The following is a 49,100-nucleotide window of genomic DNA, read 5'->3' as shown; positions in this document are numbered from 1 at the left end:
TACCACCACCGGCCCGTCGCACCAGCCCCCGACCGTGGTGTTCACCACCGTGAACACACCTCATGCGATGCCCGCGAGGACGCCCCGCCGTCCGGCGCAGGATCGGCACCGGAAGCGCTGACGCTCCCGGAGCCTTCCCGCCCTCAGTTGTGCACCCGCCACACCTCGTCGCATCGCGCCGCCGACGCCGTCACGAGTCGGGCGTTGGGCACGTCGACGGTACGCACCCAGTGGGCGGCGCCGGCCCGGTCCCGGCCGAAGGACTCGTGCCGCGCCACCAGACGGCGCACCAGCTCGGCTTCGTCGACCTCCAGCATGATGAGCAGGTCGACCCGCTCGCGCACGCCCTTCCATCCCGGCCGGTCCAGCGCCAGATAGTTGCCCTCGGTGATGACGGCGCCATGGCCGCTCACCCGCGTGGAGGCCGCGACCGGTTCGTGCAGGTCGCGCCGGTAGACCGGGGCGAGGACCTCGCGGGGCTCGCCGTCGGGACCCGGTGCGAGGGCCCGCACCCGGTCGAGCGTCGCGAGGAGGCCCTCGACGTCGAACGTGTCCGGCGCCCCCTTGCGGCCGCGCCTGCCCAGCTCGTCGAGTACGGCGTTGGACATGTGGAAGCCGTCCATCGGCACGCTCCCGGCCAGTAGGCCCCGATCATCCAGAATGGTTTCGAGACGGGCCGCCAGGGTGGACTTGCCCGACCCCGGCGGCCCGGCGAGTCCGATGACGAGACGCGCCGGGACGGTGTCGAGGAGTGCGGGCAGGCGGTCGGCGAGGTCGGCTAGCAGCGCCTGCGCGGTCCCGGTGCGGGTGGGGGGAGGGGAGACCATGATCCGATTATGGGTGGTCGCCCCTCGGCGGAGGGGCGGCCAGCGGGTTCGGGCGGAGACGGGACGAGGGCGAGTGTGGCAAGGGCTCGGCCGTGGGGAGGACTGCCCATGCCGATGGGGGAGGCGGGTTCGTAGCCTCCCGATATGGCTTCACGACGGATCCGGCGCTGGGCGGCCTCCGGCCCGACGGCGCGCCGCCCCCTGCTGTCGGTGCTCATCACCGCCCTCAGTCTGGCTCTCGTCGACCGACGCTGACCCCGCGGCGTCGGTTCTCCCCGCTTCTGCTCCCCGGGCGTGAGGCGGCGCGGGCGCGGAGGAATTCGGCTTGGGGAGCTGGAACAGCGGGATTTCCGCCGATCACGCAGGCTTCCGTCACCGACTCGGGTTCTCCGAATCGGTAGCATGACGGAGCCGGCCAGCCGGCCAGTCAGCCCGACCCGCTCCGAGGAGAACCCATGCCCGAGCCCATCACGCTCATCGACCGCGTCCAGGCCATCAACTGGAACCGCCTCGTCGACGACAAGGACCTCGAGGTCTGGGATCGCCTCACCGGCAACTTCTGGCTGCCCGAGAAGGTGCCGCTGTCCAATGACGTGCAGTCCTGGGCCACCCTCAACCCCGCCGAGAAGAACATGACGACTCGCGTGTTCACCGGTCTGACCCTGCTCGACACCATCCAGGGGACCGTGGGGGCCGTCTCCCTCATCCCGGATGCGCGGACCCCCCACGAGGAGGCGGTCTACACCAACATCGCCTTCATGGAATCGGTGCACGCCCGCTCCTACTCTTCGATCTTCTCCACCCTCATCTCCACCGCCGAGATCGATGAGGCCTTCCGTTGGAGTGAGGAGAACGAGAACCTTCAGCGCAAGGCCCGGATCATCCTGGACTACTACCGCGGCGACGACGCGGAGAAGCGTAAGGTCGCCTCCACCATGCTGGAGTCCTTCCTCTTCTACTCTGGTTTCTACGCCCCCATGTACTGGTCCAGCCACGCCAAGCTGACGAACACGGCCGACCTCATCCGCCTCATTATCCGAGACGAGGCCGTTCACGGATATTACATCGGCTACAAGTACCAGCTGGCGGTGCGCGAGTCCTCCCCGGAACGTCAGGCCGAGCTCAAGGACTACACCTTCGACCTGCTCCTGGAGCTCTATGAGAACGAGGAGCAGTACACCGAGGACCTCTACGACGAGCTGGGCCTGACCGAGGATGTCAAGAAATTCCTGCGGTACAACGCCAACAAGGCCTTGATGAATCTCGGCTACGAGGCCCTCTTCCCGGCCGACGCCGTCGCAGTCAATCCGGCGATCCTCGCCTCCCTGTCTCCGAACGCGGATGAGAATCACGATTTCTTCTCCGGTTCCGGCTCCTCCTATGTCATGGGTACGGCCGAGGCCACCCAGGACGAGGACTGGGAGTTCTGAGCCGGCGTCCCGGCCGGACCGGCTTTTCAAGGTTCCCGGGCCGGGGTCGTCGTTCTCCTGGCGGCCCTTGACCCATTCTCCCGGCAGTCTCTTAAGTCGTAGGGTGAGTCCATGAAGGCGCAGCGCATCACCGATTCGATCTCCTACCACGGTGAGGGCCCCTGCTGGTGGCCGGCCACGGGTCGGTTGCGGTTCGTGGACATGCTGGCCGGCGTCGTCGTCGAGCTCGACGACAGGGCCGAGGGCGGCCACCGGCGTCTGCCCGTCCCCTCGCGCGTGGCGTCGGTGATCCGCCCGCGCGCGGGCGGCGGTGCGCTCGTCGCCACTGAGCGCGGCATCGCCCTGGGGCGGGAGGAGGATCTGAGCGACCTGAAGGAGGTCGTGAGCCTCACCGACGACCCGACGATCCGCACGAATGAGGGCGGCTGCGACCCCGACGGACGCTTCTGGGTCGGGACTATGTCCTACGACAAGGTCGTCGGTGCGGCCGGCGTCTACCGCTGGGACGGGCCGGGGACGGGGCCCGTGCTCGCCTGGAGCGGGGCGACGACCGCCAACGGGCTCGGCTTCAGCCCCGATGGGGAGCTCGGCTACTGGGTGGACACCCCGACGCGGACGGTCACCGTCCTCGACTACGACGCGCGGGCCGGCCTGGCGGACCCGCGGCCCTTCGTCGACATCGACGAGGGGGCCGGCAAACCCGACGGGCTGTGCGTCGACGCCGAGGGCGGGGTGTGGGTGGCGCTGCACCGTGGCTCAGCGGTCAGGCGCTACGACGCCGACGGACGGCTCAGCGAGGTCGTCGAGTTGCCGGTGAGCAAGGTGACGGCCTGCACCTTCGGCGGGGAGGGGCTGGATCTGTTGTTCATCACGACGTCCCGCGAGAATCTGCCCGACGGTGTCGAGCCGGCTTCCGGCAGCGTGTACGCGTGTGAACCGGGAGTCAGAGGTTTGGAGCCGTTGACCTTCGGCTGAACGGTGATGCCGCTTAGCGCGGCGCCCCGCCCGCCCGCTCCGGCCGTTCTCCGATGCCGGGCGGGGCCCTGTACGACGGCAGGAGGCGGGCGCCTCCCACCGGACCGGAGGGCGGCAGCGTCCTGACCGTTCACGTCGAGGAGGGAGGCTTCGGCCCGGTTGTCACGCGGCGGTTGCTCGAAAGCTCCCCGCAGACGCCTTCCCATCGCCGTCAGGGCGATCATTGAGCACACTGGGAACTATTACGAGTCCCGCAGGAACGGAGATCCTCATGCGCTCCCCCACCAAGATTCTCATCACCGCCGCCGTCGCGGCCTGCGCCGTCGGCATGTCCGCCTGTCAGGAGCAGGCCGCTGCGCCGCAGGATGCGGGAGCGCCCGGCACCCAGGACGGCCGACCGGCGGCCGACCCCGTCGCCCCCGCCTCGCAGGGGGTGAACCAGATCGGCGTTGCCGGCGCCCACGCCATCGAGCCCGTCACCGTGTCGGATCAGGCCATCGGCCTGACCGAGTCGTGCGATCAGGTCATCCCGGACTTCGATGCCTCAACCTACAAGGCGCAGTCCTCGGCCAAGGACGAGACGGTCTACCTCCTGCACTGCACGCTGAACTTCACGGGCGACCTCTCGCTGAGCCCCGAGACCGACCACGCCCTGAGCCTCGTTGATGACAGCGATCAGAATCATCGGAGCTACCTCAGCACGTCGTCCGACCTTGGCGACGACTTCGAACGGGCGGGCATCAAGGCGATCAACTCCGACGACTACGGCGCCGACCACGTCGACGGGTGGTACGCCTTCATCCTCCCGCCGAAGGACGGCAAGCCCTACCACCTGCCCGAGGACGCCACGACCCTCGTCTACGAGCGGAAGGCCGTGGCCGGTGAGAACGGCGGTCAGAGCTACGAGGCGTACTCCTCCCGCGAGACGGTGATCCTCGAGAGCGACTGACCGATGCCCGGACGGGTGCCGGGCGCGCACTCGCCCCGTAGGCTGCGACCATGAGCGAGTACTTCCTGGGGAAGCACGACGACACCGGCCCGCTTGATCCGCCTACCGGCAGGACGCCGAAGCACGCCGCCACACCCGTCCGCGGCCGGCACGCCGCCACGCCCGCTCGGGGCCGGCACGCCGCCCCCGAGCACGTTCGCTTCGGACTGCCCTTCAAGGGCGTCGTCCCCATCTGGCACGACGGCACCGACATCACCTGGCACCGCGCCACCGACGGCACCGACTTCGCCACCGTACTCGGCTTGGGCGTGGTCGAGACCGAACCCGGGCCCTCACCCACCCCCGAGGGGTGGGTCGAGGTCGTGGAGACCGGCACCCTGCTGGCACCGGGCGCCGACTCCGCCGACTCCGCCGCCACCGGCGAGTCCGGCCCGATCCTGCGCCTGCGCGCCGAGGCCCCCACCGGGCGGCGCGCCTTCAACGACCCGCGCCGCGGCGCCGCCGTCCCCCTAACCCCTGCACTGACCGTCGAAGAGGCCATGGGCTCCAGCCCCTCCGACTTCGACATCACCGGCTTCACCGTCCACCTGGCCCGACTCATGCTGCGCGCGGCCCGTGATGGCGCCATCCTCCTGTTCACCCTGCGCGCCCCGCGCGATCCGGAGCCCCACCACGTGCTGAGCGCACCCAGCGAGGTCGACGCCGACCAGGTCATGCACTTCCACCTGGGCACTCTGCTCGACATGGAGACCGGCCGGTGGGAGAACGCCGCCCACGCCGACGGCATGTCCCTGCTGGACCTCGACGTGCCCTACTCCGAACTGCTCACCACTCCCGAACCCGACGGCGAACCGGGCTTCGAGGTCGAGGGCCTCATCGACTTGGCCCAGCCGGTCGCCGACGCCGTGCTCAAACCGGGATTTCCCTTCGCCCTCGGCAGCTCCTTCATCATGCCCCGCGGCTGACCGCGCTCGCGGAGGGGCGGGGGCGGACGGGCGCTTCCCGGCGGTCGGTGGTGACGGCTGATCCCGCTCGCGGGGGCGGGTCCCGCGCGGGGTCCTGTTGCCGAGGCGACAGAGCCGGGCCCGCGGAAACCTGCGATCCTGGCATCATGACCGACAATCCCACCCCACCCTTCCCTGGCCCTCCCGCACCCGGTGAGATCACCGGGTGGATCACCCCTCCCACTGATGGCGGGGAGCGTCTGGACGGTCGCTCCACCGTCCTGGTGACCGCCGACCGTCTCATCACGGGGCGCCGCGGCGACGCCCCGGGCACCCTCGAGGTTCTCGGCGACGTACCCGCCGTCGGCCCTGACGGCGAGGGGGCCGCCGACGCCGGGGCCGCCCGGCGCGCCGGCCGCGGGGGAGCGGTGCTGCTGCGGCGCAAGCGCATCCTGTTCGCCGGTACTGCGGCCGAGGCCGAGGCCCGCCTGGCCTCCCGGACCGACCTGGTCGCCACCGACGTCGAACGCCTCGACCTGCCCGGCTCCACGCTCATGCCCGGCCTTATCGAGACCCACGATCACCTGCCGACCTCCGGCACCGACGTCGAATACCCCGACTACGGTCCGCACGAGATCGCCCGTCTCACTCTCAACGCCACGCGCAGCGCCCGTGAGCTGCTGAGTGTGGGCGTCACCAGCGTCCAGAGCCTGGGGGCGCGCCACTACATCGACGTTGCCGTGCGCGACGCCATCGACAACGGGGACGTGCGCGGGCCGCGCGTCATTGCCTCAGGTCCCCAGATCACCACGACCGGCGGGCACTCCTACCATGCAGGCGCCGAGGTCGACTCACTCGACGAGATTCGCCATGAGGTGCGCCACCACCACAAGATGGGGGTCGACACCATTAAGGTCATGGCCACCGGCGGTTTCATGACAGGCGGCTCCGCCCCCTGGTTCGCCCAGTTCAGCGGGGGCGAACTCGAGGTGCTCTTCGCCGAGGCGCACCGTCTGGGCAAGTGGACGGCCGCGCACGCTCACGGCACCCAGGGAATCGAGCGGGCCGTGCGCGCCGGCGTCGACTACGTCGCCCACGCCTCCTTCATCACCGCGGATGGTCGCAGCGAGTTCGACCCGGCCCTGGCCGACGAGATGGCGCGCGCCGGTGTGCACGTCGATTGCACCATCACCCCCGACATGCCGCGGATGCTCCGGCGCGATGATTCCTACGCCCCGCCCGCTCGCCGGCTGTGGGAGCACGGCGTGCGGATCGTCGCCGGGCACGACGCCGGCATTCCCGGGGTGCCGCAGCGCGGTTACGTCGGCGGGTTGGAGGCGCTGGAGTGGGTCGGTCTTCCTCGTACCGAGGTCATCCTCGCGGCGACGTCGCGGGCGGCGGCGGCCATCGGCCGCGCCGGGGTCACCGGGGTGCTGGCCGAGGGGTTCGAGGCCGACATCATCGCTGTGGCGGGGGACCCGCGTGAGGGGCTGGGGGTGCTGCGCGACCTCACCCTCGTCGTCACGCGCGGCCGCGAGTTCGTTCCCGACCGGCTCGAGGGTGTGCCCGTGCTGGTGGACGATTCATTGGGCGGTCTGGGCCCGATCGGTCCCGCGGCCACACTGCGGGTGTGGCGCGAGCGCGCCGTGCGGCGCCGACGGCACCCACAGGTGTGAGTGCGAAGCCGCGGCCGATGCGGGTTTCAGGAGGTCTCGGATGCGTCTTCCGGGAAGGCGAAGAGTCGGACGCGGTTCGAGACGCGGTTCGATGAAGTCGATGAGTCGACCGTCTGGACGACCAGTGTCGCTCCCGGAGTGCTCAGGGCGGTGATGCCCGACTGGCGGAGGGAGGAGGAGAACAGGCGGTCCTGCTCGAGGTCGTAGAGCTGGGAGTTGAAGGTGTCGGAGTCGGAAGAGGAGTGAACCGTCGCAGCGTCCACCGGATACGACACGCCCGCACCGCCGTCCCCCGCAACGATGGTCAGACGATTCTCGACGGCGTCGCCCGTCGCATGGGTTGTGATGCCGACTCTTGCGGCCGCCAGGCCCGGCGTGTGCGCGGCGTCTGTGACGTCGCCCGTCGCCGGGTCGAAGACCGCGGCGACCATACTCGGGGACGTGGCGTCGGACTGGTGCGCGTCCTTCTGCTGCTCCCACTGGGTGTCCTCCGGAGGGGGCGGGACGGTGACGAGGAGACCCGATGCCAGGCTCGCCTGCCTGTTGAGGGCCACCGCGGCGCCCAGGTCCGTGCGGGTGGTATCCGCGTCGTTGACTCCGGCGAGCGCGTCGAGGCTGACGGCCTGGGCTCCGCCGTCGGTGAGGACGGCGGCCCAGCCGGAGTTCGATAGTCCCCTCCAGAACTGGGGCGTCAGGACATTCACGATTGTTCGCGTCGCCGACGGGTCCGACTGCGGGGCCAGTATGAGCTTTGCCGTTGACACGGCGGCGCTCCTCTCCTGCCCGAGCCCGTTGGACCTGTAGGCGAAGGCCAGAATGAAGGAGGAATGACCGGCCGTGCCCGAGTAGTCAATAGAGGACGAGAACGCCTGCGGCAGTGTCCACAGTCGCGAGCCGTCCTCCAGGCTGTAGACGTCGTACCCGTCCAGGACGGCACTGTCGGTGAGCTGGAGCCGTTGGTGGTGGACATCACCCCTGTCATTCAGACGGTCCAGAACGACCTGACCGCAGATGGTGTCCAGGACGACGGTCCTCTGCTCGGGGAGGCGATCGAAAAAAGCCCCGGGTCCGGGCAGGTGCACGGCCACGTACCGCCGGTCGGGGCTCGTGATGAGACAGGGTGAGCTGCTGACGGCGGGTTCGCTCTCGTACTCGGTGCTGTAGTCGTCGCACTGCGGATCGACTTGCGTGCGGAACTCCCAGGACACCGAGCCGTCGCCGGGGTCGAGGCCCTGGACGCCGTCGGAGGAGAGGATGACGGGGCCCGCTGCGCCGGCCACGATGTCCTGGAGCGAGGAGACGTCCAGCGTCCAGGCCGGGTCGGGGGCGAAGCTGGTCGGAACGACCGGCTGGTCCTGGGCCGGAGCCTTCGAGGCTGTGAAGACGTCGTTCGATCCCGAGTACTCCTGCCCCACGGCGACGGTCCCCGCCAGCGCGAGCACCGGGGTGAGAACGGCCGCCCACCAGGCGGGTCGTTCCCGCCTGCTGAGGATGAGGGGCTCGGTGCTGGAGACCGGGCGCAGAACGTTGAGCAGTGCGGTGGCGGCGGCTGCCAGAGCCAGAGCGATCGGCACGAGAGCGACGAGGAGGATCTCCGTCACACCACCCCCGGTGGTGCTGACGACCGTGCTCCATCGGCGTACGGAGGCTGCGGCGGCCCATCCGCCGAGTCCCAGGGCGACGACCGCCAGTGCGAGATGCAGTCTCATGGTGACCCGGCGCCCGACGGTCGAGGACTTATCCCATTCCTCCAGCTCCTGCAGGTATCGGTTCGCTCGGCTGAGCAGCCAGGCGGCGATGATCCCGGCGCTGCTGCGATAGGTGATGTCCGCGGGAAGGTCGGGAAGGCCTTCTGCGCCCGTTCCGTTCTCTACGGGGACGATGTCGAGGCCGGGGTGCTCGGGCCAGAGCAGCCTGGCGGCGACGGCGCCGACCAGAAGCACGAGTGCGCCCACGAGGAGAGTGCGCAGAGCGCGACGGGCGCAGGGTATTCGCGAGCGCAGACGGGACGCCAGGGGACGATGATCGGGAACCATGCCTGGAAGTATGGCGTGGGTGCTGGCGCGGGAGGGAGTGTTCGCCATCGTGATTATCACGGAACGATGAAAGCCGGGGGCTCCGCCCGACTGTGGCGGTGCGGTTGCCCGTCGCGCGCGTCGGGCATGATGGAGCCATGCGTGATCTGTCCCACCCCACTGAGCCCTGCTGCGCGGTCCAGGACCGCATGGCCGCTGAAACCGCCGCCCGCGCCGCCGCTGCGGTCCCCGCCGCTGCCCTGTCCGAGGGGGATGGCGCTCCGCCTCTCCTGCGGGCCGCCCTGGCCGAGACGGTCGATGAGCTCGCCGGTGAGATCGTCGACCTTTCCCGTGATATTCACTCCCACCCCGAGGTCGGCTATGCCGAGCACCATGCGGTGGCCGCTGTCGCCGGGCTCCTGCGCGCCCACGGCGTGGAGCCGACCGTCGGCGTCTACGGCATGGACACCGCTCTGCGGGCTGTGGTCGGCCCGACGACGCGGGCCGACCCCGGGCCGGTGGCCTCCGCCCCGGTCTGCGATACCGCTGCCCGCGTCGCCGTACCGGCCGACTCCGCGCCGGCCGCGCCCTCATCGGATCCCATTCCCGTCATCGCCATCCTCGCCGAGTACGACGCCCTGCCCGGCATCGGTCACGCCTGCGGGCACAACGTCATGTGCGCCAACTCCGTGGGCGCCTTCCTCGCCCTCGTCGAGCTCGCCCGGCGCGATCCCGCGGCCCTGCCCGGTCGCGTCGTCCTTCAGACCACCCCCGCCGAGGAACCCGACACCGCCAAGGAGATCCTCTCCCGACGCGGCATGCTCGACGGTGTCGACGCCGCTATCCAGACCCACTCCTACGCCTACGACCTGGTGGACCAGACCTGGCTCGGCGTGCGCCGCATCCGCGCCGTCTTCACCGGCGTGCCCGCGCACGCCGCCTCCCAGCCCTTCATGGGGCGCAACGCCCTGGACGCCGCCACCGTGGTGCTCATGGGCATCGGCCTGCTGCGCCAGCAGATCCTTCCCATGGACCGGCTCCACGCCGTCGTCGTCGACGGCGGACGGGTCCCCAACGTCGTTCCCGAGCGCAGCGAGCTGAACATCTTCGTGCGCTCGAAGTACCCCGAGACCCTCAAGGATCTGGTCGGGCGCGTCGAGGATGTCCTGCGCGGAGCCGCGCTCATGACCGGCACCGGTCTGGAGATCATCACCCCGCCCTACACCAACGAGATGCCGGTGCGCTCCAACGGGCCCCTGGGGCGGTCCTGGGTCCGCTCCCAGCGTGAGCGCGGCCGGGACCCGCTGCCGGCCGGCGTCGTGTCCGAGACGATCGCGGCGGGCACCGACTTCGGCAACGTCTCTCAGCGTCTGCCGGGCATTCACCCGCTCATCAAGGTCACCGATCGCACCGGCGTCGCCCTGCACATGCGCGAGATGGAGCGGGCGGCCGGGGGCGCCACCGGAGACGCGGCGGCCGTGGACGGCGCGTACGGCCTGGCGGCCGTCGCCCTGGACTGGCTGCACGACGGCGGTTTCCGTCGGGCTGTGCGAACCGATTTCGAGGCCGGCGGCACCGTCGACGTCGAGCACTTCTGGCAGGAGTGACGCGCGGCCGCAGCCTCTGCTGCTCGAGCGATCTGCGGGCCCGAGGCACGTGCGGTGAGCTTCTTGCTCACCGTATGAATGACAACTACAATTACCACATGGGCTTCGAGCCGAGCGCCTTCAAACACGGTGTCGGCCGTGATGATATCGACCATGCCCTGTCCAATCCGATTGTGATCCACTACTACGAGGGTTACGTCATGGTGATCGGGCCGAGCCGCTCGGGGGACCTGCTTGAGGTCGCGGTTAACGTGAGCGGTCGGGTTTTCCACGCGATGAAGGCACGGCCGAAATACCTCAGGAGGCGATGAGATGCGAGGCAATGACGACATGCTCCGGGAGATCGAGTCCGACGGCGCCGCCCCGGTGGCCTCCACGGACGCACCCGACCTCATGGCGATCACACTGGCGCAGCTCCGGCTCGCCACGGCGGAGGCCGAGCTCGACGAGGCGGTCGCCCGCGCCCGGGAGAATGGCCGCTCGTGGCAGCAGATCGGCGATATCCTCGGCATGACGCGCCAGGGCGTCAATAAGAGGTTCAGCGCCGCCTGAGGCCGGCGGCACCGTCGACGTCGAGCACTTCTGGCAGGAGTGACGCGCGGCCACTCAGGCGAGGGCGAGCATCCACGCCAGCCAGGCGCCGGCTCCCAGGTAGGGGCCGAAGGCGATGTGCTGCTTGAGTTTCGCCCGGCGTAGCAGCAGGAGGACGACGCTGGCCAGCCCTCCGAGGAGGAATCCCAGCATGAGGCCGGTGATGGGCGTCCACGGGTCGAGTTGCCCGAGCCATGCGGAGCACAGCGTGCAGAGCTTGACGTCGCCGAATCCGAGCCCGGTTCGCAGCAGGTGCATGATCAGCATGACGGCGCCGATTCCGAGCGCGATGATCCCGGCCCGCCCGGCGGGCCACGTCGCCCGCCCGGTGGACGCGCCGACGGCCAGGTCCACTCCCAGGCGCGTTGCGGTGGCGACGGCCAGCCAGCGGGCCGCCCAGCCGAGCAGCCGGTCGGGCAGGCGATGGCACACGGCGTCGACGCTGCAGGCGACCACCAGGATCGCGACCAGGGGGAGTGCCGTCACCGTGTCCGCGAGGGCTCCGGCGCGGGCGCCCCACCAGCCGGCTGGGATGGTCAGGATGAGGACGGCCGTCGCTTGAGGGCGCCGGTCCAGGAGTCGGGGGCGTCGGACGCGCGGCGCGTTCTCGGGCGCATCCGGACCGTCGAGGCGAGCCGTGTAGGCGCGGGCCGCCGAGGAGGCGGGCCCCGCGGCCAGGGCCGCCGACGCGGTGACGACGACGGCGATGGTCACGGCGGTCAGGGCGGTCGAGGCGGTCGGCATGGGGGCAGCTTTTCACGTCGGGACGTGCGCGGCGGCGTCCGCCTCGATCGCCGCTGCGCCCATCGGCTCACCCCGGCTCACCCCGGCTCGCCCGGTGCGCTGTGAGGCCCCGCTTCGGCTTGCCACGGGCCGCCCGAGCGCGAGAGCCTGACCCGCGTGCCAGACACCATCACGCCTTCCGTCCTGCCGGCTCCCCGCGACCCCGACGGCCCGTACACGGTCTCCGTGGTCTGCACCGGGAACATCTGCCGCTCGGCCATGGCCGAGGTCGTTCTCATCGACCGTCTCGCAGCGGCCGGCACTCCGACCTCGGGGCGGGGCGGCGTCGTCGTGACCTCGGCCGGGGTCTCCGATGAGGAGCACGGCAACCCCATCGACCCCCGCGCCCGTCGCCTGCTGGCCGAGCGCGGTTACGGCAGCGGGTCCGACGCCGCCGCGCGCGCCGTGGACGCTGCCATCGTCGGCCACGCCGCCCACCGGATCGGTGACGCCGAACTCGCGGGCGCCGACCTCGTGCTGGCCATGACCCGGGCTCATCGCAGCGCGCTGGTGCGCCGCGCCGAGCGCCTCGGCGCCCGGGCTGATCGCATCCGCATGTTCCGCGAGTTCGACCCGGCGGCGCGCGACGCCCGCCGACCGATCGCCGCCGACGACCGCCTTCGCCCGGACCTGGACGTGCCCGACCCCTGGTACGGGACGGTGGAGGACTTCGTCGACACGCTTCAGGTTGTCGAACGGGTGTGCGACGCCCTCGCCCCGGCGCTCGCGCGGCTGACGGCCCCGCGCGGCTGACGGGGGCGGGCGCGGCGAGTGCGTCGGGCCGGCATGCGCGCGGGGATGCCCGCAGGGCTGGCGAGTGGTCCCGCTGCGCCCCGTCACCGATGTCGGATCGCAGCTATCCCAGGCGCGCGGTCAGCCATTCGGTCACCGTCGTCAGATACTCCTCACGGGCAGGGGACGACGAAAGAGCCAGGTCGTGCACTCCGTTCGGGATCTGGCGGATGGTGACATCCGACCCGAGGAAGCCGGCGCGCTCGACGATCTGCTCGACCGACAGCACGACGTCGCTGCGGCGCGCCTCCCGGGCGTCGGTTCCGGGCCCGCCCGTCGTCGTCGAGCAGCACACGAGCACGGGAATCCTCAGCCCCAGCCCGTGGCGCACCTCCCGTTGGAGCCTGCGGATGCCCGCGAGGAAGCCCGCCCGCACGGGGAATGACGGCGATGGCTTGAGCCGCAGGTCCCAATCCCACTCCCCGCCCCAGTGCCGGTGCAGGGACCGCACGTACAGATCCTCGCCGATCGGCCCCGGGTCGGCGTCCACCGGGACGGCGGTCGCGGCGTCGGCGGTCCGACGCGCCCGCTTGCGCGCCCGCGCCTGCGCCGGATCGTCGATGATCTTCTCCGGGTCGCGCCGCGAGATCAGGTCGACGTAGGCCGACCCGTAAGAGCGTGCGAGCCCGGAGGAGTTCAGCTGCAGCCACGGCGAATTGAGGACGAGCGCCGACACGCTTCCCGGGTGGTCGGCCGCCCAGATGGCCGCCAGTAGCCCGCCCGTGGAGTGGCCGTTGAGAACGACGTCGCCGCTGTGGGCGTGCTCGGTGCGGATGATCCGCAGCGCCTCGGTGATCTCCTCGTCATGGACGCGCAGGTCGCGCACGTCGTGCGGGGAGGGGTGGTCGACGCCGGCTCGCCCGCAGGCGCGCAGGTCCAGGGCGTAGAACTCGTAGCCGGCGGTGAGGAGAGCGTCGGCCAGGTGGGTTTGGAAGAAGAAGTCATTGCGGCCGTGGAGGTAGAGCACGGCCCGCTCGTGGCGCGGGGCCCCGTCCGCAGGTGGTACCGCCCCGCGCTGGTGGACCAGAACGGCGTGGTCGGCGCCGGGTGCGGCGGCCTCGTCGGGGGTGACGGCGATCCGCCGGGCCACCCACGGCTCCCCCAGGATGTCGGTGGTGAGGGAGGGGGCCGGGGGCGGCGTCGGGGCCGGCGTACGATCGGCGGGTGTCTCAGTAGGAGGCTGCGTCACGGGGGCATCCTCGCATGCGTCGGCGGCGGGCGGCGCGAGGCCGATGGGGTTGACGGTCAGAACGCGGGGACCACGGAGCCGTCGGTCCAGGTCTGCTCGATGTAGTTCTTAAGATCGTCGGAGTTCATGAGTTCGGCGAGTTTGACGAGGTACTCGTTGTCCTTGTCCTTGGTGCGCACGACGAGCTCGTTGGCGTACGGCGAGTCAGCTCCGCCCTGCTCGAGGACGAGTGCGTCCTCGCTCGGCTTGAGCCCGGCGCCGAGAGCGTAGTTGCCGTTGATGATCGCGAGTTCCGCGTCGGGCATCGAGGCGGGGATCTGTCCCGCGTCCAGGGGGTAGAACTGCAGGTTCTTGGGGTTGCCCGTGACGTCGGTGTCGGTCAGCGTCTCGGAGCTGGAGTCGTCGAGGGTGATGAGGCCCGCGGTTTCGAGGAGCCGGTAACCGCGCGTCATATTGGCCGGGTCGTTGTTGAGCAGAACTTTGCCCCCGTCCGCCGCCTGGTCCACGGAGGTGTACCCCTTGGAGGTGTAGATGCCCAGCGGCTCGACGTGCACGTCGGCGATGGAGACCAGGTCGTAGTTCTTGTCGTCGATCTGCTGCTTGAGGAAATTGGGCGTTTGGAAGTAGTTCGCGGCCAGGGAGCCGTCGTTCAGTGACGCATTCGGCACCTGGTAGTCGTCGATGCTCATGATGTCCAGGTTGAGGCCGGCGTCGGCGGCCAGATTGTCCTGGATCCACTGGAGGATGACGACGTGGGGCTGCGGGGTGGCGCCGATGGAGATGGTGGCGACGCCGTCCTTGACCGTGATGCCGTCGACCTCGCTGCCGCTGGCGCTCTTGCCGCAGGCGGCCAGAGTCAGGGCGGCGGCGGAGACGAGGCCTCCGGCGAGGACTGCACGGCGGGAGATGCTGGTGGTCATGATGTTCCTGTTCGCGAGAAGAAGCGGGGTGGTGGGGCGGGTCCGGCGTGACGGGCCGGAAGACCCAGCACTGAGCGGGAGGGTGCCGCGTCGGCGGGCGTGTTCTCCGGCTGGTCCGAGGCTCAGCGGTGGTCGACCAGCCGGCTGAGCATGTCGCCGCAGACTTGGATGATGCCGACGACGATGACGATGAGCACGACGGTGACGATCATGACGTCGCTCTCGTTGCCCTTGTAGCCGTATTGGATGGCCATGTCGCCGAGCCCGCCGCCGCCGACGGTTCCCGCCATGGCCGAGTAGCCGATGAGGGTGATGATTGTGACGGTGGCTGACTGGATGAGGGTCGGCAGCGCCTCGCGCACGAGGACTCCCCATGTGATCTGGGCCCCGGAGGCGCCCATCATGAGTGCGGCTTCTACCTTGCCCTGGTCGACGTCGTTGATCGCCGTCTCGACCAGACGGGCGTAGAAGGGGATGGCCCCGATGGTCAGCGGCACGCAGGCCGCCTGCCAGCCGATGGAGCTGCCCACGAGGAAGCGCGTGAGCGACATGATGGCGACCATGAGGATGATGAAGGGCATTGAGCGCCCGATGTTGACGATCTGCGAGACGATCTCGTAGACGATCCGGTTGCGGTGCTGACCTCGCGGCCCTGTGGTGATCAGGGCCAGTCCCAGGGGCAGGCCGAGGGCGATGGTCAGGATTCCCGATACCCCGGTCATGGCGAAGGTCTCCAGGGTGGCCGGCCACAGCTTCTCGGTCAGGTCCCGGTTCTCCATCCAGCGCCCCTTGCCGGCGGCGGGCAGGGCGGATGCGAGGTCGCCGATGTGGCCGGCGGCGACGTGCATATCAGGCAGGACTGTCAGCAGGGCGTTCATGCGCGGACCTCCGCGGTGACGCCCGCCTCGCGCAGCACCCCGGTTGCGGTGGCGGCGCGATCGGCGGGAATGGTGAGGGCGAGCCGCCCGACCTGGGCGGCGCCGAGCGTCTCGAAGACGCCTCCGGCGACGTCGGCTCCCTGGTCCGCGGCGAGGGCGAGGACCTGGGCGGCGGCGGGCTCGCCGGGCCGGGCGGTTAGGGCCACGTCGATGACGGTGTCGTCGGCTGCGCGTACGGCGTCGGGCACGTCCGGGGGCGGAACGAGTTCGCGGGACAGCCGGGAGTCGACGTGGGCCACGACGTTCTCGATGGGGCCCGATTCGATGACCCGCCCGGCCTCCAGGAGGCTGACGGAGTCGCAGATCTGGCGGACCACGCTCATCTCGTGGGTGATGATGACGACGGTGACGCCCAGGCTGTCGCGCACGTCGCGGATGAGATTGAGGATGGAGCGGGTGGTGTCCGGGTCCAATGCGCTGGTGGGCTCGTCGCACAGGAGGATGGCGGGCTGGTCGGCCAGGGCGCGGGCGATGCCGACCCGCTGCTTCTGGCCGCCCGAGAGCTGGGCGGGGTAGGAGGATCCGCGGTCGGCTAGACCCACGAGCTGGAGCATCCGTTCGACGGTTTCGTGGCGCCCGCCCGCCTTCACGCCGGCCAGTGCCAGGGGGTAGGCGATGTTCTGGGCGGTCGTGCGCGAGTCGAGGAGGTTGGCGTGCTGGAAGACCATGCCGATGGCGCGGCGGGCCTCACGCAGTCCGCGGGCGCTCAGCGACGTCAGGTCCTGACCGGCGACGCGCACCTCGCCGCTGGTGGGCTGTTCGAGGGCGGTCAGGCAGCGCACGAGCGTGGACTTGCCGGCGCCGGAGGTGCCGACGACGCCGTGGATGGAGCCCGCGGGGACGTCGAGGGTCAGCCCGTCCAGGGCGTGGACCTGCGAGCCGTCGCGCAGGCGGTAGACCTTGTGGACGTCGCGCAGCACGATCATGGGTGTGTCCCCGGCGGGGCCGGAGTCATCGGCGGAGTCGGTCGACTCGGCGGCATTGTCGGCGTCGGCCCGGGCCGAGTCCTCGACTCGGCCCGGGGTGTCGGCCGACCCGTCGAGGGTCCCGCCCGTCAAGGGTTCTTCGTCGCTCACGTAGTCCTCCATCGGTCCTGGCGGAAGCACCCGCACCGCAAGCGGGGGTTGCTGCAACGTCCGCGAGCCAGGTCTCTCAGTTGCTCTAGATGGTCGGGGACACGCTATGCGGTGCCGATGGGACAGGGCAACCCTCAGCACATGAAGGGACGAACATCACGTGCGCCGTCGTTCCCGTCCGGTCGAGTGGGGCGGGGACGACGGCGCGATCAGGCGGAACCGTTGGAGGACGGGCGCGTCGAATCAGGTGATGAACCACTCCCACGCGTGCACGGGGCCGGTGGCCCAGCCGTCGGGTGGTACGAGCAGGGGCGCGGCCGGTCGGCGGTCCAGGATCGCGGTGATGAGTCCGGCCTGGTCCTCGTCGACGTCCGTCACGTACAGGGCTTCAATCGCCCCGGTGACCGCGCGGCCCCAGGGCGCGGCCGGCAGGAGGCTCACGGTCAGCGCCGGCCGTCCGCCGTTGCGCCTGGCTACGGCCCAGGCCCGGCTGACCGCGTTGACATCGGGCGCCGTATCGCCCATGAGCTCGGCGGACAGGGTCAGGTCGTCGTGCTCGACGGCCAGGGCGGGCCAGTTCGCCTCGGAGTAGGCGACGCGGCCCACGCAGGGCAGGGGGCAGAAGAAGTCCACGTCATGCCAGTGGGGTATGAACGACTGCATCCAGTCCGGGGCGCCCGGGCAGGGGCCGTCGGGGTCTGCTGTCATCGCCCGGCCCCACTGCCGCCACGCTTCGTAATCCCAGCGCGCCAACCATTCGTCGTTGACGCCGGAGGCGCGCTTGAGTTGGTTCAGAAGCTCAGCGGTCTCATCGTCGGTCGTGGCCACGAGTGGCCCTCCTCTCATCTAGTAGCGTCAGAGTAGACGCGCGCCGTGTCTTCGGGCCACCTTTTGGCGTATGGATCTCGGGGCGATGGTGGCGCCCGGGCCGGGCAGGGCGCTGGTTGAGGCGGTTGCCGGCAGGTTGGTGGCGGCGGTCGTGTCAGCGGGGCCGTCGGCGGGATGCCCGGATTCTTCTCATGGCGTCGGGCTGGTGGTCGGAGATGGTGCCGGGGGTGTGAGTTGAGCGGGGTCGAGGGTGGCGTCGGCGCGGTGGAGGGCGGTGGTGAGCAGGTCGGTGATGTCGGGGGCGGGGGTGCCGTCGTCGGGGACGGCGGTGCGCACCATGATGATGCCTCGTTGGTCGTCGTGCATCACGGGGGCGTACAGGATGTCGCAGTTGACGGTGGTGGCACGGGTCGCGGTGGCGGTTTGGTGGAAGCCGAAAGCGCCGTCGGGCAGGCCGGCCGGGTCCAGGAGCGTGATGGTCATGGACACGTCCTGGCCTGACGAGGGCGTGGGCGAGCTGGGCCATAAGTAGGGCTGTGCTGACGTGATCCCGTCGCAGTCGGTGACGGCGTCGCGCAGCCATCGCGCCTGGCTGCCCGGCGAGGGTTCGTTGATGTTGAGCACGAGGGCTTCGGTGACGGAGGCGCTGCCGGTTTCGATGCGCTCGATGGAGGAGGTCTTGGGCGTCTGGGAGATGGTGGCGTCGAGCGTGGAGTCGGCGTAGCAGATGCTCATCTGCTCCGTCCCCGTGGGCCAGGTGATGTCGGTGGCGTCGGGGATGTCTTGACGGGTCAGCATCAGCGAACGCAGGGGGGAGGTGTCCTTCTCCGTCTCGTTCTTTCGCGTGCTCATCTTGTGCGCGTACACGCCCACGGCCACGGCCACCACGAGAACGACCACGACCACTCGCCACCATCGCGAACGCATTAGAACGTCTCCTTCTCGCTTCTTCTCACGGATGTGTCTCATGCCTGGGATCATGGTGTTGGGCTGGTGGTTGAAGCCGATGGTCGGGGTGTGAGTTGGGTGAGGTCGAGGGTGGCGTCGGCGCGGTGGAGGGCGGTGGTGAGCAGGTCGGTGATGTCGGGGGCGGGGGTGCCGTCGTCGGGGACGGCGGTGCGCACCATGATGATGCCTCGTTGGTCGTCGTGCATCACGGGGGCGTACACCGTGTCGATGGCCGTTGTTGCGGGTCCGGTTTCGACCTGTGCGGTGGCGGTCTGGTGGAAGCCGAAAGCGCCGTCGGGCAGACCGGCCGGGTCCAGGGACGTGATGGTCACGATCGTGTCCTGGCCCGGGGCGGGTGTGGGCTGGTCGGGCCATAGATACACAGTATCGGTGGTGCCTTCGCACTCAGCGACGGCGTCGCGCAGCCGTCGGACCCGATCGCCCGGCGAGGGTTCGTTGATGTTGAGCACGAGGGCTTCGGTGACGGAGGCGCTGCCGGTTTCGATGCGCTCGACAGTCAAGTGGGTCTCGGGCACCCAGGAGGTAGTGATGTGGACGATGCTATCCGCCTGGGGACAGTTACTCTGGGATCCGCTGGTGTCATACCAGGTGATGTCGGTGGCGTCGGGGATGTCCTGACGGGTCAGCATCAGCGAACGCAGGGGGGAGGTGTCCTTCTCCGTCTCGTTCTTTCGCGTGCTCGCCTTGTACTCGTACACGCCCACGCCCACGGCCACTACGAGAACAACCACGACCACTCGCCACCATCGCGAACGCATCAGAACTTCTCCAGAAACTCGGTGTTGAAAGCGTCCTTGATGTCGCTGGTCAGCATATGAGCACCCAGGCCCTTCAGGCTGTCCGCCAGGCTGTTGAGTGTCGGCGCCACCGTGGAGCGTTTATCCTCGGGCAGGGCGTTGAACTCATCCTCCGTAATGAGTCGATAACTGCCGTCTGATTGCTCGACGGCGGCGGCTCCGTCGGCCTCGTCTAAGGGCTGTGTCAGATTGCCCTCCGCGTCGCGCTCCTGGTAACCGTTCATACCGGCCTGATCGCAAGCGAACAGCATCCTCAGCCGGTAGTCGGACAAGGCTTGGTCAGCCAGCTCGGTCTGCCGTTTTGTTTCGTCTGACGTGTTACTCGCCCAGCTATCCTTCGCCTTGTTGGCGAGTAAATCAATGAACTCGTCAGCAGCCAGCCCCGCTACATTAGGAACTCCCTTGCTTTGTGCCATGTCAGTCAGCTGATCAGCGCCGGTTGATCCGAGCTCGATCCAGGCCCGAGCGCACTCGTCTCTGGCCTCGGCATCATCGATGGCGCCTGTCCCAATGGCATTCGAGAAGGCGCCCTCAACCCCAGCCCAGTAGGTTATCGTGCTTCCAAAACTTTCATCGTTCATTCCTGGAGTGATTCCTTGTGTCTCGGCATTGGACACGCTCGTACGCATATTGAGCATGGATTGCGGATCACGGCCGATGAGACCGAGAGCTTTGTTGAGAGCATCGGTGCCGAACCATGGAGCGCTTGGCGTCGCCTCTCCGGCAGGTCCGTAGATTGTGCAGAGTTGGTCGGGTACGCCATCTTCGTCATCATCAGATTTAGGGGTCTCTCTATCTCCTCCATTATTTGCGTATGAATTTCCAACGGAAAACAAATAATTTTCAAGGATATGTTCCATGGATGACGTGGTTTCTGTACCTTGTACGCCAGAAAATTTGAAATGACCGCTGGGATCTTTGTCCAGGTATGGTCCGATGTCGTCGCGGCCCATGAGACCGTTGACTCCGTAGGAGGCAATTGTGCCGGCGCCTGCCGGATCATTGCTCATGACGGCCGGGGTAGTGGAGGCCGCGTCCAGCGCGGCTGCAATACCTGAGTAATCTCCTCTGGTGTAGTCGTGCTCAGCGGGCCAGTAAGTCAACCGATACTCGTTTCCATTGAAGAATTGGTAAGCGGCCTGCCCATGGTCACCTAGGGCGTGAAGGACGACCGAGGGGGTGTCGAACATCCAGATCCTGTCCGCCTCGTCGACCATGGAGGAAAGGAAACTGAGTGGTTCGCAGGACCAACCGTCACTGATTCCTTGAGCGTTGTCCTGCTGCTGGATCTCGTCCATTTTCTCGGCGACGCCGAGAATGAAGGCATTGCTGGCGTCGGTGTTGTTGTACAGAAGCCAGTTGAGCGCGTCTGTTTGAGAGGTTGATCCGAAAATATCAGAGTCTTCGTTCTGGTCGGGTTCTCTGGCGGAGTTTACGAGTCGCCGACCGAACTCTTGGGCCTGGGAAGAGGGCCAGCTGTTGGTTGCCGCGGCCAGCCCTCCCTTGATGTCTGTGAGTAGCGTCTTCGCTGTTTCCGTCTCTTCTTCGCTTGCCTGATTGGTCGCATGCACACCGACGGCCCGGGTGAGGGCGAGGACTCCCTCAGGGCCCAGGTCGGTGTACATCGAGGACATGACGCTCTCGTCGTCCTTCCACCGCTCCATCTGACGATGGAGGGCTTCCATGCGAGGATCGTTCTCCTTGTAGTCGGAAGCAGTCAGGTCCTCGGCGGTATCAGCGATGGCCTGCCCCAACCAGTGCTCCATGCTTGCCAGATTCGTCGGATCTTTGAGGCCGGAAGGGATCTCGTAGGTGACGGTCCCGGTGGGAGCGGTGCCGTCGTCGCCAGTGTTGACGATCTCCAGCCAGTCGGCCTTGGCGCTCAGGAACGAGGCCTCATCACGCAGACTCTCGACGTAACCCGGCAGACCCAGAAGACGTGTTCTGGGTAAATCCAGCGTCTTCGCTGTTGAGTACAGGTCGTTGTATCTGTCCTCCACGGACGTCGCCGTGGTCTTTAGACTGGCGGCGGTCGCACGGAGATCGTCCAGATTCGCTTTGATTTCTGTCACGGACGGTCCTTTTCGCTTAGTTCTCGTCGGATGCTACGGAGCGGCTCACCAGACCGGTCACCAGGTGGCGGGGTCAACCCAATCTACTTTCCACGTGTTGTCAGTATCAGTATCGACATCTATGTCCTCCGGCTCCGCTGCCACGGCGTCCGAGACATCGACGGAGTACAGATCGAAGGAGTCTTTGATGTATTTACCCAGTGTCTCCATATGGATGCACCATTTGTCCGCGGACGGTGAGACCCACGCCCCATCGCTGATGGTCTTGGTCGTGCTGGAGCAGGGGTTGGACATCCCGTCGTCCCCGCACATGTCCATGTAGTACTCGTCCGCGGTTGTCTGGTGTGCGACCAGGCTGTCCCGGTAAGCATTGTGTTTTAGGTTAGGCACGAGATACTCCAAGGTCAGTAGCTCGTGTTCACACTTACTAGTTTATCACGTTCAACACTGTGGGTCCACCGTGGATGGTGGTCCGGATTGTCGTGTCCTGGTGGTGGAGAATGGGTCCGTGAGAGCGTGCCGCTGGTCTTCTTCATCTGGATGGTGGTATGTGCGTCGGTCGCGGCGTCTGTTGCGTGCAATGGTTGTTCATTTGTTGGGGTGGTGGTGTAGATGTGGAGGGTGTCGCCGCCGGCCCCGGCCCCGCCCCGACCGCACCAGCCGCCGCTCGACGTGCTCGGGCGGCCTGCGTCTCACCGACTGAACGACGGTGCGGCGGCTCGGGGCGCGTGCGGTTCCCACCATGCCGCGCGGTGGGGTGCGATGCTCCGAGGGGGAGGGGTTGATTGACGACGGGGTCCGGGTAGTAGGGTGTGTTGAGACTGACGTGTGTCCCCGCACAGGAAGTAGGTTCCCATCGTGGGTCAACCGACGCCGCCACCGCGGTCGAGGATGAGTGGAGTCGTGTCTTTCGAGCATTGTCGGCCTGTCCTTCGTTGACCTGGAGGACGAGGACGCGAGTCCGCGAAGGCGGCTGGATGCGGCTGTTGAGAGCGGGCTAACCACCACCGGCGCGAACGGATCCATTTCCTATATCGTTTGGGACGGCAGAGAGGCTGGCGCGGAGAATGCGGCAGCGTCCAACAATGTTGATACCGACAGCCAGGCTCGGGAGGATGCCGCTTCGCTCTCCGATTATGCGAAGGCGGTTGCGCTCCTGACGATTGGGATGCTCTTCTGGCCCGAGTGCAGGCCGGTCAGGACGATCCGGCCTACGCCAATGCTCTGCTGGCCGATATCGACCCGGGACGACTTCTCGATCTGCCCGCGGACATTCAGAATAAGATGACGGCCAGGGATGCGAAGGACCAGACGGACTGGTCTTTGCGCCCTGAGGCCGCCCAGGATCTGACCAGCGCGCTCGGCCATAATCTGGCGACCGCGTCGTACACCTGGCCGGACAATCAGGCGGCCGACTATACTAACAAACTTGTGGACGCCACCGAGGAGAAGGGCAAGTCCGAACGCCTCAAGGCTCTCAACGGCATGCTGATGGCCTCGCGGAGCGGCAATGGAGACAGGACGGCTGAGTCTGTGGGCCTGGATTACAGTGACTCGATGCTGGCCACCCTGGCCCAGCGCATGGAGAACTACTCGCCGCAGAAGTGGGATAACACCAGCCCAAGGGATTGGTTGAACCGCCTGAGCAACCCTCCGAATGACTCCCCCTTCCTCCCGGAGAACCTTTACTCCGGTAATCCGCTCGCGGGCGTCGTCCATGCTATGACCGGCAATCCTCAGGCGGCGCAGAAATGGCTGGTCGCCCGCCCTGACGGGCAGGGGGCGCCGGATCCCGCTTCGCTAAGGCAAACGAAGGAGACCGTTCGACGCGTGCAGGATCTGGTCGGCTGGGGCTCCCTGAAGGAGAAAGGATGGGCCACCGACTGGGCGACGATGGCCTATGAGATCGACTCCCAGGGCTGGGTTTCATCGGACCCGGCGGCGATGAGTCAGGAGGAGAGGTCCTACCAGGATTACGCCTCGGCGACAGCCATTTCAGGGATTCTCAACGGCATTGGGAGCAGCGAGAAGCCCGTGACCCTGCCCGATGGGGTGAGGAACCTCGTGTCGGAAACGCTCGCGAACCACCCGGACAGCGTCGTCGAATCCACGGATTCGACGAATTCGAAGAGTCCCGTCAGCTCCGGGGAAATGGAAGCGGATGATGGGACGACGACGTACGACTACAGGCCGCTCTTCACTAACCGGGCCCTGTCGAATCTCGTCGGTCAGATCTCCTACAATGAGACCGCGTCCAGTCGCCTCGGAGAATCGGTGACCGTCTACAATCAGAAGGTGTTCGACGACGCCGTCGCCACGTACAAGGATTCGGGAGACTTCACACCCGTGGATGCAGCGGTCGACGCTCAGTGCAGGACCAACGGGTTCTTCGCCGGCGCTGCAGGATATCAAATGGTGAACGACGCTCAGCCGTTCAATGAGGATCAGGAATCCAGTGCGAGCTCGGGGGTCCAGGACATGAAAGATGCGGCGCTCATGCAGAATTATGAGCAGCTCACCGCCTCCCTTCTCAACAGCGGTCTGTATGATTCGGATGATCTGCTGGGAGCCGTCCGCGACAGCGGGAAAAACCGTCAGACGGATCGGGTGGTCGACGAGGATGGGAACCCTCTGACGGTAGGCATGGATCCGTCCGAGATTGAAGATACTGGCGTCAAGGCCGGCCTCGACCGGGTTGGCGGTTACCTCTACCACCGCGCCGACGGCACTCTTGATTACACAGACACGAGATACTCTTCTTTCAAAGACGGTTATGAAGCGGCCAAGCCGTCTAGCGGTGGAGCGCCGGCGCACTCGTGGGGCGGGTGATAGCGGCAGTGGCGGATAGCCTGGTCGATCTGATCCAGTCCGCTTCCGCACCGCTATGAGGTCACGCGCGGTTCGCACCGGTTACGGCGTATCCTGCGCCCTTCCATCCGCTGGTGTCGGGTGGGGATGAGAGCCGGAGCCTCCTCACCCGCCGGACCCCGTACGTGCCAAGGACGGTCGGCGTTGAAGGCCTCCGCCGCCGTCAACCACGACTGCTCGTTCGGGAAGGCCTGCTTATCGCAGGACCGGCCGTACCTGAACCCGGTCACCGGAGCCCTGACGGCCGAGGCTCCCGCGCACGCCTCCCGACGAACATCATCGTCTCGCGGTCCCCGTCCTCGGCCGGCTGCGCAGGACCCGCAGCACTGTCCTCCGCTGCATCGATCCCGTCGATTCAATCGTTCATCGCCGATCTATCCTGGTTCGGACAGAGCCTCGGGCGGGGCCGACGATTCGAACAGTCCCACTCACTCGACTCCCGTGCGGGCCTTCGGGACGGCGGACGCCGTCGTGCGCTCCGAGCTCGAGGCCGGTGCCCATCGGCGTCGCCACGGCCAGCGCGGCGACGAACCGGCACCGACGTCGTTCGCAACCGCCCGCACGGGCAGTGCAGGCGGTCGGGACATGAGCCGATGACCTCCGGCCACGGCGGGAGGCGCACGGAAACGCAGGGTATCAAGTATAGGAACAATAATAGCAAGACGCCCTCCCGCGCCACCCCCGGACGCCATCTAAAACGTTTCAATCAACCTTCATCGCCATCTGCGCGGGGCGCACCGTCGCCGGTCGGGGGAGTGCAGTGATCGAGGATTCCGTCGCATCCCGCGAGTTGAATCGTTACAATTGAAAATGACGCTGATAGGCTCTACCTTATTTCGTCGATCCGCTTATCACTCATACGTTTCAGTGGGGGATGTTCCGGCATCCTCCGACCTTCTCGATTCCCTCGAAGTGAGAGTCAATCTACGTACCCAGTTTTTAGATATTCGGTTAAGAACCATCTTGTTAATCGAGACGTCGCGTCGATGTGGCGACGGTCGTGTGCGTCCTCGTCATACATCTCCGCCGGGTTGATGTGGAACGATTGAGCATGGCGGTGACAAACGTGGACCATGCGGAGCATGGGGCCTGGATAACTAGCGGCCGCGGCGCCGGCGGGCTCTTTGGACGATGCATGCATCGGAGCGAACCGTCGACGTCTCACCGGCTTCCACGGGCCGCTGCCTCTCCGGCGGCCCGCTCCGAGTCCTCGCCCGTCTGCCCCACCGGATCCCCGAGATTGCAACAGAAAGTCGGTGAGCCGGGGTCGGGGAGCGATACTCCCCGACCCCGGCTCACCGACAGATCTTATAGACGCTCAGGCGTCGTAGGATTCGACCTGCGGCAGCTCGGGCTGGTCGGTTACGCCGTTAGCCTCCGCGATGTTGTTGTGGTTGTTCGCCACATCGCAGGCGGCGCTGGCCAGGACCTGCTCGAACTGGATCAGCTTCGGACGGAACTCGTCCCAGGCCGACCGGAAAGAGTCGGCGTTCGGGCTTTCCCACACCGCGGATGCCAGTGAGGTGTCGGTGCCCGAGACGATCGAGTGGGCCGAGTCGACGTCCCCCGACAGCGTGCTGTGCAGGGTCTGTAGAGTGGTCAGATCTGATGAAAGTGGCATAGGTGCTCCTCGTTCGCAGGGATGGCGTCCGGTCTGACGCCGGGACCGCACCGCAAGGATGGTGCGGCCGCTCGGATCCAGGCTTGCACGTCATGACGCGATCCGCAAGCAAAATCTCGTTTTTCGTCGAAATCGCCCGATCAGCGGACGGATCGGGCGAAGGGGGTGGCGCTCCGAGATCAGTTCGGTATGTTAGAAGACGACCCTGCCGTCCACCCCTACCGGACCGAGATGACCTCTCCAACCGATATCCGTACGTCCCGCCGTCGTGATCGCGATGCCAGAGCCACCGGCTCCACCCGCGCCCAGGAGGAGAAGAAGTCCCGCGGGCGCCTCCCGTCGGCCCCGCGCGAGCGCCGGCCGCTGCTCGCTGCCCTCGCCGTGATCCTCATCGTCGGCGGAGCCCTGCTGGCCGGCCTGCTGGCCGCGCGGATCGACCAGCGCGAGGAGATGCTCATCGTGGTCAAGCCGATCGAGGCCGGCCATGTCATCGCCCTCGAGGACCTCGCCTCGATGCCCGTGGCCGCCAACAGCAGCATCCTCATCCCCGCCAGCCGCGCCAACGAGATCGTGGGACAGAGCGCGAAGGTCGCCCTCGACAAGGGCGAGCTCGTCCAGACCACTCAGATCACCGACTCCTCCCCCACCCAGGACGGGCGGAGCGTCGTCGGGCTCTCGCTGGAGGCGGGGCGCTTCCCCGCGGCCGGGCTCTCAGCGGGAGACGTCGTCAGCATCGTGAACGTCTCCGCCGACGGCTCGACTCCGATCTCGGGCGCCCAGGTGCTCGATGCCGTTCCCACCTCGGGGAAGGACGGCAATTGGACCTCGGGCGCCACCGTATCCGTCCTGGTCCCCTCCGCCCAGGGATCCAGCGCGGCGGCGCTGGGAGCCTCGGGCAATGCGGCCGTCGTCGTCACCGCCGCCGGCCAACCGATCGGTGATCACTGATGCTTCTCTCCCTCGCCTCCGCCAAGGGAGCCCCCGGCACGACGACCAGCGCCCACGTCCTAGCCGCGGTGTGGCCAGTCCCTATTCTCCTGGTCGACGCCGACCCCGCCGGCTCGGACCTCATCTACCGGCTGCGCGCCGACAACGGCCTTCCTCTGGACGCCGAGCGCGGCCTGCTCTCATTGGCCGCCGCCATGCGCAACAACCCTGACGCCCCCGTCGAGGAGCACACGACGCTGGTCGACGGCGGCCTCGACGTGCTGCTGGGGATGCCCCGCCCCGAGCAGGCGGCCGCCGTGGCCTCCAGCTGGGGCGCTATTGCCGGGCGGCTGCGCACAACGCGCGATGTGGTGTGCGATGTTGGTCGGCTCGTCCCCGGCTCCCCCAGCCTGCCCGTCGCCCTGTCCTCCGACGCGCTGCTGCTGGTGGTGAGGGCGGGCGTGGATTCTTACGCTCATTTACGGGACCGTTTGCGCTGGGTGGCGGAGGAGACCGCGCGTCGCGCTGAACGGCCCGATCTGGGGGTCCTCCTCGTCGCTCCGTGGAGGCATCGTCATGAGGCCGGTGATCTTCAACGGTTGCTGCGTTCCAGCGGTGTTGACGTGCCGGTGGTCGGCGCTCTTGCTTTTGATCGTGATGCCGCTGATTCATTGGCCGGACGTCGTCCGCATTCGTTGCGACGAAGTCTTCTGGTGCGTTCGGCGCGGAGTGTGGTGTCGTCTGTTCGTCGTCCCGCCGATGCGGCGTTCTGGGGGGTTTCGCGATGAGTGCTGATCAGAATCTGGTGCGGCAGATGCGTGAGGAGGTCGCCGATCTCCTCGCTCAGCAGCGTCATGACGACGCCGCCACGGGTATCCCGCCCATGAGTTCGGAGGATGAGCGCCAGTTCGCCCGCGCTCTTATCAGCCGGGTGCTCGACCAGCACGCCCGAGCCGAAATCGCTGCGGGGCGCAGTCCGTTATCGGCGGGGGATGAGGATGAGGTCGCCCAGGGGATCCACGCCGCCTTGTTCGGGGTCGGCCGTCTTCAGCCGTTGCTGGAGGATCCCGAGGTGGAGAACATCGATATCAACGGTTGCGACAATGTGTTCGTCCAGTACGCCGATGGACGCGAGGAGCGCGGCACCCCCGTGGCCGATTCCGACGACGAGCTCGTCGAGTTGGTCCAGGTCCTGGGCTCGTACTCGGGACTCGTCTCGCGTCCTTTCGATTCCGCTAATCCCCAGTTGGACCTGCGGCTGCCCGACGGGTCGCGCCTGTCGGCGATCATGGATGTGTGCGCCCGTCCGGCGCTCTCGTTGCGTCGAGCCCGGTTGGACAGGGTGGGTTTGGATGAGCTGGTCGGGCTGGGCACGCTCAGTCCCCGGCTGGCCGCCTTCTGCTCCGCGGCCGTTCATGCCCGCAAGAACATCATGATTGCCGGCGCAACGAATGCCGGCAAGACAACCTTTCTGCGGGCCCTGGCCAATGAGATCGCCCCGGAGGAGCGGCTCATCACCGTTGAGCGGGCTCTGGAGCTCGGTCTGGGGGAATTCAGCGAGCTGCATCCCAACGTCGTCGCTTTCGAGGAGCGGTTGCCCAACTCCGAGGGGGCCGGAGCCATCACGATGGCGGACCTCGTGCGCAGATCACTGCGCATGAACCCGTCGCGCGTCATCGTCGGCGAGGTGCTCGGCGACGAGATCGTCACCATGCTCAACGCCATGAGCCAGGGCAACGACGGGTCTTTGTCGACGATCCACGCCAACTCCTCCTCGGAGGTCTTCAACCGCATCGCCACCTACGCCATCCAGTCGCACGAGCGTTTGCCCCAGGAAGCCACGAATCTCTTGATCGCCGGCGCCATCGATTTCGTGATTTTCATCTGCCGGGAGAATCGCTTCGGCCAGGGTGGGACGATGCGTCGCTACGTGGCGTCGGTGCGGGAGGTCAACGGGGTCGATGAACGGATCCTGTCGTCGGAGGTCTTCGCCGACGACGGTTCCGGCCATGCTCAGCCGGCCGCTCCGATCTCCTGCATCGATGAGCTCGCGGAGGCGGGATACGACCCCGCCGTCGCCTACGCCGCCGGGGGCGTGTCATGATCGGCCAGTCGACGACGGGATCGGTCGCCATTCTCGCCGGCGCCTTGATCGGCGGCGGCCTGTTCCTCCTGGTGGCTTACGTCGCGGGCGTGGATATGCCCGGTAGTGGTGGCGGTGCGCGTTTAGTGCGCATCACCTCCAGGCGTCTAGTGGTTGCGGCGGCGGTCGGGCTGGCCGTGCTGTTGCTGACTCGTTGGGTCGTGTTGACCGCGGCCGCCGCCGTCCTGGTGCTGGTGTGGCCGATGCTGTTCGGCGGTTCGCGTCAGGAGCGAGTGGCTGCCGCTCGTATTGAGGGACTGGCTACATGGGCCGAGTCCTTGCGCGACACTATTGCTGGCGCTGTTGGCTTGGAGCAGGCTATTCCGGCGACGGTGTACGCGGCTTCTCCTGTTATTCGTGGTGATTTAACATTGCTGGCTGATCGTATGCGCGTGCGCGTTCCGCTTCCTGTGGCCCTACGTCAGTTCGCTGACGATCTTGATGATCCCACGGCTGACTTGATCATTTGCGCTCTTATGATGAATTCTCGGTTGCGAGGGCCGGGGCTGCGTCAGTTGCTGGGCAATCTGGCGGCGACGGCTCGGGCTGAGCTCGATATGCGTCAGCGCGTGTCGGCATCTCGCGCCGGTACGCGGCGTTCGGCTCAGATCGTCGTGGTGTTCTCGATCCTGATCATCCTGGGGATGGCGGTCTTCAACCGTTCGTTCGTGGCGCCCTACGGTTCTGCGCAGGGTCAGATGGTGCTGTTCGTGGTGGTCGCCCTGTTCGCAGTGGGTCTGATGTGGATGCGGCGTTTGGCCGGTGTCACTCTGCCGCGTCGTTTCCTGACCGCTCGCGGCGCGTCGTTCCAGGCCATGGGGGAGGACCGCTCATGAGTACGTGGATTCTGCTGGGCGGGGCCTTGTGCGGTGCGGGGCTGGTGCTTGCAGGTCTTGTCATCGCTCCGCCCGCGGTTCAGCCGGCGGCTGCGCTCGCCGAGCTCGACTCCCAGCGCGATGAGCGTCAGCTGCGCCGCGACGCGCGGCGGTTGAACTCCCACGAGCGGGCTCTGCCGGAATGGCTTGATGGCGTGGGGTATCGGGCTGCTGCTCTTCTGCGTCGAACAGGTGTGGATCTGACGGGGCTGTCCAGTGATCTTGCTGTTGTCGGCCGGTCTTTGGAGAGGCACCTGGTCGCCTCCCTGCTGCTCGGGCTGACGGGTTTCGCCGCCCCGCTGGTGCTTGTGGGCCTGTCCGCCGTCGCGGGTCAGCCGATGGGCTCCTCACTGTCGACGCTCGCGTGCGTGGTGGCGGGGGCGGGGCTGGCCTCCCTGCCCACGGTGCGCCTGCATTCGCAGGCCGAGCAGGCCCGTCGGGATTTCCGTCATGTCGTGGGATCCTTCCTGGATCTGGTGTCCATGTCGTTGTCGGCCGGTCGAGGCGTGCCCGAGGCGCTGGATGCGGCCTCGGGCCTGTCGGACGATCCGTCCATGGTCCGTATTCGCGACGCGTTGGCGACGGCGCGCCTGCGCGGGGAGACGCCGTGGGCGGCCATGGGCCGCCTGGGTGAGACGCTGCGCATTGACGAGTTGCGCGACCTGTCGGCGGCGCTGGCCCTGGTGGCCGAGGACGGGGCCAAGATCCGCGAGTCCCTCGGCGCCCGGGCGTCCTCGATGCGTCGTCGGGAACTGGCCGACGCCGAGGGGAAGGCGGGTGAGAATTCCGAGTCCATGCTCGTGGCCCAGCTCGTCATCGCGATGGGATTCATCGTCTTCCTCGTCTATCCGGCCCTGACCGGGATCATGGGGGGCATGCGATGACCCGACTCTGCTCTTCCCCCGTTCTTATCCTGTGTTGAAAGGAGATAATCATGCTGTCATTGTTGTGCGCTGTTCGGATTATCGCGGGCCGCGTTGCGGACCGCCTCCGGAACCGCCTGGTCGGGATCACCGATCGTGTGTGCGGCGAGGAGGGGGCCTCGACTGTCGAGTGGGTCATTATCACGGGTTTCCTCATTGTGCTCGCCGCTGTGGTGGGACGGGCCATCTACGGTCTGGTCCAGAATGCGAGCGACAACCTCGAGGTTCCGTCGCTAGATGGAAACCCATGAGGACGGAGGGCGTCATGCTGATGCGGCGTCGTCGGGGCGAGGAGGGGGCGTCCTCGCTCGAACTCCTGGTCTTCTTCCCGCTGCTCATGCTGATCATCCTCGTGACTGTTCAGGTCGCCCTGTCCTGGTACGGCAACGAGGTGGCGATGACCACGGCCCGGCAGACGGTCCGGAATCTGCGCACCGGTGCTCATGATCCGGCCGCTCTCGCCGCGGCGGAGCGGTCGGGAGCCGACTACGCGGTCTCGACGGGGGGCGGAGGCCTGAAAGATGTCGAGATCGACGCCCGGACGGACGGCACCCAGGTGAGCGTGACCGTTTCGGGTCAGGCGATGGACATCGTCGCGGGCCTGGCGCCGCGGATCAGCGCGACGGTCTCCTCGCCCGTCGAGCAGTTCCGGGAGGACACGTGAGATCCATAAGCGCATTCAGGGCCGCCGCCACCGACCCCGCCGTCGCCTCCGCGCGCAGGATCGTCCGCGTCGTCCGCCAGGCTGGAAGCGGGGGAGCCGAGCGGGGGTCGATGTCGGTGGAGATGGTTGTGCTCGCCCCCGTCCTACTCATGGTCGTCCTCATCGCCGTCGCCGGCGGCAGATACGTGTCGGCTGAGGGGATGACTCAGGCCGCCGCCCGTGATGCGGCCCGTGCCGCGTCCATGGAGCGCTCCGCGGCTACCGCGCGCGCGGCCGCCGACGACGCGCTCGACGCCGCCCAGACCGCTTCCGGCGACTGCAGCGCCACGACCTCCACCGCCAGCTTCGGCCGTGGCGGAAGCGTGGATGTGGAAGTCCGTTGCCGGGTGGGACTGTCCGACCTGGGGCTGGTCTTCCTCCCGGGGGCGACCACCATCTCGGCACGGGCCACGGCGCCGGTCGACACACTGAGGGGAACCTCGTGATGACCTCCCTTCTGCAACGCCGTCCCGGGCGCCCGCGGCCGCACAGCCGCCCGCTTCGGCCTCCGCGGCTTGCTCCGTTCTCTTCTTCCTTTCCTTCGCAGTTTCTTCCGCGGTCCCGGATTCGGGCCCGACAGGTCGGGTCGACATCCGTTTTCGCGGTGTGCGTGGTCTCGGTCCTCATGCTCCTGGCGGGTCTGTGCATCGACGGGGGCAGGGTCCTCAACGCCAGGACGACTCTGACCGATGAGGCGGAGCAGGCGGCCCGGGCCGGCGCCCAGGAGGTCCAGATCGGCGGGATACGCCGGACCAACGAGGTTGTGCTCGATCCTGCGGCGGCTCGGGCGGCCGCCCGCGAGTACCTGGCGGCGGCGGGGGACGCCGACGCGGCCTCGGCCACCGTGACGACAGCGGGCAACACGGTCACCGTGACAGCTGAGACGGACGCTCCCACCTTCATGCTTTCGCTGGTCGGCATATCCACTGTTCACATCACTGTGGTCGGCTCTGCTCAGGCGGAGTCCGGCATCATCTAGGTCAATCAGGAAGGAACGACTACTCGTGGTCTCCCGCCAGTCGGAGTCAGCTGCTGTGTTCGGGCCTGAGCGGTTTCGAGCATCGGAGTCGGGTCGTGCCGGGACGGTGGGGCGTTCGCTGCTCGCTGTTGCGGTGCTGTTGCTCGTGGTTGTCGGTGTGCCGGTTGCGATGCTTACGCTTGCGGGGGTTCCGCCTATTCCTGAGAGCGTGTCTTTGTCCATGGTTACTCGGGCGGTGTCGGTTGAGGTTGTGCTAGGCGTGCTCGTGTGGGTGGTGTGGCTGGCGTGGTTCCAGTTCACTGTGTGCACGGTGGTTGAGCTGGTTTCGGCGGTGCGTGGACGGGGTGTGCCTGGTCATGTGCCGGTGTCGGGCGGGGTGCAGGTGGTGGTGCGTCGTCTGGTTATCGCTGCGCTGCTGATCTTCTCGGCGTCGGGCCCGGCGGTCGCTGCTCCGGCGACTGCGGCGGCGCCCGCTCCTGCTCCTGCGCCCGCGGCGGCGGCGCAGGTCGTGTCTGGTGGCGGCGGGGTGCCGTCGGATACGGGTGCGGCGGATGCGGGCGCGGGTGCAGCGGACGCGGGTGCGGATCAGCAGGATGGAACGGTGGTCGGTCATGTGACGTACAGGCTCGGTGGTGCGGTGATTGATCCACAGGTGGGGGCGCAGTTGGTGGGGCGGCGTGTTTATGTTGTTCAGCCACCGCAGGATCATTATCATGACAATTTGTGGGATATTGCTGAGAGGTCGCTCGGTGAGGGGCGGGACTATCAGCAGATCTATGATCTGAATGCGGGGAGGCTTCAGCCCGACGGGCGGACCCTGGAGCTGGCTCGTTTGATTCAGCCGGGGTGGTATTTGGTTATGCCCGAGTCGGCCACTGATGTGCCTCGCGTCGAGGCGGTGACAACGACCGCTCCGGCTGCTCCCGCTCCTGGTCCTGTCTCTGCCGATCAGTCGAGTGGTCGGCAGCAGGAGCAGGGCGGTCGGCGGATGCCTGATCGTTCTGACGACGTGGGCGATATTCTCCCGGCCGATGTGCCAGCACTCGGTGCGTTGACGGCGGCATCCGTGCTGGCTGTATTGGCGCGGTGGCGGCGTTACGGGTCGTGGGCGGTGCCTGATGCTGGCGCCGGTGAATTGGAGAGGCTGCTGCGGGTGGGGGCCGACCCCGGGCGTATGGCGCGTGTGGATGCGGTGCTGCGGTGGTTGTCGGGTTTGGAGGATCCTCCCGAGTTTTATGCTGTGGGAGTTGATGATGATTCGGTGTCGTTGTTTTTGACCCGTCGGGTTCCGCAGGCTCCGGCACCGTGGCGGGTGCGGGATGGGGGTGCGGTGTGGAATGTGGAGCGAGGGGTGGATATTCAGGTTCCCGATGGTCCTGTTCGTGTAGGGGCGGGACTAGTGACTGTGGGGCGTGATGAGCGCGGAGCCGATGTGCTTATTGACTTGAGCGTGGTTGATGGTGATGTTGTGGTGAGCGGGGCGCCGTCGGTGGCCGCGGAGGTCGTGTCGGCTCTCGCTGTGGAGCTGTGCACGAATCCGTGGTCGGCGCAAGTGCGGGTTGTCGGCGTCGGGTTGCCGCCCGCGCTGAGTGCGGTGTGCGGGGAGCGGTTGGAGGTCGCGTCCGATGTCGCTGCAGCCGTCGGTTCCGGTTCGACCGACGGGCCTGACTCCGGGGAGGCCGGGTCAGCCGGCTCTGGTTCGGCCGACGCCTTCGGCTCGGTCGGTGGAGTTGGTGGTGTGCTGACGGGGCGGAGTGGCCGAGGTGATGTGTGCGTCGTGTTGGCCGCTGGACAGGAAGAGGCTGCGCCGGTGTCGCCGGTCAGGGGCGGGGCGACGCTCGTGCGTGCGGGTGGTGGTGGAGGTCGGTGGCGGATCGAGGTGGATTCGACGGGGTCGGCGCGGGTCGAGCCGTTGGGCGTGGGCGTGCGGGTGACGCGAGCGTCCGAGGCGGATGTGGAGTCGTTGGGCGAATTGTTCGCAGCTGATACGAGTGGGCGCCCGCCGGCGCCCGAGCCGCCGTCGCCGCCGAGTGCGGCGGCATTGCGCAGCGCGCCTGTGCAGGTGCGGGTGCTCGGGTCGGCTGTTGTTTCCGCACCTGGCGTGGCTGAGCCCGAGCGGCTCGGATTGCTGACGGAGGCGGTGGCATGCCTGGCTCTGCACGAAGAGGGTCTGCATCCGCGGGTGCTGGGGTCCATGATCTGGCCGTTGGGCGCGACGGGGGACGTGGTGACGTCCTCGGTTGATCGGCTGCGCGCGTGGCTGGGTCGTGATGAGGCGGGGACGGATCGTGTGCGCGAAGATGAGGAGGGACGGTTGGTGCTCTCCTCGGATGTCGTTGTGGATTGGTCGGTGCTGCGTGGTTTGATCGCTCGGGCGCGACGTGCGCGCGAGCGCGGGGATGATCGTGAGGAATTGCGTTTGCTTCAGGAGGGGTTGAGGCTCGTGCGCGGTCCGGTGTGTCAGGATGCTGAGCCCGGTCGGTACGCGTGGTTGGCCCGGGTGCGCGCGACTCGTGAGTCCGAGGTGCTGGTGGCGGATGCAGCTCATCGTGTGGCGGTTCTACTGGGTGATCATGATCCGGATGGGGCCGGGCGGGCCGTGGAGGTTGGTTTGCGGGTGGTTGAGCTCGACCAGCGGCTGTGGCGTGATGATCTGCGTCTGGCCGCTGCGTGCGGGCGTGACAGGCTCGCTGCTCGTGCAGAGGCGTTGCTCGAGGCTGCGGGAGCTGATGATCTGGCCCAGGTCGATCCTGCGACTGCTGCCCTGGTTGAGGATCTGGCCCCTGGCGCCGGGCTGGGGTCGCGGCGTCGTCCTGCCTGAGGCACGGCCGACGGGAGCCCGAGGAAATTCAGGACGTAAGAAGGGTTATGGAGATAGCGATGGATCTGCTGCTCACCGTGGTTCGTTTCGGGCAGGACGCCGAGTCGGGCGAGGACGTGCTGGTCTCGGCGCCGGAGGAGTCCACGGTCGCCGATCTGGCCCGGAGCCTGGATGAATATCTGGGCCCGGCCAACCGGGCATCGGGTCCCGCCGCCGACGCGGCCGAGAATGGTGCCAGCGCCGCCGGTGCCAGCGCTGCCAGTGCCAGCGCCGCCGGGGATGCTACGGGTGTTGTTGTTGGTTTGCGGGGCGGGGGCGCTCCGGATGTGTGGCGCGGTGAGACGCTGCTGGATTCGGGGGCTCGGTTGGATGAGGGTGTGCTGCGTGATGGGGCTGTCGTGGGCATTGGCGGGCCTGTCGTGGGCATTGGCGGGCCCGTGGTTGGCGGGGCGGAGCCGGGTGGGGTGGTTGAGGTGCGGGTGATCGGTGGCGAGGGGGCTGGATTGGTTCGTCGTTTGGGTCTGGGTGAGTATGTTGTCGGGGGTGATGGGTGTGATGTTGTGCTGCCGGGTGCTGAGAGGGCTTTGGCGCGTGTGATTGTGGAAGTCGATGGGGTGGTGAGTGTGGAGCCGGTGGGCGAGTCGCAGGAGTTGGACGCGCCTGTTCGACCGGTGCGGGCTCATCCCCTGCCCGGGCCGCTTGTTCTTGCTCGGTGCGGTGATGGGGATGAGACCGGGGATAGCGGTGGTCGGTGGTGGCGGCGTTCGCGTCGTGGTCGTGGTGGGGACGTGGTGCTGCCGGCGCATGAGGAGAGGGATCCTGATGAGCGGCGCGGGTTGGTTGAGCTTGAGCGTCGTCGGTTGGTGGAGCGGGTGGTGTGGGAGCCGGGGACGGTGTTGAGTGCGGGGACGAGTTTGTTGGTGGTCGGGTCGGTGCCGGTGGTTGATGCGGTGGTGAGTGCGTCGGGGGATGGGGCGGGTGTGGACTTTAACCGTCCCCCTCGGTTGGCTCGTCCGGGGCGGGCGAGGTCGTTCTCATTGCCGCGTCGGCCTCGTGAGTCACGTGCTCAGGCGTTCTCGTGGTTGGTGCTGGCGGCTCCGGTGGTGATGGGGGTGGTGATGTTCGTTGTGACTCGTCGGGTGGCGTCGTTGCTGTTCGTTCTGTTCTCTCCGGTGATGATGCTGGCTAATCGGCGTACTGGTGCGACTAATCGTAAGCGGGCGCATCGGCGGGCGGTGGCTGATTATGAGCGGGCTAAGCGGGCTGCGGAGGGTGCTGCTTTTGAGGCGTTGGTTCGTGAGCAGGGTCAGCGTCGGGATGAGCAGCCTGATCCGGCTGAGGTGTTGTTGCGGGCCAGCGGTCCGCGGGCCGGGTTGTGGGAGCGGCGTGCGGACGATGAGGACTGGCTCGATATGCGTGTGGGCACGGCTGATGTGCCCAGCCGGGTGGAGTTGGGTGTGCCCGAGCGGGCCTCGTATGAGGAGCCGTTGAGGTGGGCGGTGGCTGATGTGCCCGTCAGTGTGCCTCTGGGCGGGTTGGGGGTTGTCGGTGTGGCCGGGCCGCGGGCTCGTATGACGGCCCGGTGGATGGTCGCTCAGTGCGCGGGCCTGCATTCCCCGGCTGAGTTGGACCTGATGGTTCTGGCTGATCCGGCCGACGCGGTCGGGGCGGGGCGTCGATGGGACTGGGTACGGTGGCTGCCTCACGTGCGTACCGGGGCGGGTGGGGTACGGGTGCGTGCGGGTGTTGATGAGCGTTCGGTGGCTCGTGAGGTGAATCGGATTTTGTCGGTGATCGAGGAGCGGGCCGCGGTCCGTGGTCCGGGTTCGCGGCCCGAGGGGCGGACGATGGTGGTGGTTCTTGACGGGGCCCGGGCTCTGCGGTTGGTTCCCGGCATGGTTCAGGCTCTGCGGCAGGGTCCGCAGGTCGGGATCGTTTTCATTTGCGTTGATCACGACCGGGTGAGTCTGCCCGAGGAGTGCCGGGCCGTGGTCTCGGCCCAGAACCCGTTGGCCCAGGTGTGGGTCGCTGGCGCTGACCCGGTCGAGCAGGTCAGGCTCGATGCCCCGTCGCTTGAATGGGCCGAGCGGATGGCCCGGTGCCTGGCGCCGGTGCGCGACGCTTCCGCTCAGGGGGCCCAGGGCGCGATTCCCCGCGCTTCGCGGCTTTTGGATGTGATGGGCGTGGACGGGCGCCCCGATCCCCGGCTGGTGGCCGGCTGGTGGGCGTCCAGTGGTGGGCGTTCGACTCGCGTGACCGTGGGCGAGGACGCCGAGGGCGCGTTCAGCATCGATCTGCGCGCTGATGGTCCTCATGCTCTGGTCGCGGGCACGACCGGCTCGGGCAAATCCGAGCTCCTCCAGACTCTGATCGCGGGACTATGCGCGGCCAACACCCCTGAGGCCATGACCTTCGTCCTCGTGGACTACAAAGGCGGAGCGGCTTTCAAGGACTGCGCCCACCTGCCCCACACCGTCGGCATGGTCACCGATCTCGACGGGCACCTGACCTCCCGCGCTCTGGACTCCCTAGGAGCCGAACTACGCCGCCGCGAACGCCAACTGGCTCGCGCGGGAGCCAAAGACGTCGACGATTACGCCGCTACCGCCCACGCCGCTACCGATCCTATGCCCCGGCTCGTGCTGATCATCGATGAATTCGCGGCTCTGATCACCGAACTGCCCGATTTCGTCACCGGCCTGGTCGATATTGCTCGACGCGGTCGATCCCTGGGCGTTCATCTCGTTCTGGCCACCCAACGACCGGCCGGCGTCGTCTCAGCCGATATCAGATCCAACACCAACCTGCGCATCGCTTTGCGCGTAACCGATGAATCCGACTCCCAGGACGTGATCGAGGCCCCCGACGCCGCCCACATCCCGCCCGCCCTGCCCGGCCGGGCCTACGCCCGGCTCGGACACGGCCGCCTACTGGCCTTCCAAGCCTCCCGCATCGGAGGACACCGCCCGCACACAATCCACCAGCCCCGCCCCCGCGTCCATCCCCTGCACCTGGCCCTTTTGACCCGCCCCGCGCCCGCCGCCCCCACCAGCACCCAGGACACCAACGCCCCCACCGATCTCGCCGACCTCGTCACCGCCACCACCACCGCCCACCACGACACTCACGGCCCCACCCCCCACCAACCCTGGCTCCCGCCCCTGCCCGACGCCATCACCCTGACCGCCCTCACCACTAACACCACCGACGGCGAGGCCGAGGCCACCGACACTGACGGCGGGGCCGAGGCCGACGGCGAGGCTGACGGTGAGGCTGAGGCCGGCGGCGACACCGGCGGCGACACCGGCGGCGAGGCCAAGGCCGGGGCTCACACCGGCGGCGGGGCCGGGTTCTTGCCGCCGCTGATCATCGGTTTGGAGGACATCCCCTCCGAACAGGCCCAGCGGCCCATGACCTGGGACTACACGCGCACCGGCCACCTGGGCATAGCCGGCGCCCCCCGCACCGGCCGCACCACCTTCCTACGCGCCCTGGCCACCGGCATCGCCACCACCGCCTCCCCCGCCGACGCCCACATCTACGGCATCGACGCCGGCTCGGGCGGCCTGCTGCCCCTGATCAGCCTGCCCCATACCGGCGCCATCATCACCCGCGACCAATCCGACCGCCTGCGCCGCCTCCTGACCAAACTCACCACCCAGATCACCACCCGCCAGCAAACCCTCGCCGCCGCCGGCCACACCTCCCTGGCCGAACAACGCGCCGCCGCCGACCCCGACGACCGCCTGCCCTACCTCATCCTCCTCATCGACCGCTGGGATGGCCTGACCACCGTCTACGAAACCGTCGACGGCGGCAAAATCCTCGAACAGATCCGCATCCTGCTACGCGAAGGCGCCGCCATGGGGCTGCGCGCCGCCATCACTGGGGACCGCACCACCTTCCGCTCCCACATGGGCATGCTCCTCGAAGACCGCCTCATCTTCCGCATGCCCACCCCCGACTCCTTCGACCTGGTCGGCATGCGCGCCCGCGACGTGCCCGCCACCATGCCTCCCGGCCGCGCCTTCCGCACCGGACCATCCCATCCCCGAGAAGTCCAAACCCCCCTCCTCGACACCACCCCCACCGGCACCGCCCAAACCACCGCCTTCTACCACCACGCCCGCACCGCCACCACCCGCTGGCCCACTCCACCACCACACCGCCAACCACCCCACATCGACGACCTCCCCCTGACCATCACCACCCCCGAAGCTCTCGCCCTGGGCCCCACACCACCACCCGACCACCTCCCCCTGGGCATCGGCGGCGACACCCTCCACATCCACACCACCACCATGGAAGACGCCGGCAACGGCATTCTCATCACCGGCCCCCGCCGCTCCGGACGCTCCACCGCCCTCACCTTCATCCTCCACACCACCCTCGCCCACCACACACCCACCATCCTCATCACCCCCCGCCGCACCCCCCTCACCGACTACGCCCACCACCCCGCCATCACCGCCACCCTCGACACCACCAACACAGCTGACGACCTCACCACCCTCCTGAACAACAACCACAACACCCTCCTCATCATCGACGACCTCGACACCCTCGGCAAAACACACCCCCTGGCCAAAGAAGCGGAAACCTACATGCGCGCCTGCCGCGACCACCCCGGCGGCGTCATTATCACCTGCAACATCGACGAGGCCATGGGCATGGCCTCAGGCCTGTTAGCCTCCGTACGTAAAAACCGCACCGGCCTCATTCTCGCCCCCCGCGACTCCTCCGACGGCCAACTACTCGGCGCCCGCCTTCCCCGATCCATCGGCGCTCCCGTCCCACCCGGACGCGCCATCCTCACCACCCCCACCGGCTGGACCTGGATCCAAATCCCCCGCACACCATCACCCCAACAAAACAAATGAACACAACACTTGAACACGCCCACCGCATCGAATACACTAACCATAACCTCTGAAGGAGAACCCGCCATGACCGACGCAGTCGCATCAGGACCCGACGAAGAGGCCCTCGATACCAGCACGCAGGACGACGCCCCCGCTGACGGTACGGTCGAGGATCACCCCGACTGGGTGGACAATCTCAAACTCAAAGCAATCCGTGATGTCAAAGAACAAATCGAGAAGTCCAGAACATTCCTAGTCGAGGACTGGACGACCTCCACCCAGACGGTTCCCTCGGCCACCGACCCCGACGGCCTCAACCCGACCGTCGTCGTCGGCGGCGCGGGCCCCGACAGCTTCAGGACTGCCCTGGACGAGGAGACATGGAACTCCGACACCGCCGTGGAGTATCAGTACCGGATCAACTCCGCCATCGACTCGATCACCGCTGTGCTCGATGCCCTCGTCGCTGTCGTGACCAGCGCCGAGAACACCCAGAAGCGTGACCCCGGTGAGAAGGTCCCGCCCCACAGCGACGAGGCCAACTGGGGACAGTACTAGGTCAGTATCTCGGCCGTCTGAGAGGGGCCGGCGCAGACCACTGAAACAGCACGCTGACCGACAGGAGGAGTATGTATTTCATCACATTCAATCCCGAACTCGTGCTAGTGCTCATTCGCAATCTGACCGCATACGTCGAGGCTGCTGAGGAGGAGCGCTATAACATTTGTTCATCCAGCGCGGGCGCCCTCGATCCCGTACCCAGCGTCGAAGAAGCCACCCACACCTCGTGTGTTCTCTCTGCTCCCATAATAGGCGCCGCGAGGCAATCGGGAACCCTATCCGGAGATAACACCTACGTCCCCGAGTTGGGATCGGCCATCAGTACCCTCTACGCGGTCATCGACGACCTGAACTACCGGCGTCAGCAGATCCTCGACCTCAACTCCAACGGATTGACCACCACCAATGCCGACGGAACAGTGAACTACTGTCTGCCCGACGGAATCTCCGACACCGCTGACAACATCGAGACCTACAATTTCGAGGTCGCCGCCACCGCCCGAGCCGACGCCGACGCCCTGACCCAGGCCACCACCTCCAACGATGGAAAAACTGACGACGGCCGCACCATCGATGACATTATGGCCTCCATGACGGACAACCAGGGTAATCCCGTCTACGCCAACGCCGTCATCACCGAAATCGGCCCGGAGAACCTGACTAGCCTGCCGATCAACGCCTACAGGCAGCTCAGTTCCAATTATCCGGATGTCAAAGGGCAGAAGGCCGAGGACCTCGCCTCGCAGCTGGGGACGATGCTGGCTAGCGCGTCAAGCATCTGGAACGAGGAGAAGTCCCAGGAGATCGCCGACGCCATCTCCGGGTCGGTTGATGAGGAGAATGAGTATCCCAGGATCTCAGCGTTGAACGCGATTCTTGGCGGTCATGACGACAACGGTGACGGTGTTAGCGACCTGAACTTCAACGACACGTTCCTGGTCGACCTGGCCAACAAACTCGACGACATCGACGCCACGGCGGCCACCCAAGCCGACACCTTCACGATACCGGTCGACCTCGTGTCATGGTTTCAGTATGAGACCTTCACCAAAGGCAAGGACACGAATCTGACCCTGCCCGGCCACTCCCACGATCCCATGACCGGAGTCCTGGATGCCATGGGCGGCAACCCCGGCGCCGCTCTGGGCTACCTGGCGCCAGCCGGCGGCGACGGTTCAGTCGACACTAGTCGTATTGATGACCTGTCGGCCCGCGACTGGGGCAGGGAGGGCCTATCCGGGTTCACTGCGGCCCTGGCAGCCGGATCCTCCTTGCGCGCCAGCGAGGACGACGACCAAGCCGCGCGGGCCACGTCCCTGGCCGGTCATGGCATCCACGACCTGGCCCAGAACACGGACGCCAAGAATTACACCGACGACACCAAATCTCATATCGGAGTCCTTCTGGCCAACTGCCCCAACGAGGTCACGGCTGCCTGGGGGCAGGATATCCATGGTACCGACGCGGAGAATCCGGATGCGTTGATCGATCGTGACGGCACCCAGTTGGGGACGGCCACAACCGGAGACTTGGATACGCTGGCCTATCGGGTGGCGGACTGTGCGAACGCGACGGGCAGTATTGCTGCGGGTATCGCCGCTCATGCCTCGGATCGCTCCGCGAGCGGGGTCGCGTTCAACGAGGGCAGTCCCGATCTGCAGCTCAGCTCGATCAGCGGCGTCTACAGTGATGGGGCGCAGGCGGTATCTCACCTGGTGGGGATCGCTGACTCCCGCGCCAAGGACAAGACTATCAAGGACATCGACGAGACGAAGGAACTGAACGGGAATGCGAAGACGGTGATTTCGGCGTTCACCACGGCGGCGGCCGGCGGGCTATCGGCACTGCCGCCCCCGGCCGGGACCCTAGCGGCGGCGGCAACGGCGACGGGAGGCACACTCCTAGCCCCGGTCGCCGCCGATGCACTGGTCGATGACCCGCAGGCGGCCAGCTCACCGGTGTCCTTGACTCTGACCGACGGCATGCGAGCGGCCGCCGTTCAGGACGCCGCCCAGGCTGGGCTGATCAACCAGGATTCCTACCAGGTCGGTCCCACTACCGATCCCGACAAATCAGATGTTCCGACTGCGGCGGATCGGTATAATTGGATTGTTGATGATGGACAGGGCGGTTACACCATCGACCTGTCCGGCACTCCCGCAGGGGGAATGAGTAGTGTCTCCACCTGGGTGAGCCAAGTCACCGATGAGTCTCGCAAGGATAGCGTCCCGCCGGATGCCAGCCTGAGCACGATCAACGAGAGCATTAAGAATGCGACCGGTCAGGGCTATGCTTCCGGTTCGTCGAGTACGGTTCCTCACAGCGGTGGTGGGGGGAGTAGTAGCGGTGGCGGGGACGATGATGGGTGAGTCTGTGAGTATGCGGGTGGGTCGGGGATTGGCTGCCGTGGTGCTGGCGGTCGTGCTGGTGGTGTGCATGTCGATGTCGGGGTGTGCTCGTGTGCAGCAGTGGCGCCAGGACAGGGCCACGGCCGCTGCGTCCGCCGCGTCCGCGGCGTCCGCTTCGGCGGCTGATGCCGCCGAGGACGAGGATTTGAAGAACTTCGTGACCGACGATGTCAACGTCTGTGACATTATGAGCGCCGGGGACATGGAGGCTATCCTCCAGGGCCAACAACTCAAGCGGATCAGTTTCCATCGCAGCACTCTCGATGACGGCAGGGTCGAGCTCGAATGCCTGATCGATCTCGTTGCGAAGACACCCTACGCCTACTTCCCTGCCGACCAGTTCGACATAAGCTATGGGAGTTCGCCGCGGGAGCGGCCTCTTATCGATGATGTCAACGCTATAGGCAGTGTCAGAAACGTGCGCGAGGTCAGTATCGACGGCATGGAGGGCCAGGGAGTGGCTTTCTTCTCCTTATCTTTACCCTCCTACTACCTGAAGTGGCGCTATCCTGATGGTTATGAGCTCTCCGTGCGCATGATCGGGGGAAATAGACTTCAATGGTCCGATGACCCGACCGATACGATCCTTATTCCCATGCTGAAGGCTGTTGCGGGCACTATCCATGCCGCTGCCTCCGGCCCGCCTGAACAGGAAGCGATCTACCCGCCTAACGGGACCGCCACCGCCTCGCCCACCGGCTGACGATGATAGGCTGAGAGGAGGATTAGTGTTCGAGCCGGGACGGGCCGATGTTCGTGCGAAAGACACCGACCTGATCGACCAGGCGGACCTGGCCAAGGCGGACTCGGACTACGACTGGATCACCCAGGATCCCGACACCGGCAGGTACACGATCGACCTTGATGGAGCGGACGCACAAACCTACCGGGACGTCAAGACTTGGACTGATAGGCAGACTTCGCCGACCTCCACCTCCAATCACACCACTCTCGATGCTCTCACCAAAGATCTGTCAGGTAACTACTCAAGCGGAGATATTAATGGTGAAAGAGATGCGAAGAATTACTAATGGGCGGGGGCTATGAGTAAATCGTCATCGCGAGGTGGGCGTGTGCTGGCGTGTCTGGCCTGTGCGGTGCTGGCCGTCTCGGCCGGCTGCCGCAGCACAAGGGGAGCGGGGACGTCCCCGACCCCTCTGGATGGGGAGGTGTCCGTATGCGGCCTGGCCACGGTGGACCAGATCCAGCAGAACACCGGCCGTCAGATCGAGGAGTTCACCATCAACAACTCATCCCATCGTTCTGGGATATTCGGGTTTGAATGTCAGATCTACATGGTTAGTCAGAGAGGTATCGACACTTTCGCTCTGGAGGTCAGTACGACATTTTCCGATAGCGTCAGAACCGTGCCGGCTGCATCGACTTTTGAGAAGGTGGCCGCCGCTCCGAATGCCGAGCCGGTCACCCTCGACTCGGTGCCGGGGCAGGGGGCGGTCATCCCCGATGACGACGGCCGTGCTGTTCTTGTATGGTCCTACCCTGACACCGATACTGTCGCCACCCTCAAAAGAACCCATCCCAGGCCGCCAGCGGGCCCCAGGTTGTTCCAGGACGTCGCGGATCTGGAGGACCTGTTCACCCTGATCGGGCCGGCCGCTCCCCAGGCCGCCGACGGACCAGAGCAGAGCTGGAGCATGTACCCCACCGACGACCGCAATTCCGCCCCCACACCATGATGGATAACTCATACCCGATGCGCCACCGCGTCCTTCCCGTCTTCGGCCGGCCAGCCGGCGCGAGGCGGGCGCGGGGTGGGCGTGTGCTGGCGTGTCTGGCTTGTGCGGTGCTGACCGTCTCGGCCGGCTGCCGCAGCACAAGGGGAGCGGGGGCGTCCTCGCCCCCCTTGGATGGGGAGGTGTCCGTATGCGGCCTGGCCACGGTGGATCAGATCCAGCAGACCGTCGGCCGTCAGATCGAGGAGTTCGCCATTAACAACAACTCCAGGACCCCGAATAATCTGTTTTTTATGTGCGTTATCAATGTGAGTGATGATGATGGTACCGGCGTCTTCGAGCTGGAGGTCAGTACGACCTCTACCGATAGCGTCAGAAGTGTCCCGGCGGGCTCGACTTTCGAGGATGTGGCCGCCGCTCCGAATGCCGAGCCGGTCACCCTCGACTCGGTGCCGGGGCAGGGGGCGGTCATCCCCGACGACCACAGCCATGCCATTCTCGTATGGTCCTATCCCGACACCGATATCGTCGCCACCCTCAAAAGAACCCACTCCAGGCCGCCGGCGGGCCCCAGGTTGTTCCAGGACGCCGCGGACCTGGAGAACCTGTTCACCCTGATCGGGCCGGCCGCCCCCCAGGCCGCCGACGGACCAACGCAGCACTGGAGCATGTACCCCACCGGGGATCACAACCCCACCCCCACACCATGATGGATAACTCATACCCGATGCGCCACCACGTCCTTCCCGTCTTCAGCCGGCCAGCCGGCGCACGGCCAGCGCGGAGTGGGCGTGTGGTGGCGTGTCTGGCCTGTGCGGTGCTGGCCGTCTCGGCCGGCTGCCGCAGCACGGGCGGAGCGGAGCCCTCTCCGTCCCCGACCCCTCTGGATGGGGAGGTGTCCGTATGCGGCCTGGCCACGGTGGACCAGATCCAGCAGACCACCGGCCGTCAGATCCCCAGCTTCGCCATCAACAACAACCCCGACCCCCCGGACCACGTCTCACTGTGGTGCGCTATCGGCGTGGCCGGCAGCAACGACACCGGGCGTTTCGACCTGAGGGTCACCACGACCTACCCCAGGAACATCGACAGCGTCCCGACGGGCTCGACTTTCGAGGATGTGGCCGCCGCTCCGAAGGCCGAGCCGGTCACCCTCGACTCGGTGCCGGGGCAGGGGGCGGTCATCCCCGACAACCACAGCCATGCCATTCTCGTATGGTCCTACCCCGACACCGATACCGTCGCCACCCTCCGCAGAGTCTATCCGTCCGGAGACAGCCCCGTCTCTTTCACGCAGGACGTCGCGGACCTGGAGGACCTGTTCACCTTGATCGGGCCGGCCGCCCCCCAGGCCGCCGACGGGCCAGCGCAGCGCTGGAGCATGTACCCCACCGACCCCGCCCCCACACCATGATGGATAACTCATACCCGATGCGCCACCACGTCCTTCCCGTCTTCGGCCGGCCGGCGCGGGGCGGGCGCGGGGCGGGCGTGTGGTGTCGGGGACGATGAATGGTTATGAGCTCTCCGTGCGCGTGATCGGAGAAGATAGACTTCAATGGTCCGGTGACCCGACCGATACGGTCCTCATTCCCATGCTGAAAGCTGTTGCGGGCATTATCCATGCGGCCACCTCCGGCCCGCCTGAACAGGAGGCGATCTACCCGCCTAACGGGACCGTCACCGCCTCGCCCATCGGTTGACGACGATAAACGGTGTCCGCCATTATCCCCGCACCCCCATCGCAACCACCGCCCGGATGCCCTCGGATACCCTGCCGGCTTCCTCCGTTCCGGCCGCTGCGGCCCCCGACGCGCAGGACTGACCCGGACGGTACGCGCAGGCGGCACGGAAAGAGCAGATGCGACGCAGTCTCACGGGTTGAAGAACAAGCGGACCACTGATAGGGTCGTCATCGTCCTGATATATACGGCAGCCGTCATGGCGGGCCGTCCCCGTGGGGAGATCGTCCTCCGTGTCGTCTGCGCACCCTGAGACGGAGGTTGTGCATGAAGACTTATCGATCGGCCGTAACAATACTTTTCCTGTCAGCCGCATTGCTCGTAGGATGCTCTTCCGGCGGTGAGAAAACGAACCCGTCGGTTCCCGCCTATACGCCGGGCGCCGACAACAGCGGGGGCACAGCACCGGCGGAAAGCGCACCGGCGGACGACTACTACTACTCCGCAGAAGCGTCAGCCTCCAGCACGTCGGCGACGGACGGACCTCTGACGGCGGAGGGTCTGTCCGACCCGGCAACGGAGTACACGGTTCTGTCAATCCCCGACGACCTCGACGAGCTCCAGCAAGAGGCTCTCCGAACATACATAGCCTACGATCGCGCCACATGGGAGGGGTACAGAACCGAGGACGGGGACCTGAGCGCCGTAGAAGCCACAGCAAGCGGGGACGCGCTGGAGTATTACAAGAAGTCTTACGATGAATACATGTCGGCCGGTCAGCACGCCGAAGGAAGTTTTAACAAGTCTGTCCTACGTGTTGACATGCACGATGAGGATATTCGTCCAATCGCAACGATCACCGCATGCTCGGACTTCCGATCATCCAGGATTGTGGACAGCTCCGGCAACGATGTCTCGAGGGACGATTGGAAAGTGCTAGCGACTTACAGCATAACCCTCGTCCGAAGCGGCGGTACATGGACCGTGACATCTTGGACTAGGAGTGAGCCCGGTAGGCTATGCACGCAATAATGAAGGGTCATCGCATAGTCCGGAACTCCTCGCTCACGATTGCATTCATGTGCCTATCATTATTACTCTCGCCCGTGCGTGCAGATGGCGGTTCCAGCATCTCGTCCGTCAACAAGGCGGATGGCACCTCGACGATCTCCGTCGGTGTATCCTATACCTCCGTTTCCAATGGGGGCGGTGGCGGAGCGGCGACCTCGACCACCGCGACGGGGACCGTCGCACCACTATGCGACTACTCGTCGACGGCGACCGGAGCTGACCTGGCCCATGATATACGGAGACCACCAACCCATCCGGGTGCGCAAGTGCCGAAGGAGAAATATCCCGACTGGGAACAGCATGAGAATGAGCCCGGACAATGGTATTATCTTAATTGTCATGAGAATCGTGCATCAAGCGAGGAAGAATACATTAAGGCCCGCGACGACGCTGAGAGTCGTCCGGCTGTATGGGTTCCCGACGGGGAGGATCCTCCAGCCCCGGAGATCGACGGTGAGACATTGGCGCAGGCGGCATGGGACGCGGTCGACATTCCGACCCCGTCGATCGGGACGAACCCGGCCCTGGGGGACTCGGGTGCCACCGTCGTCGGCCTGGACACGTGGGTGTGGGCCGACGGCGACACACCGGCAACAGTGACCGCCACCGCCACAGCGGGCCCCGTGACGGCGACAGTGACCGCCACCGCCTCCGGACTGTCATTGTCGGCTCCCGACTCCACACCCCACTGCTCGGGTTTCGGCACACCATGGCAGCCCGGCATGGTGGAGGGGTCCAGCGACTGCACCATCGTATTCGGCCGCGCCTCCGCCCACCGGGCAAGCCAGACCACGCCGCTGCGCACATCGGCAACCTACGACGTCTCCTACACCGCCACCGACGGGTCCTCCGGCGCACTCGATCCGGTCACAGTCACATCCACCACCGAGCTGCCCGTCACCGAAATCCAGACCGTCAACGTCCCCACTCCCAACCACTGACCAGCGCCCCTCGCCATTGCCGGCGGGCGCTTCATCGCAGTGACGCCGCGACGACCCATCTCCACGGGTAGTGGTGGGTGGTGCACGGGTAGTGGTGTGGTTGTCCCCATCGGGGTTGCGGGGGTGGGGTGGGTATGGTGATCGGGTCAGTGGGTTCGTGTTGTGGTAGGGGGCTCATTCATGGTTGGTAAATGGTTCAGTGGTTTTTCGTCTCGGTTCTCGTGGCTGGTGTCGTCGATGTCGTCGCGTCGTTCTTTTCTTGCTCTGGCGGTTCTGTCCTCTGCTGGTGCGGTGGGGTGTCGGGGGCGGTCCGGGTCGGGGGTGGGGGATTCTGCGGGTTCTGGGGGTGTGTCGGGGTTGTCTTCGGCTTCTGTTCCGGTGGCGGGCGGTGGTGTTCCGGTGGGGTTTCAGGAGTTGGACGGTCATATGCTGGGGCATCATGTGACGGTGGGTGTTTCCCCGCTGGTGCGTGTTGATGAGGCGACGACGGCCCTGGCCGTGGAGTTCACGCGGGCCGGTGATGATGCGACATTGGCGGACGTGGAGCAGGTCTGGAGCGCGCCCGAGGGCGATGAGCTGACCGTCAGTTCTTACGTGGATCTGCCCTGGTCGACGACTAGCGCCGTGGTGCTGCTTGATCCTA

The 49,100-nt window shown here is 66.8% G+C and carries 43 protein-coding genes, 2 pseudogenes and 1 riboswitch; of the genes and pseudogenes, 32 read left to right on the top strand and 13 right to left on the bottom strand.

Features of this window, described 5'->3' with window-relative positions; translation table 11 throughout:
- Window positions 1-143: 143 nt before the first annotated feature.
- On the bottom strand, window positions 144-827 hold the full coding sequence (locus tag HMPREF9062_RS01335; protein ID WP_009409821.1) for a phosphoribulokinase: 684 nt from the start codon (window positions 825-827) through the stop codon (window positions 144-146).
- A gap of 455 nt (window positions 828-1,282) precedes the next feature.
- Here HMPREF9062_RS01335 and nrdF point away from each other — a divergent pair, with 455 nt between their 5' ends.
- The 5 genes from nrdF (at window position 1,283) to HMPREF9062_RS01310 (ending at window position 6,801) form a co-directional block, all read left to right on the top strand.
- Window positions 1,283-2,257 carry a class 1b ribonucleoside-diphosphate reductase subunit beta gene (gene nrdF / locus HMPREF9062_RS01330; protein ID WP_009409819.1) on the top strand — a complete coding sequence of 325 codons (975 nt, stop codon included), beginning with the start codon at window positions 1,283-1,285 and terminating at the stop codon, window positions 2,255-2,257.
- A gap of 111 nt (window positions 2,258-2,368) precedes the next feature.
- Entirely contained in the window at window positions 2,369-3,232 is an 864-nt protein-coding gene (locus HMPREF9062_RS01325; RefSeq protein ID WP_009409818.1) for an SMP-30/gluconolactonase/LRE family protein, read from the top strand.
- A 223-nt stretch (window positions 3,233-3,455) separates the two neighbouring features.
- Window positions 3,456-4,181, top strand: coding sequence for a hypothetical protein (locus HMPREF9062_RS01320; RefSeq protein WP_253270628.1), 726 nt, complete (start codon window positions 3,456-3,458; stop codon window positions 4,179-4,181).
- Between the two features lie 50 nt (window positions 4,182-4,231).
- Window positions 4,232-5,146 (top strand): hypothetical protein, encoded by a 915-nt coding sequence (locus tag HMPREF9062_RS01315; protein WP_034253486.1) that lies wholly within the window; start codon window positions 4,232-4,234, stop codon window positions 5,144-5,146.
- A 146-nt stretch (window positions 5,147-5,292) separates the two neighbouring features.
- Entirely contained in the window at window positions 5,293-6,801 is a 1,509-nt protein-coding gene (locus HMPREF9062_RS01310; RefSeq protein ID WP_034253483.1) for an amidohydrolase family protein, read from the top strand.
- Between the two features lie 26 nt (window positions 6,802-6,827).
- Here the strand turns inward: HMPREF9062_RS01310 and HMPREF9062_RS01305 are convergent, their stop codons facing one another.
- A complete protein-coding gene (locus HMPREF9062_RS01305) occupies window positions 6,828-8,885 on the bottom strand; it encodes a hypothetical protein (RefSeq protein ID WP_034253480.1) in 2,058 nt (685 codons plus the stop codon).
- An 89-nt stretch (window positions 8,886-8,974) separates the two neighbouring features.
- Here HMPREF9062_RS01305 and HMPREF9062_RS01300 point away from each other — a divergent pair, with 89 nt between their 5' ends.
- The 3 genes from HMPREF9062_RS01300 (at window position 8,975) to HMPREF9062_RS01290 (ending at window position 10,975) form a co-directional block, all read left to right on the top strand.
- A complete protein-coding gene (locus HMPREF9062_RS01300) occupies window positions 8,975-10,423 on the top strand; it encodes an amidohydrolase (RefSeq protein ID WP_009409812.1) in 1,449 nt (482 codons plus the stop codon).
- A gap of 74 nt (window positions 10,424-10,497) precedes the next feature.
- Complete coding sequence (locus HMPREF9062_RS01295) at window positions 10,498-10,734, top strand: hypothetical protein (protein WP_009409811.1); 237 nt, start codon at window positions 10,498-10,500, stop codon at window positions 10,732-10,734.
- Between the two features lies 1 nt (window position 10,735).
- Complete coding sequence (locus HMPREF9062_RS01290) at window positions 10,736-10,975, top strand: hypothetical protein (protein ID WP_009409810.1); 240 nt, start codon at window positions 10,736-10,738, stop codon at window positions 10,973-10,975.
- A gap of 54 nt (window positions 10,976-11,029) precedes the next feature.
- Here HMPREF9062_RS01290 and HMPREF9062_RS01285 read toward each other — a convergent pair whose 3' ends face one another.
- Window positions 11,030-11,758, bottom strand: a complete 729-nt coding sequence (locus tag HMPREF9062_RS01285; protein WP_009409809.1) for a prepilin peptidase — start codon at window positions 11,756-11,758, stop codon at window positions 11,030-11,032.
- A gap of 156 nt (window positions 11,759-11,914) precedes the next feature.
- Between HMPREF9062_RS01285 and HMPREF9062_RS01280 the strand changes: the two genes are divergently transcribed.
- Window positions 11,915-12,550: a low molecular weight protein-tyrosine-phosphatase gene (locus HMPREF9062_RS01280; protein WP_009409808.1), complete on the top strand. Its 636-nt coding sequence runs from the start codon at window positions 11,915-11,917 to the stop codon at window positions 12,548-12,550.
- Between the two features lie 103 nt (window positions 12,551-12,653).
- Here the strand turns inward: HMPREF9062_RS01280 and HMPREF9062_RS01275 are convergent, their stop codons facing one another.
- The 9 genes from HMPREF9062_RS01275 to HMPREF9062_RS12750 form a co-directional block, all read right to left on the bottom strand.
- The gene (locus HMPREF9062_RS01275) at window positions 12,654-13,778 is read right to left on the bottom strand and encodes an alpha/beta hydrolase (RefSeq protein WP_009409807.1); all 1,125 of its coding nucleotides are present in this window, start codon (window positions 13,776-13,778) and stop codon (window positions 12,654-12,656) included.
- 56 nt (window positions 13,779-13,834) lie between these two features.
- Window positions 13,835-14,698, bottom strand: a complete 864-nt coding sequence (locus HMPREF9062_RS01270; protein WP_009409806.1) for a MetQ/NlpA family ABC transporter substrate-binding protein — start codon at window positions 14,696-14,698, stop codon at window positions 13,835-13,837.
- A gap of 122 nt (window positions 14,699-14,820) precedes the next feature.
- Window positions 14,821-15,546 (bottom strand): methionine ABC transporter permease, encoded by a 726-nt coding sequence (locus HMPREF9062_RS01265; protein ID WP_034254451.1) that lies wholly within the window; start codon window positions 15,544-15,546, stop codon window positions 14,821-14,823.
- Between the two features lie 26 nt (window positions 15,547-15,572).
- Window positions 15,573-16,724, bottom strand: a complete 1,152-nt coding sequence (locus HMPREF9062_RS01260) for a methionine ABC transporter ATP-binding protein (RefSeq protein WP_009409804.1) — start codon at window positions 16,722-16,724, stop codon at window positions 15,573-15,575.
- Window positions 16,718-16,808, bottom strand: a riboswitch (SAM riboswitch). It overlaps the preceding gene by 7 nt.
- Before the next feature lie 147 nt (window positions 16,809-16,955).
- Window positions 16,956-17,540, bottom strand: coding sequence for a hypothetical protein (locus HMPREF9062_RS01255; protein WP_009409803.1), 585 nt, complete (start codon window positions 17,538-17,540; stop codon window positions 16,956-16,958).
- 189 nt (window positions 17,541-17,729) lie between these two features.
- On the bottom strand, window positions 17,730-18,509 hold the full coding sequence (locus HMPREF9062_RS01250) for a hypothetical protein (RefSeq protein WP_253270627.1): 780 nt from the start codon (window positions 18,507-18,509) through the stop codon (window positions 17,730-17,732).
- 8 nt (window positions 18,510-18,517) lie between these two features.
- The gene (locus tag HMPREF9062_RS12020) at window positions 18,518-19,267 is read right to left on the bottom strand and encodes a hypothetical protein (protein WP_050795235.1); all 750 of its coding nucleotides are present in this window, start codon (window positions 19,265-19,267) and stop codon (window positions 18,518-18,520) included.
- On the bottom strand, window positions 19,267-21,378 hold the full coding sequence (locus HMPREF9062_RS01245) for a DUF6571 family protein (protein ID WP_009409800.1): 2,112 nt from the start codon (window positions 21,376-21,378) through the stop codon (window positions 19,267-19,269). Before HMPREF9062_RS01245 ends, HMPREF9062_RS12020 begins: the two co-directional genes overlap by 1 nt.
- A gap of 57 nt (window positions 21,379-21,435) precedes the next feature.
- Window positions 21,436-21,768: a hypothetical protein gene (locus HMPREF9062_RS12750; RefSeq protein WP_156789929.1), complete on the bottom strand. Its 333-nt coding sequence runs from the start codon at window positions 21,766-21,768 to the stop codon at window positions 21,436-21,438.
- Between the two features lie 505 nt (window positions 21,769-22,273).
- On the opposite strand from HMPREF9062_RS12750, the pseudogene HMPREF9062_RS01240 reads away from it, so the two are divergent.
- A pseudogene (locus HMPREF9062_RS01240) lies at window positions 22,274-24,207 on the top strand (DUF6571 family protein).
- A gap of 1,357 nt (window positions 24,208-25,564) precedes the next feature.
- On the opposite strand, the gene HMPREF9062_RS01235 reads toward HMPREF9062_RS01240, so the two are convergent.
- Window positions 25,565-25,867, bottom strand: coding sequence for a hypothetical protein (locus tag HMPREF9062_RS01235; protein ID WP_009409796.1), 303 nt, complete (start codon window positions 25,865-25,867; stop codon window positions 25,565-25,567).
- 231 nt (window positions 25,868-26,098) lie between these two features.
- Here HMPREF9062_RS01235 and HMPREF9062_RS01230 point away from each other — a divergent pair, with 231 nt between their 5' ends.
- From HMPREF9062_RS01230 to HMPREF9062_RS13060, 22 genes and pseudogenes are all read left to right on the top strand, one after another.
- Complete coding sequence (locus HMPREF9062_RS01230; protein ID WP_034253471.1) at window positions 26,099-26,815, top strand: SAF domain-containing protein; 717 nt, start codon at window positions 26,099-26,101, stop codon at window positions 26,813-26,815.
- Window positions 26,815-27,582 carry a MinD/ParA family ATP-binding protein gene (locus HMPREF9062_RS01225; RefSeq protein WP_009409794.1) on the top strand — a complete coding sequence of 256 codons (768 nt, stop codon included), beginning with the start codon at window positions 26,815-26,817 and terminating at the stop codon, window positions 27,580-27,582. The genes HMPREF9062_RS01230 and HMPREF9062_RS01225 overlap by 1 nt, the downstream gene beginning before the upstream one ends.
- Window positions 27,579-28,898 (top strand): CpaF family protein, encoded by a 1,320-nt coding sequence (locus HMPREF9062_RS01220; RefSeq protein WP_009409793.1) that lies wholly within the window; start codon window positions 27,579-27,581, stop codon window positions 28,896-28,898. Before HMPREF9062_RS01225 ends, HMPREF9062_RS01220 begins: the two co-directional genes overlap by 4 nt.
- On the top strand, window positions 28,895-29,773 hold the full coding sequence (locus HMPREF9062_RS01215) for a type II secretion system F family protein (protein ID WP_009409792.1): 879 nt from the start codon (window positions 28,895-28,897) through the stop codon (window positions 29,771-29,773). The genes HMPREF9062_RS01220 and HMPREF9062_RS01215 overlap by 4 nt, the downstream gene beginning before the upstream one ends.
- Window positions 29,770-30,696 (top strand): type II secretion system F family protein, encoded by a 927-nt coding sequence (locus tag HMPREF9062_RS01210; RefSeq protein WP_009409791.1) that lies wholly within the window; start codon window positions 29,770-29,772, stop codon window positions 30,694-30,696. Before HMPREF9062_RS01215 ends, HMPREF9062_RS01210 begins: the two co-directional genes overlap by 4 nt.
- A 50-nt stretch (window positions 30,697-30,746) precedes the next feature.
- The gene (locus HMPREF9062_RS01205) at window positions 30,747-30,986 is read left to right on the top strand and encodes a hypothetical protein (protein WP_009409790.1); all 240 of its coding nucleotides are present in this window, start codon (window positions 30,747-30,749) and stop codon (window positions 30,984-30,986) included.
- Window positions 30,983-31,399, top strand: coding sequence for a TadE family protein (locus tag HMPREF9062_RS01200; protein WP_009409789.1), 417 nt, complete (start codon window positions 30,983-30,985; stop codon window positions 31,397-31,399). Before HMPREF9062_RS01205 ends, HMPREF9062_RS01200 begins: the two co-directional genes overlap by 4 nt.
- On the top strand, window positions 31,396-31,884 hold the full coding sequence (locus tag HMPREF9062_RS01195) for a TadE/TadG family type IV pilus assembly protein (RefSeq protein ID WP_009409788.1): 489 nt from the start codon (window positions 31,396-31,398) through the stop codon (window positions 31,882-31,884). The genes HMPREF9062_RS01200 and HMPREF9062_RS01195 overlap by 4 nt, the downstream gene beginning before the upstream one ends.
- A gap of 119 nt (window positions 31,885-32,003) precedes the next feature.
- Window positions 32,004-32,417, top strand: coding sequence for a TadE/TadG family type IV pilus assembly protein (locus HMPREF9062_RS01190; RefSeq protein WP_301280149.1), 414 nt, complete (start codon window positions 32,004-32,006; stop codon window positions 32,415-32,417).
- Window positions 32,418-32,442: 25 nt separating this feature from the next.
- Entirely contained in the window at window positions 32,443-35,238 is a 2,796-nt protein-coding gene (locus HMPREF9062_RS01185) for a LysM peptidoglycan-binding domain-containing protein (protein ID WP_050795234.1), read from the top strand.
- A 59-nt stretch (window positions 35,239-35,297) separates the two neighbouring features.
- The gene (locus HMPREF9062_RS13750) at window positions 35,298-40,118 is read left to right on the top strand and encodes an FtsK/SpoIIIE domain-containing protein (RefSeq protein WP_156790049.1); all 4,821 of its coding nucleotides are present in this window, start codon (window positions 35,298-35,300) and stop codon (window positions 40,116-40,118) included.
- Between the two features lie 66 nt (window positions 40,119-40,184).
- Entirely contained in the window at window positions 40,185-40,658 is a 474-nt protein-coding gene (locus HMPREF9062_RS01175) for a hypothetical protein (protein ID WP_009409784.1), read from the top strand.
- A gap of 71 nt (window positions 40,659-40,729) precedes the next feature.
- The gene (locus HMPREF9062_RS01170; protein ID WP_034253468.1) at window positions 40,730-43,030 is read left to right on the top strand and encodes a DUF6571 family protein; all 2,301 of its coding nucleotides are present in this window, start codon (window positions 40,730-40,732) and stop codon (window positions 43,028-43,030) included.
- 91 nt (window positions 43,031-43,121) lie between these two features.
- The gene (locus tag HMPREF9062_RS01165; protein ID WP_216584400.1) at window positions 43,122-43,772 is read left to right on the top strand and encodes a hypothetical protein; all 651 of its coding nucleotides are present in this window, start codon (window positions 43,122-43,124) and stop codon (window positions 43,770-43,772) included.
- 25 nt (window positions 43,773-43,797) lie between these two features.
- On the top strand, window positions 43,798-44,100 hold the full coding sequence (locus HMPREF9062_RS01160; protein ID WP_009409781.1) for a hypothetical protein: 303 nt from the start codon (window positions 43,798-43,800) through the stop codon (window positions 44,098-44,100).
- A 42-nt stretch (window positions 44,101-44,142) separates the two neighbouring features.
- Window positions 44,143-44,766, top strand: coding sequence for a hypothetical protein (locus HMPREF9062_RS01155; RefSeq protein WP_253270626.1), 624 nt, complete (start codon window positions 44,143-44,145; stop codon window positions 44,764-44,766).
- Window positions 44,767-44,945: 179 nt separating this feature from the next.
- Window positions 44,946-45,473: a hypothetical protein gene (locus HMPREF9062_RS01150; protein ID WP_034253464.1), complete on the top strand. Its 528-nt coding sequence runs from the start codon at window positions 44,946-44,948 to the stop codon at window positions 45,471-45,473.
- Window positions 45,474-45,658: 185 nt separating this feature from the next.
- Window positions 45,659-46,177 carry a hypothetical protein gene (locus HMPREF9062_RS01145; RefSeq protein ID WP_034253462.1) on the top strand — a complete coding sequence of 173 codons (519 nt, stop codon included), beginning with the start codon at window positions 45,659-45,661 and terminating at the stop codon, window positions 46,175-46,177.
- 115 nt (window positions 46,178-46,292) lie between these two features.
- Window positions 46,293-46,466, top strand: a complete 174-nt coding sequence (locus HMPREF9062_RS12745) for a hypothetical protein (RefSeq protein ID WP_216584399.1) — start codon at window positions 46,293-46,295, stop codon at window positions 46,464-46,466.
- 306 nt (window positions 46,467-46,772) lie between these two features.
- Complete coding sequence (locus HMPREF9062_RS12740; protein WP_009409776.1) at window positions 46,773-47,477, top strand: hypothetical protein; 705 nt, start codon at window positions 46,773-46,775, stop codon at window positions 47,475-47,477.
- Between the two features lie 305 nt (window positions 47,478-47,782).
- Window positions 47,783-48,457 carry a hypothetical protein gene (locus HMPREF9062_RS01140; RefSeq protein WP_253270625.1) on the top strand — a complete coding sequence of 225 codons (675 nt, stop codon included), beginning with the start codon at window positions 47,783-47,785 and terminating at the stop codon, window positions 48,455-48,457.
- Window positions 48,458-48,904: 447 nt separating this feature from the next.
- Window positions 48,905-49,100, top strand: a pseudogene (locus tag HMPREF9062_RS13060) (OmpA family protein); the annotation flags it as partial.

The sequence above is a fragment of the Actinomyces sp. oral taxon 448 str. F0400 genome, assembly GCF_000220835.1.
Lineage (GTDB): Bacteria > Actinomycetota > Actinomycetes > Actinomycetales > Actinomycetaceae > Actinomyces.
This window is presented reverse-complemented; position numbering and strand designations above follow the sequence as displayed.

Coding starts and splice junctions, on each gene's coding strand:
- HMPREF9062_RS01205 (WP_009409790.1), top strand. CDS start 30,747: ATGCTGTCATTGTTGTGCGCTGTTCGGATTATCGCGGGCCGCGTTGCG.
- HMPREF9062_RS01215 (WP_009409792.1), top strand. CDS start 28,895: ATGATCGGCCAGTCGACGACGGGATCGGTCGCCATTCTCGCCGGCGCC.
- HMPREF9062_RS01270 (WP_009409806.1), bottom strand. CDS start 14,698: ATGACCACCAGCATCTCCCGCCGTGCAGTCCTCGCCGGAGGCCTCGTC.
- HMPREF9062_RS01175 (WP_009409784.1), top strand. CDS start 40,185: ATGACCGACGCAGTCGCATCAGGACCCGACGAAGAGGCCCTCGATACC.
- HMPREF9062_RS01335 (WP_009409821.1), bottom strand. CDS start 827: ATGGTCTCCCCTCCCCCCACCCGCACCGGGACCGCGCAGGCGCTGCTA.
- HMPREF9062_RS01210 (WP_009409791.1), top strand. CDS start 29,770: ATGAGTACGTGGATTCTGCTGGGCGGGGCCTTGTGCGGTGCGGGGCTG.
- HMPREF9062_RS01285 (WP_009409809.1), bottom strand. CDS start 11,758: ATGCCGACCGCCTCGACCGCCCTGACCGCCGTGACCATCGCCGTCGTC.
- HMPREF9062_RS01260 (WP_009409804.1), bottom strand. CDS start 16,724: ATGGAGGACTACGTGAGCGACGAAGAACCCTTGACGGGCGGGACCCTC.
- HMPREF9062_RS01250 (WP_253270627.1), bottom strand. CDS start 18,509: ATGAGACACATCCGTGAGAAGAAGCGAGAAGGAGACGTTCTAATGCGT.
- HMPREF9062_RS01265 (WP_034254451.1), bottom strand. CDS start 15,546: ATGCACGTCGCCGCCGGCCACATCGGCGACCTCGCATCCGCCCTGCCC.
- nrdF (WP_009409819.1), top strand. CDS start 1,283: ATGCCCGAGCCCATCACGCTCATCGACCGCGTCCAGGCCATCAACTGG.
- HMPREF9062_RS01235 (WP_009409796.1), bottom strand. CDS start 25,867: ATGCCACTTTCATCAGATCTGACCACTCTACAGACCCTGCACAGCACG.
- HMPREF9062_RS01315 (WP_034253486.1), top strand. CDS start 4,232: ATGAGCGAGTACTTCCTGGGGAAGCACGACGACACCGGCCCGCTTGAT.
- HMPREF9062_RS12020 (WP_050795235.1), bottom strand. CDS start 19,267: ATGCGTTCGCGATGGTGGCGAGTGGTCGTGGTTGTTCTCGTAGTGGCC.
- HMPREF9062_RS01305 (WP_034253480.1), bottom strand. CDS start 8,885: ATGGCGAACACTCCCTCCCGCGCCAGCACCCACGCCATACTTCCAGGC.
- HMPREF9062_RS01225 (WP_009409794.1), top strand. CDS start 26,815: ATGCTTCTCTCCCTCGCCTCCGCCAAGGGAGCCCCCGGCACGACGACC.
- HMPREF9062_RS01170 (WP_034253468.1), top strand. CDS start 40,730: ATGTATTTCATCACATTCAATCCCGAACTCGTGCTAGTGCTCATTCGC.
- HMPREF9062_RS01325 (WP_009409818.1), top strand. CDS start 2,369: ATGAAGGCGCAGCGCATCACCGATTCGATCTCCTACCACGGTGAGGGC.
- HMPREF9062_RS01295 (WP_009409811.1), top strand. CDS start 10,498: ATGAATGACAACTACAATTACCACATGGGCTTCGAGCCGAGCGCCTTC.
- HMPREF9062_RS13750 (WP_156790049.1), top strand. CDS start 35,298: ATGGATCTGCTGCTCACCGTGGTTCGTTTCGGGCAGGACGCCGAGTCG.
- HMPREF9062_RS01220 (WP_009409793.1), top strand. CDS start 27,579: ATGAGTGCTGATCAGAATCTGGTGCGGCAGATGCGTGAGGAGGTCGCC.
- HMPREF9062_RS12740 (WP_009409776.1), top strand. CDS start 46,773: ATGAAGACTTATCGATCGGCCGTAACAATACTTTTCCTGTCAGCCGCA.
- HMPREF9062_RS01230 (WP_034253471.1), top strand. CDS start 26,099: ATGACCTCTCCAACCGATATCCGTACGTCCCGCCGTCGTGATCGCGAT.
- HMPREF9062_RS01200 (WP_009409789.1), top strand. CDS start 30,983: ATGAGGACGGAGGGCGTCATGCTGATGCGGCGTCGTCGGGGCGAGGAG.
- HMPREF9062_RS01300 (WP_009409812.1), top strand. CDS start 8,975: ATGCGTGATCTGTCCCACCCCACTGAGCCCTGCTGCGCGGTCCAGGAC.
- HMPREF9062_RS01310 (WP_034253483.1), top strand. CDS start 5,293: ATGACCGACAATCCCACCCCACCCTTCCCTGGCCCTCCCGCACCCGGT.
- HMPREF9062_RS01290 (WP_009409810.1), top strand. CDS start 10,736: ATGCGAGGCAATGACGACATGCTCCGGGAGATCGAGTCCGACGGCGCC.